At 59.1% G+C, this 56,885-nt stretch carries 53 protein-coding genes and 14 pseudogenes (1 of these 67 running past the window's edge); 29 read left to right on the top strand and 38 right to left on the bottom strand.

Going from position 1 to position 56,885, the window contains the following annotated elements:
- The 3 genes from V4R08_RS17315 to V4R08_RS17305 form a co-directional block, all read right to left on the bottom strand.
- Positions 1-95 carry the start of a c-type cytochrome gene (locus tag V4R08_RS17315; protein ID WP_335580609.1) on the bottom strand. 508 nt of this gene lie to the left of the window's left edge, so only the first 95 of its 603 coding nucleotides appear in the window; it begins with the start codon at positions 93-95; the stop codon falls past the left edge of the window.
- 74 nt (positions 96-169) lie between these two features.
- Entirely contained in the window at positions 170-412 is a 243-nt protein-coding gene (locus tag V4R08_RS17310; RefSeq protein ID WP_335580608.1) for a hypothetical protein, read from the bottom strand.
- Between the two features lie 24 nt (positions 413-436).
- Positions 437-2,002 (bottom strand): cytochrome C, encoded by a 1,566-nt coding sequence (locus V4R08_RS17305; RefSeq protein ID WP_442935715.1) that lies wholly within the window; start codon positions 2,000-2,002, stop codon positions 437-439.
- 320 nt (positions 2,003-2,322) lie between these two features.
- Here V4R08_RS17305 and V4R08_RS17300 point away from each other — a divergent pair, with 320 nt between their 5' ends.
- The 4 genes from V4R08_RS17300 (at position 2,323) to V4R08_RS17285 (ending at position 5,784) form a co-directional block, all read left to right on the top strand.
- Positions 2,323-2,967 (top strand): c-type cytochrome, encoded by a 645-nt coding sequence (locus tag V4R08_RS17300; RefSeq protein ID WP_335580606.1) that lies wholly within the window; start codon positions 2,323-2,325, stop codon positions 2,965-2,967.
- 282 nt (positions 2,968-3,249) lie between these two features.
- A complete protein-coding gene (locus V4R08_RS17295) occupies positions 3,250-4,455 on the top strand; it encodes a sensor histidine kinase (RefSeq protein WP_335580605.1) in 1,206 nt (401 codons plus the stop codon).
- Between the two features lie 161 nt (positions 4,456-4,616).
- A complete protein-coding gene (locus V4R08_RS17290; RefSeq protein ID WP_335580604.1) occupies positions 4,617-4,811 on the top strand; it encodes a hypothetical protein in 195 nt (64 codons plus the stop codon).
- A 451-nt stretch (positions 4,812-5,262) separates the two neighbouring features.
- Entirely contained in the window at positions 5,263-5,784 is a 522-nt protein-coding gene (locus tag V4R08_RS17285) for a c-type cytochrome (RefSeq protein WP_335580603.1), read from the top strand.
- A gap of 192 nt (positions 5,785-5,976) precedes the next feature.
- Here the strand turns inward: V4R08_RS17285 and V4R08_RS17280 are convergent.
- From V4R08_RS17280 to V4R08_RS17245, 8 genes and pseudogenes are all read right to left on the bottom strand, one after another.
- Positions 5,977-6,252 (bottom strand): annotated as a pseudogene (locus V4R08_RS17280) (transposase); the annotation flags it as partial.
- A 205-nt stretch (positions 6,253-6,457) separates the two neighbouring features.
- Positions 6,458-6,831, bottom strand: a pseudogene (locus tag V4R08_RS17275) (transposase); the annotation flags it as partial.
- Positions 6,832-7,025: 194 nt separating this feature from the next.
- Positions 7,026-7,196: pseudogene (locus V4R08_RS17270) on the bottom strand (IS256 family transposase); the annotation flags it as partial.
- Between the two features lie 169 nt (positions 7,197-7,365).
- A complete protein-coding gene (locus tag V4R08_RS17265; RefSeq protein WP_335580602.1) occupies positions 7,366-7,665 on the bottom strand; it encodes a hypothetical protein in 300 nt (99 codons plus the stop codon).
- A gap of 63 nt (positions 7,666-7,728) precedes the next feature.
- Positions 7,729-8,460, bottom strand: a complete 732-nt coding sequence (locus tag V4R08_RS17260) for a hypothetical protein (protein ID WP_335580601.1) — start codon at positions 8,458-8,460, stop codon at positions 7,729-7,731.
- A gap of 564 nt (positions 8,461-9,024) precedes the next feature.
- Complete coding sequence (locus tag V4R08_RS17255) at positions 9,025-10,113, bottom strand: acyltransferase family protein (protein ID WP_335580600.1); 1,089 nt, start codon at positions 10,111-10,113, stop codon at positions 9,025-9,027.
- A 2-nt stretch (positions 10,114-10,115) separates the two neighbouring features.
- A complete protein-coding gene (gene chrA / locus V4R08_RS17250) occupies positions 10,116-11,306 on the bottom strand; it encodes a chromate efflux transporter (RefSeq protein ID WP_335580599.1) in 1,191 nt (396 codons plus the stop codon).
- Between the two features lie 22 nt (positions 11,307-11,328).
- Entirely contained in the window at positions 11,329-11,631 is a 303-nt protein-coding gene (locus V4R08_RS17245; RefSeq protein ID WP_335580598.1) for a PadR family transcriptional regulator, read from the bottom strand.
- 211 nt (positions 11,632-11,842) lie between these two features.
- Between V4R08_RS17245 and V4R08_RS17240 the strand changes: the two genes are divergently transcribed.
- Entirely contained in the window at positions 11,843-13,252 is a 1,410-nt protein-coding gene (locus tag V4R08_RS17240) for a multicopper oxidase family protein (protein WP_335580720.1), read from the top strand.
- An 18-nt stretch (positions 13,253-13,270) separates the two neighbouring features.
- On the opposite strand, the gene V4R08_RS17235 is transcribed toward V4R08_RS17240, so the two are convergent.
- Positions 13,271-13,465, bottom strand: a complete 195-nt coding sequence (locus tag V4R08_RS17235; protein ID WP_335580597.1) for a hypothetical protein — start codon at positions 13,463-13,465, stop codon at positions 13,271-13,273.
- 248 nt (positions 13,466-13,713) lie between these two features.
- On the opposite strand from V4R08_RS17235, the gene V4R08_RS17230 reads away from it, so the two are divergent.
- From V4R08_RS17230 to V4R08_RS17210, 5 genes and pseudogenes are all read left to right on the top strand, one after another.
- Positions 13,714-13,944: a hypothetical protein gene (locus V4R08_RS17230; RefSeq protein ID WP_335580596.1), complete on the top strand. Its 231-nt coding sequence runs from the start codon at positions 13,714-13,716 to the stop codon at positions 13,942-13,944.
- Complete coding sequence (locus V4R08_RS17225) at positions 13,941-14,201, top strand: hypothetical protein (protein WP_335580595.1); 261 nt, start codon at positions 13,941-13,943, stop codon at positions 14,199-14,201. The genes V4R08_RS17230 and V4R08_RS17225 overlap by 4 nt, the downstream gene beginning before the upstream one ends.
- 50 nt (positions 14,202-14,251) lie before the next feature.
- Positions 14,252-15,603, top strand: a pseudogene (locus V4R08_RS17220) (IS3 family transposase).
- A 314-nt stretch (positions 15,604-15,917) separates the two neighbouring features.
- Positions 15,918-16,649 carry a helix-turn-helix transcriptional regulator gene (locus V4R08_RS17215; protein WP_335580594.1) on the top strand — a complete coding sequence of 244 codons (732 nt, stop codon included), beginning with the start codon at positions 15,918-15,920 and terminating at the stop codon, positions 16,647-16,649.
- A 528-nt stretch (positions 16,650-17,177) separates the two neighbouring features.
- On the top strand, positions 17,178-18,473 hold the full coding sequence (locus tag V4R08_RS17210) for an ISNCY family transposase (protein WP_335580593.1): 1,296 nt from the start codon (positions 17,178-17,180) through the stop codon (positions 18,471-18,473).
- A gap of 287 nt (positions 18,474-18,760) precedes the next feature.
- On the opposite strand, the gene V4R08_RS17205 is transcribed toward V4R08_RS17210, so the two are convergent.
- Together V4R08_RS17205 and V4R08_RS17200 are read right to left on the bottom strand one after the other, a co-directional pair.
- On the bottom strand, positions 18,761-19,150 hold the full coding sequence (locus V4R08_RS17205) for a type II toxin-antitoxin system VapC family toxin (protein ID WP_335580592.1): 390 nt from the start codon (positions 19,148-19,150) through the stop codon (positions 18,761-18,763).
- Positions 19,151-19,164: 14 nt separating this feature from the next.
- On the bottom strand, positions 19,165-19,431 hold the full coding sequence (locus V4R08_RS17200) for an antitoxin (protein ID WP_442935714.1): 267 nt from the start codon (positions 19,429-19,431) through the stop codon (positions 19,165-19,167).
- 516 nt (positions 19,432-19,947) lie between these two features.
- Between V4R08_RS17200 and V4R08_RS17195 the strand changes: the two genes are divergently transcribed.
- Positions 19,948-20,169, top strand: a complete 222-nt coding sequence (locus tag V4R08_RS17195; protein WP_335580590.1) for a hypothetical protein — start codon at positions 19,948-19,950, stop codon at positions 20,167-20,169.
- 85 nt (positions 20,170-20,254) lie between these two features.
- Here V4R08_RS17195 and V4R08_RS17190 read toward each other — a convergent pair whose 3' ends face one another.
- From V4R08_RS17190 to V4R08_RS18300, 6 genes and pseudogenes are all read right to left on the bottom strand, one after another.
- Positions 20,255-20,380, bottom strand: coding sequence for a transposase (locus V4R08_RS17190; protein WP_335580589.1), 126 nt, complete (start codon positions 20,378-20,380; stop codon positions 20,255-20,257).
- Between the two features lie 3 nt (positions 20,381-20,383).
- Positions 20,384-20,719 (bottom strand): hypothetical protein, encoded by a 336-nt coding sequence (locus tag V4R08_RS17185; RefSeq protein ID WP_335580588.1) that lies wholly within the window; start codon positions 20,717-20,719, stop codon positions 20,384-20,386.
- Positions 20,720-20,831: 112 nt separating this feature from the next.
- Positions 20,832-21,029, bottom strand: a complete 198-nt coding sequence (locus V4R08_RS17180; protein WP_335580587.1) for a hypothetical protein — start codon at positions 21,027-21,029, stop codon at positions 20,832-20,834.
- 278 nt (positions 21,030-21,307) lie between these two features.
- Positions 21,308-21,751, bottom strand: coding sequence for a hypothetical protein (locus tag V4R08_RS17175; RefSeq protein ID WP_335580586.1), 444 nt, complete (start codon positions 21,749-21,751; stop codon positions 21,308-21,310).
- A gap of 122 nt (positions 21,752-21,873) precedes the next feature.
- Positions 21,874-22,245, bottom strand: coding sequence for an ElaB/YgaM/YqjD family protein (locus V4R08_RS17170; RefSeq protein ID WP_335580585.1), 372 nt, complete (start codon positions 22,243-22,245; stop codon positions 21,874-21,876).
- A pseudogene (locus tag V4R08_RS18300) lies at positions 22,246-22,445 on the bottom strand (hypothetical protein); the annotation flags it as partial.
- A gap of 21 nt (positions 22,446-22,466) precedes the next feature.
- Here V4R08_RS18300 and V4R08_RS17165 point away from each other — a divergent pair.
- Entirely contained in the window at positions 22,467-22,643 is a 177-nt protein-coding gene (locus tag V4R08_RS17165) for a hypothetical protein (protein WP_335580584.1), read from the top strand.
- Positions 22,644-22,934: 291 nt separating this feature from the next.
- On the opposite strand, the gene V4R08_RS17160 is transcribed toward V4R08_RS17165, so the two are convergent.
- Positions 22,935-23,816: an SMP-30/gluconolactonase/LRE family protein gene (locus V4R08_RS17160; RefSeq protein WP_335580583.1), complete on the bottom strand. Its 882-nt coding sequence runs from the start codon at positions 23,814-23,816 to the stop codon at positions 22,935-22,937.
- 239 nt (positions 23,817-24,055) lie between these two features.
- Between V4R08_RS17160 and V4R08_RS17155 the strand changes: the two genes are divergently transcribed.
- Positions 24,056-25,831 carry a glycoside hydrolase family 15 protein gene (locus tag V4R08_RS17155; RefSeq protein WP_335580582.1) on the top strand — a complete coding sequence of 592 codons (1,776 nt, stop codon included), beginning with the start codon at positions 24,056-24,058 and terminating at the stop codon, positions 25,829-25,831.
- Positions 25,832-26,019: 188 nt separating this feature from the next.
- Here V4R08_RS17155 and V4R08_RS17150 read toward each other — a convergent pair.
- Positions 26,020-26,694 (bottom strand): annotated as a pseudogene (locus tag V4R08_RS17150) (GMC oxidoreductase); the annotation flags it as partial.
- A gap of 166 nt (positions 26,695-26,860) precedes the next feature.
- On the opposite strand from V4R08_RS17150, the gene istA reads away from it, so the two are divergent.
- Both istA and istB read left to right on the top strand, forming a co-directional pair.
- Positions 26,861-28,399: an IS21 family transposase gene (gene istA, locus V4R08_RS17145; protein WP_335578153.1), complete on the top strand. Its 1,539-nt coding sequence runs from the start codon at positions 26,861-26,863 to the stop codon at positions 28,397-28,399.
- A 15-nt stretch (positions 28,400-28,414) separates the two neighbouring features.
- Entirely contained in the window at positions 28,415-29,176 is a 762-nt protein-coding gene (gene istB, locus V4R08_RS17140) for an IS21-like element helper ATPase IstB (RefSeq protein WP_335578154.1), read from the top strand.
- A gap of 113 nt (positions 29,177-29,289) precedes the next feature.
- Here the strand turns inward: istB and V4R08_RS17135 are convergent.
- The 8 genes and pseudogenes from V4R08_RS17135 to V4R08_RS17100 form a co-directional block, all read right to left on the bottom strand.
- Positions 29,290-30,294, bottom strand: a pseudogene (locus tag V4R08_RS17135) (GMC family oxidoreductase N-terminal domain-containing protein); the annotation flags it as partial.
- The gene (locus V4R08_RS17130) at positions 30,284-30,943 is read right to left on the bottom strand and encodes a gluconate 2-dehydrogenase subunit 3 family protein (protein ID WP_442935713.1); all 660 of its coding nucleotides are present in this window, start codon (positions 30,941-30,943) and stop codon (positions 30,284-30,286) included. The gene V4R08_RS17130 and the pseudogene V4R08_RS17135, both read right to left, overlap by 11 nt.
- Complete coding sequence (locus V4R08_RS17125; RefSeq protein ID WP_442935707.1) at positions 30,927-31,670, bottom strand: hypothetical protein; 744 nt, start codon at positions 31,668-31,670, stop codon at positions 30,927-30,929. Before V4R08_RS17125 ends, V4R08_RS17130 begins: the two co-directional genes overlap by 17 nt.
- A 178-nt stretch (positions 31,671-31,848) precedes the next feature.
- Positions 31,849-33,630: a thiamine pyrophosphate-requiring protein gene (locus tag V4R08_RS17120; protein WP_335580579.1), complete on the bottom strand. Its 1,782-nt coding sequence runs from the start codon at positions 33,628-33,630 to the stop codon at positions 31,849-31,851.
- Positions 33,631-33,683: 53 nt separating this feature from the next.
- Positions 33,684-34,676: an SDR family oxidoreductase gene (locus tag V4R08_RS17115; protein WP_335580578.1), complete on the bottom strand. Its 993-nt coding sequence runs from the start codon at positions 34,674-34,676 to the stop codon at positions 33,684-33,686.
- Between the two features lie 139 nt (positions 34,677-34,815).
- Positions 34,816-35,241: a cytochrome o ubiquinol oxidase subunit IV gene (locus V4R08_RS17110; RefSeq protein WP_335580577.1), complete on the bottom strand. Its 426-nt coding sequence runs from the start codon at positions 35,239-35,241 to the stop codon at positions 34,816-34,818.
- A gap of 86 nt (positions 35,242-35,327) precedes the next feature.
- On the bottom strand, positions 35,328-35,951 hold the full coding sequence (locus V4R08_RS17105) for a cytochrome c oxidase subunit 3 (protein WP_335580576.1): 624 nt from the start codon (positions 35,949-35,951) through the stop codon (positions 35,328-35,330).
- The gene (locus V4R08_RS17100) at positions 35,948-37,990 is read right to left on the bottom strand and encodes a cbb3-type cytochrome c oxidase subunit I (RefSeq protein ID WP_335580719.1); all 2,043 of its coding nucleotides are present in this window, start codon (positions 37,988-37,990) and stop codon (positions 35,948-35,950) included. Before V4R08_RS17100 ends, V4R08_RS17105 begins: the two co-directional genes overlap by 4 nt.
- A gap of 103 nt (positions 37,991-38,093) precedes the next feature.
- Here V4R08_RS17100 and V4R08_RS17095 point away from each other — a divergent pair, with 103 nt between their 5' ends.
- From V4R08_RS17095 to V4R08_RS17070, 6 genes and pseudogenes are all read left to right on the top strand, one after another.
- Complete coding sequence (locus tag V4R08_RS17095) at positions 38,094-38,882, top strand: amylo-alpha-1,6-glucosidase (RefSeq protein ID WP_335580575.1); 789 nt, start codon at positions 38,094-38,096, stop codon at positions 38,880-38,882.
- 88 nt (positions 38,883-38,970) lie between these two features.
- Complete coding sequence (locus tag V4R08_RS17090; protein WP_335580574.1) at positions 38,971-40,533, top strand: GMC oxidoreductase; 1,563 nt, start codon at positions 38,971-38,973, stop codon at positions 40,531-40,533.
- A complete protein-coding gene (locus tag V4R08_RS17085) occupies positions 40,530-40,994 on the top strand; it encodes a DoxX family protein (RefSeq protein WP_335580573.1) in 465 nt (154 codons plus the stop codon). Before V4R08_RS17090 ends, V4R08_RS17085 begins: the two co-directional genes overlap by 4 nt.
- The gene (locus tag V4R08_RS17080) at positions 40,991-41,449 is read left to right on the top strand and encodes a cupin domain-containing protein (RefSeq protein ID WP_335580572.1); all 459 of its coding nucleotides are present in this window, start codon (positions 40,991-40,993) and stop codon (positions 41,447-41,449) included. Before V4R08_RS17085 ends, V4R08_RS17080 begins: the two co-directional genes overlap by 4 nt.
- On the top strand, positions 41,434-42,105 hold the full coding sequence (locus V4R08_RS17075) for a VOC family protein (protein ID WP_335580571.1): 672 nt from the start codon (positions 41,434-41,436) through the stop codon (positions 42,103-42,105). The genes V4R08_RS17080 and V4R08_RS17075 overlap by 16 nt, the downstream gene beginning before the upstream one ends.
- A 168-nt stretch (positions 42,106-42,273) precedes the next feature.
- A pseudogene (locus tag V4R08_RS17070) lies at positions 42,274-42,720 on the top strand (IS110 family transposase); the annotation flags it as partial.
- Between the two features lie 306 nt (positions 42,721-43,026).
- Here the strand turns inward: V4R08_RS17070 and V4R08_RS17065 are convergent.
- A pseudogene (locus V4R08_RS17065) lies at positions 43,027-43,374 on the bottom strand (transposase); the annotation flags it as partial.
- A gap of 531 nt (positions 43,375-43,905) precedes the next feature.
- On the bottom strand, positions 43,906-44,136 hold the full coding sequence (locus V4R08_RS17060) for a DUF2171 domain-containing protein (protein WP_335580570.1): 231 nt from the start codon (positions 44,134-44,136) through the stop codon (positions 43,906-43,908).
- A gap of 201 nt (positions 44,137-44,337) precedes the next feature.
- On the opposite strand from V4R08_RS17060, the pseudogene V4R08_RS17055 reads away from it, so the two are divergent.
- Positions 44,338-44,622, top strand: a pseudogene (locus tag V4R08_RS17055) (low affinity iron permease family protein); the annotation flags it as partial.
- Between the two features lie 453 nt (positions 44,623-45,075).
- Positions 45,076-45,312, top strand: coding sequence for a non-homologous end-joining DNA ligase LigD (gene ligD, locus V4R08_RS18295; protein WP_442935706.1), 237 nt, complete (start codon positions 45,076-45,078; stop codon positions 45,310-45,312).
- A 15-nt stretch (positions 45,313-45,327) separates the two neighbouring features.
- Here the strand turns inward: ligD and V4R08_RS17050 are convergent, their stop codons facing one another.
- Entirely contained in the window at positions 45,328-46,548 is a 1,221-nt protein-coding gene (locus V4R08_RS17050) for an IS256 family transposase (protein ID WP_442935705.1), read from the bottom strand.
- A 935-nt stretch (positions 46,549-47,483) separates the two neighbouring features.
- On the opposite strand from V4R08_RS17050, the gene V4R08_RS17045 reads away from it, so the two are divergent.
- Both V4R08_RS17045 and V4R08_RS17040 read left to right on the top strand, forming a co-directional pair.
- Entirely contained in the window at positions 47,484-47,786 is a 303-nt protein-coding gene (locus V4R08_RS17045) for a high potential iron sulfur protein (protein ID WP_335580568.1), read from the top strand.
- 724 nt (positions 47,787-48,510) lie between these two features.
- A pseudogene (locus V4R08_RS17040) lies at positions 48,511-49,693 on the top strand (IS256-like element ISNha10 family transposase); the annotation flags it as partial.
- Positions 49,694-49,801: 108 nt separating this feature from the next.
- On the opposite strand, the gene V4R08_RS17035 reads toward V4R08_RS17040, so the two are convergent.
- From V4R08_RS17035 to V4R08_RS17020, 4 genes are all read right to left on the bottom strand, one after another.
- On the bottom strand, positions 49,802-50,128 hold the full coding sequence (locus tag V4R08_RS17035) for a hypothetical protein (RefSeq protein WP_335580567.1): 327 nt from the start codon (positions 50,126-50,128) through the stop codon (positions 49,802-49,804).
- An 87-nt stretch (positions 50,129-50,215) separates the two neighbouring features.
- Positions 50,216-50,434: a hypothetical protein gene (locus tag V4R08_RS17030; protein WP_335580566.1), complete on the bottom strand. Its 219-nt coding sequence runs from the start codon at positions 50,432-50,434 to the stop codon at positions 50,216-50,218.
- Positions 50,435-51,422: 988 nt separating this feature from the next.
- Entirely contained in the window at positions 51,423-51,761 is a 339-nt protein-coding gene (locus V4R08_RS17025) for a hypothetical protein (protein WP_335580565.1), read from the bottom strand.
- The gene (locus V4R08_RS17020) at positions 51,758-52,048 is read right to left on the bottom strand and encodes a hypothetical protein (protein WP_335580564.1); all 291 of its coding nucleotides are present in this window, start codon (positions 52,046-52,048) and stop codon (positions 51,758-51,760) included. The genes V4R08_RS17025 and V4R08_RS17020 overlap by 4 nt, the downstream gene beginning before the upstream one ends.
- Before the next feature lie 171 nt (positions 52,049-52,219).
- Between V4R08_RS17020 and V4R08_RS17015 the strand changes: the two are divergent.
- The 4 genes and pseudogenes from V4R08_RS17015 to V4R08_RS17000 form a co-directional block, all read left to right on the top strand.
- A pseudogene (locus tag V4R08_RS17015) lies at positions 52,220-52,354 on the top strand (IS256 family transposase); the annotation flags it as partial.
- A gap of 301 nt (positions 52,355-52,655) precedes the next feature.
- A complete protein-coding gene (locus V4R08_RS17010) occupies positions 52,656-53,669 on the top strand; it encodes a cation diffusion facilitator family transporter (RefSeq protein WP_335580563.1) in 1,014 nt (337 codons plus the stop codon).
- A 33-nt stretch (positions 53,670-53,702) separates the two neighbouring features.
- A pseudogene (locus V4R08_RS17005) lies at positions 53,703-53,849 on the top strand (SDR family oxidoreductase); the annotation flags it as partial.
- Between the two features lie 18 nt (positions 53,850-53,867).
- Entirely contained in the window at positions 53,868-55,700 is a 1,833-nt protein-coding gene (locus V4R08_RS17000) for a glycoside hydrolase family 15 protein (protein WP_335580562.1), read from the top strand.
- Positions 55,701-55,881: 181 nt separating this feature from the next.
- Here the strand turns inward: V4R08_RS17000 and V4R08_RS16995 are convergent.
- Positions 55,882-56,822 (bottom strand): annotated as a pseudogene (locus V4R08_RS16995) (fatty acid desaturase).
- Positions 56,823-56,885: the final 63 nt, after the last annotated feature.

Here is a 56,885-nt window from a genome sequence, read left to right as displayed (position 1 = left end):
GTCTCGCAATATTCCAGCTTGGCCTCGAGACCCCCCTTCGCGACCTGGACTCGATCATCCGCCCGACAAGCGATTGGGAAAGCTGTGATCAGCACTATCGCCTGCAAGGCAACGCGGACCGTAAATGCCCGACGGCGAGGTGTCCGCTGCAATGCAGGTCGCGCTGGCATCAGGATTCGTTCCCCGCAATACGAAAGCTCAATCCGACCTTCACGACCTGAATGTTCTGCCCCACATCCTCATTGTCTGGAAATACGTTGGTCGGATCGGACTGGCCACCGAGGTAGCATCCGGTCCAGGTAAAACGGGTAGCGAATGGCGGCTCCGCCTTGCGCGGCATGTCGGCCGCAAGTGCAGAGTCAGTGAGGGCGATCCCAAGCGTCGCGGCATTCGCAAAGGGCACTATCTTCATCCGACGATCTCCTATACTGCCGCCCTACATCGCAAACCAGGCGTGGAGGAACACGGTATTGTTGTCGTTGGCGGCGACGGTCGTGCCATTGAACTTGTTGTAGTAGGTGTATTGTAGGCCGATACGGGCGTTGAACCATGGCCAGCCAAATGACTTGCTGGCGCCGAACGGGATATAGGCGATCTCGGCCTGCCACCCATCGCTGTTCGGTGTGAGCACAAGACCCGTGTTGGCGTCGATACCGTAGAGATTGGCGTCCGCCGTGCCCCAGATGTTGAAGTATTGGCCAGTCAATACGATCCGATTGTCGGCGCCAAAGGCCAGTGAGGCCTGCAGCTTCAGGCTGTTGAGCAGATTAGTCGGATTGGCGGCGGCCAGATTGGCGAAGCTCGCATCCAGCCGCTGGAATTCACGAATATAACTGCCGCGCAATGTCAGCCAGTAATTGTCGCCTTGATACTGGTATTGCGTATCGAAGCCAACATCGGTGAATTTGTCCGACTGCTGGAATGTCCCGGTGGTCCCAGTTACGAAGGTCGGATCGAGCCACGGATGCACGTCCAGATACATTCCAAACGTGCCGACCATCAGCGAATGCCTGCCCCAGTGCGGCTCCAGCGCGATCCGCCAATAGGGCGCCACACCTCCGAAGCGACCAGGGCCGTCGAACGGATTCATGCCGAGCGAATTCTGGGCGTTAAAGCCGAGCGTCTTGTACGCGGTGAATTCGAGGTAAAGCAGGTCGTTAATTGAAGTGTAAGCCCCGACGCCTCCGACACGAGCGGCGAACGCCCCCTCGAGCATGGTGCTGGCGTTGGGTGTGCCTGCAAGCGTCGAGGCTGCATAGGGGAACGACCATGCCGGCGTCGTATTCCACAAGTCCTGAACTGTCGGGTTGTTGTTGGCGGTGATGCCATAGATAAAGTCGAAAGGACCGAGGTTCGCAGTATTGGCGTAGCGAACGTCGGTATTGTCCCACGACCATGTATGCTTGAACTGGTCCGCCGGCGTACCGGTCAGCGCGGACAAGGGGTCTGGCCCGCTGTAAGTGACCTGGGCGAACGCTCCGACGTGATCCGTGATGGCTCCGCCCCAGAAACCGCTGACGGGCGAAAGCACCACGTTGTCATTTGCTTGATAGGGATAGGTCGGCGGTGCAACCGTTGGCCCGTGGGTATGCGTGTAGCCCACGATCGCCATCATCGAGATCGGCGGGACCCATTCCTTGCTGTTGGCGTCTGGCTCAGACGTAGGCGCAGAATTGTCCAGCGCCTTCACGTAGTCTCTGAGCTTGTTGTACTCGGCGCGAACGTCGCGGCCAGTGTTTGACGAGAAGGGCGACGTGCGGAACTCGCCTCCTCCCGTCGTATAACCGAGTAGCTTGAACCTTCGCCCGAACGGAGTAAGCGCGGGAAAATCCGTATGACATGCCCCGCAGGGCTGGCCGGTCTGCCGCGCGAAGCTTGGCAGTGCGTTCGCGGGTGACGCGAGGCTAATCGTCAACGTGACGATCGAGATGACCAAAAGAGCGAGTGCGGTAAAAGGCCACCTGACAGCCCATTCAATTGCACTGTAACGGTGGTCCGACATCGCGTGCATCCCGCTGCGGCGCGCTTGGTGCAAGTTAGGGCTACGAATCACCTTCGCGTTAGTAGGCCAAGAGTTGCACGCTCCACCAAGCGACATCCGTCGCACGAGATCAGATTTCAATCTCCCGAGACATTTTCGCAACGCCAGTTGCTTATGCTTCTAAGAGACATTAGCAACTGGCGTGTGAAACGTTTGAAAAGGCGTCGCCTCATCTCCATGCTACTTTTTTGTCGAAGGTCGATTTGCGAACGCCGCAAGAATCAACTGGACCACAACAACGCGCTACGCGTAGTTTGCGAACATCATTGGCGGGGACGCTCATGAATTTGCAATCGCTAACGCGAACAACAGCCTTTGTTGTCGCTGCTTCCATCTCGACGATGGCACATGCGCAAGAGAAGACCGGGCATGTGTCGGCCCCGGAGCTCAGGGCGAAGACGGACTATTGCAAGACTTGTCATGGCGTCGAGGCGCAAGGCTTCCGCGGATCCTTCCCGATGCCGCGATTGGCGGGGCAGCAGCCCGAATACGTGGAGAACCAGCTCAAGGCGTTCATCGAACACCGGCGTCGGAATCCGGTAATGTTCAACGTCGCCCATGCATTGAGCCCGGCGATGCTGGCGGCCCTGACGGACGAGTTCAAAAATCTCAAGCCAAAGCCGTTAGGCGGCGCGCCAAAAGCAATCGTGCCCGAGGGCAAGAAGATTTACGATGAGGGCATTCCAGGTGCCAACGTTCCCCCTTGTGCGTCCTGCCATGGACCTGAAGCAAAGGGCGTCGGACAGTTTCCGCGTCTCGCAGGTCAACTTAATGACTACGTGATAAAAAAGCTGACAAACTGGGACAAAGAGCGTGGTCAGAATAAGGCCAACCCAGATGCGTCGGCGATCATGCAGCCGATCGCCCATGACCTTACTGATGCGCAGATCAGAGCTGTCGCGGCCTACGTCAGTGAATTGAACTAATCCGATCGGCAACTCCTGAGAACTTGCGCTTGCGCAAGTTTCGCAAACAGATGTTGGACCTGAAGGCGCTGACGCTTGTGATATCGTCCAGCCGGCCGGCGACATCTTCCCATAGACAACCGGGGTCCGGCTTCGCTCGGTGCCCTTCAAGCCCGAGAAGGTGAAAGCCGCGCTAGGGTCGGTATGAGTGGAGTCGGCTCCTGCCGATCAACGAGATCGCGTACAAAATGGTGCGGCGCCATGCCATGATGGCGACGGGACCTCAATTTGACGGGACATTTTATGCTTATTCGACCGGGGCCGGAGTCGGTAACAGCTCCCGCCCCTGAGAGTGGTGCTACAAGGCAAGAACTCCCATATCGCTTGCGGCAGCAATCCTTGCTGGGGGAGTTTGGCCGTTTGGCGCTGCAAACCCGGGACATCGGACAGATCCTGCAGCAGGCAGCCGAACTTTGCGCCCAGGGTCTCGAAACTTCTTTCGCCAAAGTCCTTGAATATACGCCTGACGATAATCGGTTGCTGGTGCGCGCCGGCGTCGGGTGGGCTCCGGGGATTATCGGCAACGTGTCTCTCGGAATCGATATGGAATCACCGGCCGGCTATGCGTTCCATACCGCGCAGATCGTGATCTCCAACCACCTTCAGGAGGAAACACGTTTTCGAACGCCGAAGCTGTTGTCTGATCACAGCATCAGGCGTGCGATCAACGTCCTGATCCCACGAGGCGGCGAAGGCAATCTGCCGTATGGCGTTCTCGAAGTCGACAGTCCCGATCCCGGCCAGTTCGATGTTGCGGACGCCGACTTCCTGGCCGGTTTTGCAGGCCTTCTCGGGTTAGCGATCGAACGGCAACATGCCGATACAAAACTGCAGGCAGCGCTTGATCATCAGGCTATGTTAACGCGCGAGATGAGTCACCGTGTCAAGAACAGTCTCGCATCGGTCGTGGGCCTACTCCGGGTCCAGGCCCGCAATGCGCTGTCGGAAGACGTCCAGAATGCGCTCAAGGACGCCGCCTCGCGCATTACGACGATTGCCCAGGTGCACGATCACCTATGGCGCAGTACCCGGATCGGGTTCGTCGATATTTCCGATTTTGCAGGCGGGCTTTGCACCAAGCTTCAAGAAACGATTTTTGGGAACAAGGTCACTTGCAGGTTTGAGCACCTTATGATCTCCGCCGACAAGGCCATTCCGCTGGGCCTGCTGATCAACGAGCTTGTGACGAATGCAGCAAAACATGCATATCCCGGCGGATCCGGAGCGATCCAGGTGTCGGGTGAACGCCGCGGCGTCGACCTGCACGTCGTGGTTTCGGATCAGGGAATTGGTCTCCCGCAGGATTTCGATATCGACCAGCCGCGCGCAAGTCTGGGCTTCAAGGTCATCAAGAGCCTGCTCGCCCAACTCGAAGGACGCATGAGCATTAACCTTGAATGGCCAGAAGGCGCGGCGATCGAATTTGACGTGCCGATCCACCAGGATTGAGTGAATATCGATCGTCGTGAACCTCGACTGCGGATCGTTTCGGAACGAAGTTGGCTGCAGCCTGTTTCGACCGCTCACCCATCGTGCAGGCAGTGATGTCAGCCTCAGCAGCGAATCGTCCCGCAAGGGAGAGTCGGTGGCCACAGTGGAGGTCGGAAGGGATGACAAGCGCGGCGTCAAGGCAATTGGTTCTGGTGGTCGAGGACGAACCGCTGCTGCGCATGGAAGCAGTCGAGATGATCAGGGAGTCCGGATTCGATGTCATCGAGGCCTTCGACATTTCATCCTTGGCCATGCCGTCTTTGCTCACGGTGCCTTTGGTCATCAGATCGAATCTAGACGTGGGGAGGCAATAGCTTGGCGATCTCATCGAGGTTGTCGGCCTGGCCATCGTTGCTGCCCAGCAGTTCGGCCAGCCGCCGGTCGTTGCCATAGTCGAGCGGCAGAATGACGCTCGGATTGAGTTCGACCTCGGCGCGCTTCTCTAGCGCGGCTTGGGTTTCGTGCTCAAGTGCCGGCAGTAGCGTCGGACCAGGCGGTTTTACTTCAGCCTGCTCTGCACAGGATCAGGGATGGCGATGATGAACGCGGCGAAGCTCGGCCAAACCGCCCTGCGGATCAAAATGCCGAGCACCCGCCGCAACACACTTTCCCGTGTCACGAAACGTTTCGATTGAGCTATGGAATGTTTGGGAACTCTAATCAGATTCCAGAGTTTTCGATGTCAGGCTCGGCTCGGCTTATGATTCGGAATCCGGCTTTTCGGCGCCCGCGAGGGGGCGCAAGTCTTAAACTTATGGAGTGGGCATGCTGAAAGGATTCGTCGCCGGGGCCGTGTTAACAATCGCCGCCGCAATTGTTAGTGGTTATATTCTTATCCAGAGTGGCGTCATACCGGCCAACGCCGACGCAACGCCCGGCCCACTCGAAACTTGGATAGCTGGTACGTCACTAGATGCGTTATTGAGTCGCGAAGCGCCGAAGGGTCCCAATCCTGTCGCGACAACCGATGCAAATTTGATTGATGGCATCAATTTGTTTGCGAAGCACTGCGCGATGTGCCACGGCACGGCAAAAGGTAGTGAATCGGCATCGCCCGTTGCGAAAGGTCTTTATCCAAAACCTCCTCAACTAGCATCGCATGGCGTTGAGGATGATCCCGAAGGTTTTTCGTTTTGGAAGATCAAACACGGTGTCCGCTGGACGGCCATGCCCTCGTGGAAGGATGCCCTCACCGACAGACAGATTTGGACACTTGCCCTTTTCCTAAAACACATGGATAAACTTCCACCGGCCGCACAAGACGCATGGCAAAAGGTCAAGAGTTAGACCTGCCATTGCTGCCATCGGATGCCAGAACGTGATGATCGTCTGGGCCGCAGCTTGGTTGAATTTCTCCGCAACCTCCAACACCTCTTACTCAGTGTCCGGTAATGCCAGATTGTGCCGAAGAAGTCGCCTTTTGGTCTGGAGTGATCTTACGTCGAGCGAGCCGTGGCGTTTGAAGGCAGCCGTAACCGATCAAGCAGCCAAGATCGGTGCGGTGGCGGGGATCAGCTTGGCCAGTTTCCTCAGGCTCTGAGTGGTGGCGGGGAGCAGGAACTCGTCATGTGCGCCACATGGGCCGCGCAGTCGCAGTCGGTCGAGCTTGAGGATGCGTTTGAGGTGGGCGAACCACATCTCAACCTTCTTGCGCTGTCGCCGCGAGGTTAGAAAAGCGGCGGTCTTGGCGATGTGGCGGGCGAAGTCTCGTGCGCCCTCATGGATACTGCGAGGCACTTGCAGCATCGGGGTGTTACAGTTGCGTGTTTGATTTGAAGTGAGCGCGCTGAGCGGCAGCCTGGTGAGCCCTGCGCTAGCAAGACCATGCGATGATGTGTGCGGGTTGGATCCGCTTTCGCGCGAGTCGGATGGCAATGCGGCGAATTTCCTGGATCGACCAACGGATCAGTGGCGGCGTGGTGATGCTTTGGCTTTTGCCGGAGGAGCGAGGTTTGGCTTTTTTGGGCGGCGGCGGATTAGCGCGATGTCGGATCGCGGCCATCATGGCGAAGGCGAGCATCACCAGGGACACATGACGGTGCCAGCCATGCCAGGATCTGCTCTCGTTGTGATCGAGCCCGAACTCGTTTTTCACGGTTTCAAAGCTGTCCTCGATCGCCATCGATGGCCTTCAACTGCGACCAGCGTTTCAATTGATGTTCCCGCTGGACACCAGGTCGTGAAGAAGGCGAGGTCAGCATCGGCGATGCGGCGACGGATCAGCAGACCGCGTGTCCACAAACCATCATTTGTGCAGTTGAACTGCCCGGCCTTTGAATTGAGCGCCTCAATAGCGTTAGTTGTGTAGATGATCCGTCGGACCGCTTCGGGGAAGGGATCTCGGTCCGATGCTGAAATACGCTCACAGGTGCTTACGGGGAACGCGCGCGCAGAAAAGCTGGCGCCGTCTCCATGGCCACAACCAGTTGCGAAAACTCGTTCTCAGTGTAACATTCAACAACGGGATCGAGATCATCGGCAATCCGGTTGGGACTATCGGAAATTCTGTGTTTGAGGCGGGTGAACCATCATGAGTTCACGAAACGCTCGTTGAACATGATGGCGAATTGGGTCTTCGCCTCGGACCATTCGCGCGGTGGGCGCTTGCGCTTCCACTCAGCCGCAGCGCGGTTGAGACATAGATACAGCAATTTTGTTGCGGCGTCATCGGTAGGAAAGTGACCCCTGGTCCGAACCGCCGCCGCCTGACCGGCAACGCCGTCACCAAATCTAGCGAAAGCCCGTTCCGCGTGGGAAACTTCTGAAGGCTGGAACCTGCAGGCAGAAGTGACGTTGGGTCTTGGGTAAGAGTTGTAACCGCGCGTATGCGCAATTCGGAGGACAAGGATGGACAAGAAAATAGCTGGATTATTGGGGGCGGTCGCGGCCGTAGCCGCGATTGGCGGAGCTCACGCGTCGACAGCCTCGGTTCTGATCACAAATGACCCGCTTGCCGCGCAATCTTACGCAGACCTGCTGACGCCAATCGACCATGCAACCGAAGCCCTCGTGGCCGACAACGCCAGACTTGACGCTAACTCCGCTGACGGAGTGCAGTTGGCGCAGTATCACCACCATCATCATCACCACCACCGTTACTTCCGTCATCATCATCACCATCATCAGTACCGTCGTCGGTACCACCACCATCATCACCACCACCACCATGGCTCATTCATCGGTGTGCCAGGCGTGGGCGGTGTGGTAATCCGGTAAGCAAAGCCTGACATCTTAGGTCCCATCCGTCCGCGTCTTGGTTTTGGCCGCGCGCAAGATATGGCGGTACGTCCCGTCAAAGACCGTATTCGTCGCTGACGTCCATGTGGATTCTTTCGCGAGCGTATCGCGGCTGGCGTGAATGCGCCGGCCGCGCATCTCTCGTTCGGCTGCTTCATCGGTCGTCATAGGGATTAGTTCGAAGCTCGGCTCAGCCGGCAGAAACAGAATTTGCAGCATCGGCTCGCCATGGCGAAATATATGTGTGACGCCGGGTGGCGGCGCCTTGAAGACCATGAAGGAAATCATCGGCCACCAACTGGTCCGCAATAAAGCCGGCACGGCTAGGGGAACGTCGTCAGTCTGTGAAGTATAATAGCGCGGGTGTGGCTCGGTGCGCACCGCCATATCATCAGTGACCTGCAGATCTAACAGCAGCTGATAGGTGTAATAGTTCTCGCCAAACTTGCGAAACGGCGGCCATTGGATGCCGGTCTCGGGATCGGGACCGAAATCGCCGGTAAGGATGACCTGTCCGCGATCCTGCGTGACGTGCAGTTCATTGTCATAAGGATAAAAGATTTCGATGCCGTATTGCGCTCCCTCCGTAAACGGAATGCAGTGCCAGGCATATTCATGCGAACCATCGCGGCGTGGTTCTGGATTGCCGCCCCAGCCCGGCATTTCCAGCTTAGTCCTGCGCGGGGCCAATCGCGGCTCAAACAACCGATACTTGACTGTCTGCATGTCTATCCTCAATAGCGTCCGTTTAACTTCAACCGCCAATATGCCCGCAATTGCGCAACACACTTTATTCGCGCGTGGAAACAATTCAATCGACATTCGCTTATCGAAATTGACGACATCGGTGTCGTGTCCGCTTCGTCGCGGAGACGAAATCTTATCATTGTGGTACCAAGTTCTGCGAACGAGCTTGATGACTATTCGCTGACAGACCCGTTAGCTGCGAAGGCGTTGGTAAGGATCAGTACGAGCGGATTGTGGCTGTCTACACGATTGATATCCGCTTTCGGCGGCCCTGCCGATATAGACGGACTTGCCACTGTTCCGGCTGGTCGTGAATGACCCGTCGTTCACCGTGAGTCCCTATGTCTGTCCTAGCGGATGCAATGAACGCCGCGACCGCGGTGATATTGCTGTCGGTCCACGGGTCCTGCGGTAGCGCGACGTTATTACCCACGATCTCGTGAAATCGAGTGCCAGGAATCCTACGCGCGACCCCGGCCATTGCTCGGCTGGTATCCAGGCATCATCGCGGATACTAGGCGGCGAGACACTGGGACGCCGTGTTCAAAACTCATTCGGCTGCGAAATATCGATAACGGTTGCGGGGCGCTGCGGCCTGAATTTCCGGAACGCTGCGATAAGGGGCATCTCGATGAGTTTACTGAATGTCACGCCGGCCGTCAGCACGACACATACCATCAGGATGAGCGAGATCCCTTGGGGCAGCAATCCAGCAACGCCTGATGCGAACAGTGCCTTGGCGAAAAGGGAGAGCAAGGGCAGATGCACGAGATATATTGAGTACGACGCGTCTCCGAGAGTATCCAGCAATCGCGGTACGCGCAGGCCGTGCCTGCGCTCATAATTGCAGGCTCCCAGGATAGCGAATGCGCTGGCTGCGCCAAAAGCGACGATATAGGCATCTGCGGGTAAGAGATGCGTCGCATAGACCTTGTGCACGCCAACCGCGATAAATGCGAGCGCGCCGATGAGGGCTACAAATCCGGGCGCCGGGCAGCGCCATTTCCTGAACAGGAACGCCATCGCAAGCCCGAACGAAAACAAGAGGTTGTTGGCCGACAAGATTACCCCATAGGGAAATTCAGACGATCCGGCCAATGTGTTCGCAAGGCAGGCGGCCTGCCAGGCGACGAATACCCATTTACCGATCCTGGCGTTCAGGATCGTCATCGAAAAGATCACATAGAACAGCAATTCGTGTTCGAGCGTCCAGGCGACACTGACGATAGGTTCTTGCGGATAGGGAATCAGGAGAACGGATGCGGCAACGCGCGATACAGTGCGCTCGTCGGGAGTGCCGAGCGACGGATTTACAAGTAGCGCCGCCAGAACCGCAAACAAGACCACCCAATAGGTCGGGTAGACCCGAACGAATCGTTTGAAGGCGAACGGCAAGAATTGCCGCGGGCGGCCAGTATCATTGGCGTGGACGAGATAGATAATGAATCCGCTCAACACAAAGAAAAACTGGACGCCTGAGTTTCCAAAGCTCAGCAGTGAAGAAAAGGCATCGGGAAAATATTTCCCGATGCCCCAGACGGAATTGTTGAGATGAAAGAGGACGACGAACAGCGCCGCGAGGCCCCGGCCAATTTGCAGCGAGCGAAGTGGTCTGGCCGCAGGCGCTTTCACTGTCATGATGCCATCGTCAGAAGCTGTCCGCCCGCGGCGCAGAGAAGAACCACGAGCCAAGGCGGCGTTCGCCAAAGAAACAACAACAGGAAGGCGACCGCCGCGAGCGCGAAATCCGCCCTGGTCAGAATTCCGTTGGTCCAAACCGGATTGTAAAATGCCGCCAGCAGCAGTCCCACGACCGCGGCGTTGACACCGCGCAGCGCCGCTTGTGTTGTTCTCCGTCGCCGCAGCCCTTCCCAGAACGGCAGGATTCCGACGACCAGTAGGAACGACGGCAGAAAAATCCCAGCCAGGCAGAGGGCGGCAATCTTCCAGCCGCCGATCACGGCGCCGAGATAAGCAGCGAATGTGAATAGCGGCCCTGGAACAGCCTGAGCGGCGCCATAACCGGCAAGGAATGCATCGTTGCCGACCCAACCTGACGGCACGACCTCGGCTTGCAAGAGTGGAAGAACGACATGGCCGCCGCCGAACACCAGCGAACCGACGCGATAGAAGGTGTCGAACACGCGAATGGGCTGATTGCCAGTCGTTGCGGCGATGAGAGGAAGTCCCGCCAGCAGAACGGCGAAGATGACGAGTGCCAGGATTCCGCTGGTACGGCTGACCGGCACCTTCAATTGCACCTGCTCCGTCACCGGTTCGGCGCGCAGGAATGCCATGCCGATCAACGCGCCTAAGACAATGGCCCCGATCTGTCCCCATGCCGACGGTATCGCCAGAGCGGTGACCGCCGCCAGCACCGCCAGCGTCGCGCGTCCGCGATCCGGTGTCAGGGTCCGTGCCATCCCGAGGATGGCCAGCGCGACGACGGCGACAGCCGCGACTTTCAGTCCGTGCAGCCAGCCGCTGCCCAGAGCATTACCGGCTGCGGAAAGTCCATAAGCGAAAAGAACGAGGACGAGAGCGGATGGAAGAGTGAATCCGCTCCAGGCGGCAAGCGCTCCAAGATAGCCCGCGCGCGACAGGCCGATCGCAATACCGACCTGGCTGGAGGCCGGGCCGGGAAGAAACTGGCATAACGCCACCAGATCCGCATAGTTCTGTTCGGCCAGCCATTTTCGGCGGACAACGAACTCATTACGAAAATAGCCGAGATGGGCAATCGGCCCGCCGAATGACGTCAGGCCGAGCTTCAGGAATGCGGCAAAGACCTCCGCGGGGGCGCCCTCGGACGCGTTCCTTCTCATGGCAGGGTATAGGCGTGACGCGTTAGTGCTTCATGGCTTCGCCGGTGAATTCCCGTACGCGGAGCTTTACCAGCGCAAGTCCCTGCCTGCCGAGTTTGGTGGCTTTGTAGAGCTTTCGTGCGGTGCGGCCCTCGCGGGTTACCCGCGAGACCAGATAGCCCCGGCGCTCCATCGCATGCAGCATCGGGTATAAAGTGCCGGGACTCAGCCGGTATCCGTGGTTGGCCAGTTCGTCGATCATCCACTGGCCATAGATTTCGTGCTCCGCCGCATGGTGAAGAACATGAAGCCGGATAAATCCGGTCAGCAGATCGTCGAACTTCATCATTCCAAATCATTTGATTCGGCTCCAATATCGATAGACGATATCGAGAACCGATAGTGATTCCAAGTGTTACCGATTCATAGCGTAAACTTGGAAACAACGAAACGGGCTTACGCGTCCATGCCCGCCATTTGGTCCGCGCTTGCCCAGATAGGAGACAGCCGTGAAACTCAATCGCCGCGCCTTGCTGAAGCTCGCCGGCCTTGCACCAATGGTAGCCGCTGCACCACACCCTGTTTGGGCCGCCGCCGAGAATGCGAGCGAGAGAGCCGACTACACGCTGCGCATGGCTGAAGGATTGATCGAGCTCGCCCCCAATCACATCGTATCGACGACCCTTTACAACGATCAGTTTCCGGGGCCGCTTCTGCGTTTCAAGCAGGGGAAACGGGTGGTGATCGATTTGTTCAACGACACGGATACGCCCGAACTCGTCCATTGGCATGGGCAAACCATACCGAGCCAGGTTGATGGTGCGGCGGAGGAGGGCACGCCTTACGTTTCGGCGCACGGCATGCGCCGGGTCGCTTTTATGCCAGGTCCAACCGGCTTTCGTTTCTATCATACCCATGTCGTTGCGGGCGCCGATCTCAGCCGCGGCACCTATAGCGGTCTGGCGGGTCCGGTTTACATCGAACCAAAGGAGGATCCGGGAGCCTATGACCGTGAAGTGTTTCTGGTCATGAAGGAATTCAACCCGTCGTTTAGCCGGGGCGGCGATATGGCGAGTGACGCGCTGCCTGGAGTACCGATTGCGTCATTGCAGCAGATCGGAAAAGCGGCCGACGAGGAGACCAAAGGCGGTCCCAAAGGCTATGAAGTCAGTTACGAACTGTTCAGCATCAATGGCCGTATGCTCGGGCAGCGGGATCCGATCCGGGTCAAGGAAGGCGAACACGTGCTCTTCCATGTTCTCAACGCCAGCGCGACCGAGATACGTAGTCTTGCGCTGCCCGGACACCTCTTTCGGGTCGTTGCGCTCGACGGAAATGCGGTGCCGTTGTCTGCGGACGTGCCGGTGCTCTGGCTAGGCACGGCGGAGCGGGTCTCGGCAATTGTGGAGATGAAACATCCGGGTGTTTGGGTGATGGGCGATCTTGCGGATGATGACCGCGGCCACGGTATGGGGATTGTGGTGGAATACGCCGGCAAGGCCGGCAAGCCGCTATGGATGAAGCCCAACCCGTTCCGCTGGGACTATACGCGATTTGGCAAGGCTGACGCCGCGCCACCGGTCGCCCCCGACGAGACGATTGCGCTGACCATCGTCAAGCACAATGCCGCCGAGCACGGGTTCAATCGCTGGACGCTCAATGGGCAGGCATTTTCAATGGATACCATGACGCCGATGTTCACCCTCCGTCAGGGCAGGCGCTATCGCCTCGCGTTTGCCAACGCCAGCGATGACATCCACCCCTTGCATCTGCATCGGCACAGTTTCGAGCTGACGCGCATCAACGGGCGGGCCACCGCTGGCATCGTGAAAGACGTTGTGATGCTGGGTGGGTTTCAGAAAGCCGAAGTTGATTTTATCGCCGACAATCCCGGCGACACGCTCTTTCATTGCCATCAACAATTGCACATGGATTTCGGCTTCATGGCGCTGTTCAAATACGCCTAGCGGTACAGTGGGCTTGGTTCACGAAGCCTCAAGCACCGTCCGGAGCATTGACCGGCATTCCGCCAAACGCTCGAGCGCTAGCTCGGTACCCCAGTGGGCCTGTATTTCCTGCAGATCACGGATCGCCACGTCGACGGCAGTGCGCAGGTCAATTGCGAGATCTGCGTCAGCTTCGGCTAGCCGGTCGCATAGCCAGATGATTTCAGCACTCAACGCAACACCCTCCGAATCAGCGGCAGGATGCCAGCGGCGCGCCTAATCAACCGTTAGCAGAAACACTCACCGGTCCATCCTCGGGCACAATCGCCGGCTGGTAACGTCACCATCCAGCTGCCTCCCAGCCAAGCTTCGGATTTTAGGTTTGCCAATTCCCCGAATCAGCATGTTGGATTAAAAGCGGGCCATGCTGTGGCGCCGCGGCGTCATCCGCGCAGGCGCGCATCGTCGAACGTGGAGGTCACATGGTTTCCGCCGCCGTCGCCCTTCGGGAAGACAACGCCATTGAGAGACCGGCGGCCCTGTTGAGCCGCGCCGAGGTGCTTACCCGTTACCGCCATTTAAGGGAAATCAGCCGGCAGCATCATTCCGCCGTACTGGATTTTTTATCCAAGGATACAATCATATCCCAGGCTCGGCGCTTAGGTCTGACTCAGGGCAAGACGCTGCTCCTCGACAGCATGAACAGGCATTGACGCAGATCGCGTTCGATGAAGCAACCATTCAGCAGCGTCAGGCCTCGCTTGACGCCGCGCAGGTCAATCTGGACTACTCGAATATCGTGTCCCCCGTAGATGGCACTGTGGTTTCGCGCAACGTAACCATGGGGCAGACGGTGGCGGCAAGCTTCCAGACCCCGACGCTGTTTCTCATCGCTACCGATCTCACCAGAATGGAAGTCGATGCCAATGTGGTGTCCGACGTCAGCACCAATGAGACAGAATTGGGCTAATTGAGAGGGGAGGATTTCTGGTTCATCGTAGCCTTTCAAAGGGAATGACGATGAGACAGAAAATGGAAGCGACCAAGCCGTCGGCGGAGAAGGTCATCAAGGACATTCGCCGGGTGACCCGCAAGCAGTATGGTGCGGAGGAGAAGATCCGCATCGTGCTGGATGGATTGCGTGGCGAAGAGTCGATCGCGGCTTTGTGCCGACGCGAAGGGATCGCGGAGAGCCTGTATTACAATTGGTCGAAGGAGTTCCTCGAAGCCGGCAAGAAGCGGTTGGCGGGCGACACCGCACGTGCCGCCACCACTGATGAGGTTAAGGTTCTTCGCCGCGAGACCCACGATCTGAAGGAGGTCGTCGCCGAACAGGCGCTGAAATTACGACTGCTCAAAAAAAGCATGATCGCGGATGGGGGCGACGACGAATGAGATACCCCGCCTCTGAAAAGCTCGAGATCATTCGCCTGGTCGAGCAGTCGCATCTGCCGGCGCGCCGGACGTTGGAACAGCTTGGCATTCCGCGCGCCACTTTCCATCGCTGGTACGATCGATTCCTGACCGGTGGGATTGAAGCACTCAAGGATCGCAGCCCAAGGCCGAACCGGGTTTGGAACCGGATTCCGGATGACGTGCGAGATAGGATCGTGGAGCTGGCTTTGGACAAGTCCGAACTGTCGCCGCGAGAACTGGCCGTGACCTTCACCGACAGCGCAGGCTATTTTGTCTCGGAAGCATCCGTCTATCGCCTGCTCAAGGCGAGCGACCTGATCACCAGTCCGGCCTTCATCGTGATTAAGGCCGCCGACGAGTTCAAGGACAAGACGACGGCGCCCAATCAGCTCTGGCAGACTGACTTCACCTATCTGAAGGTCATCGGCTGGGGCTGGTTTTACCTGTCGACCATCCTCGACGACTTCTCGCGTTATATCATCGCCTGGAAGCTGTGCACGACCATGAAGGCCGAGGACGTCACCGCTACGCTGAACCTGGAGCTTGTCGCATCAGGCTGCAACAAGCCAACGGTGCACCAGCGGCCGCGCCTGCTGTCCGACAATGGGCCGTGTTACATCGCCGGTGAACTGGCCGACTGGCTGCAGGATCGAGGCATGGATCATACGCGTGGTGCACCGTGCCATCCCCAAACCCAAGGCAAGATCGAGCGCTGGCACCAGACCCTGAAGAACCGCATCCTGCTGGAAAATTACTTCCTACCCGGCGATCTCGAAACTTAGATCGAGACCTTCGTCGAGCATTACAATCATCGGCGCTATCATGAGAGCCTCGACAATCTCACTCCTGCCGACGTTTACTTCGGCCGCGGCCAAATAATCCTGATGCAACGAGAAAGGATCAAGCGAAAGACCATCGAACAACGGCGATTGCTTCATCGCAAAGCTGCTGCCTAAAATGCCAACCGAGATGAGCCAGAGCCTCCGCTAAATCAGTCCGCCATCGGTCTCAATTTATCTGACGACGGACAATCGGCACCGCCGTAACATTCGCCGCATGACGTACCGCGCGTTCGTGAAACCGTGGTCTGCTTGCATGACCTAGCGATAACATATATTGGAATTATACCTCAGTGATTGGCATACGCGCTGCTCAGAGGGAGTCGCGTTGCGGCGGCGTAGACACCAAGCGTCAAGATGACATCGCCGCTCCTCAGGCAAAGTGCGGCTGTTGCGCAGGCGACCTGGATTAACCGAGGAGGTGTTAGCGAGTGTCAGACCACTTCAGGCACACCGTCCGCTTTATCGAGGCCGTGGAGCAGACAAGATCTGCCGCGGAGGTTGAAGATTGCCTGTTAAGCATCGCGGCGTCGTTCGGCTTGACAAGCCTCTTCGGTGGGATCGTGCCGACCCGTGCGGTGCCATTGGCTGAAATGCGTTCACGGATCATGTTCCAACGTCTTCCCAGGGGATGGTTGGATCGCTACGAAGGTAATGGATATGTATTTCGCGATCCGATCATCCAGCGGCTTTCTTATGAACGGACGCCGTTCACATGGCACGAGGGCTATGAGCGCTGCCCTCAGCGTGACGATGTCAGGTTAGTACAAGGCGAAGCGTCAGAATTCGGGCTTCGCGACGGCTATGTCGTACCCATTTCCACAATGGAGGGCGACGTCGCAGCGTTGTCTTTCGGGGGACCGGGGAAACTGCCTCATTCCGCTGATCTGTCAGTACTGAACTTCGCTGCCACCTATGTCGTAGGACGACATCTCCACCACATCGCGACCTGGCGCCGCCGCGTCGGTGACACTCTGACCCCGCGCGAATGGGATTGCTTACTTTGGGCGGGCGAGGGAAAGACGGATTGGGAGATTTCGGTAATTCTTGGAATCTCACGATCTACCGTGACCAAGCACATCACGGCGGCCCGCGCAAAGCTTGGTGCGGTAAACAAGGCTCATGCCATCGCCACAGCAATTCGGGTAAAGCTCATTCTCTGAACCCCGCTCCGTCATGGACTGCTAGGTGTCTGTTGGACCTCGAGCGCGCGGACGAACTTTTTCTGCTTTGTCCGACGCACCTGCGTGCATCCGTGTGCGCCAGCCTCGGCTGCCACGTGCAGGCGATATAAACTTGAACCAGCGATGATCGATCCGCGCTGAGCTTCGTTTTTTGCATTTTGCCATTGAGCATTGTTAGGGTTACGCCGCCCTAAATCAAAAAACGGCGGCAGCTCACCCGCGCTAATTTGTGATAAAATAGAGATATCCGTGCTTCTTGGAATTTCGCGTCCGTGGTATCATTGGGCCCCGAAATGCTCGGAGCATTGAACAAGACACGTACGTCCGCCTGCGATAAAATTTTTGGAAAAACCATCTCCCTGCTTCGGACTGACTTTGTAAGAATTAGGAATATATTCCATAATCCACATTATGCGAATCAGATCTGTAGACGCCAGATAGAGAAGTCACGGTTGGCCCAGTTAGAGATGACACTCTCCACGGTTTTGGTTGGGGAGCACTGGGCCGATGACGGTGATTACGATGAGCCGGACGGAGATCGACCGGATGGACGTCTTGCAGGATTTAGCGGCGGGTCGGATCAAGGTTGCTGCGGCGGCGACGTTGATGGGTTTGGGCCGGCGTCAGATCTATCGGTTGGCCAAGTCGTACAAGCGGCATGGGGCTGAGGCCCTGGTTTCACGGCGGCGTGGCCGTCCGAGCAACCGCTCCTATCCCGCGGATTTGCGTGATACGGCGATTGGAATCATCCGGGAGCGTTACAACGATTTCGGACCGACGCTGGCCTCTGAGAAGCTTGCGGAGCTTCATGGCATCTGCCTGGCGCGCGAGACGGTGCGGCAATGGATGATCGCGGCGGATCTTTGGAAGGATCGCCGGGCACGATTGAAGCCAGTGCATCAGCCGCGGTACCGGCGCGACTGCGTTGGCGAGCTGATTCAGATCGACGGGTCGGAGCACTGGTGGTTCGAGGGCCGTGGCCCCAAATGTACCCTGCTCGTCTACATTGACGATGCCACCAGCCGACTGATGCATCTGCAGTTCGTCCAGAGCGAGAGCACGTTCGATTATTTTGCAGCGACGCGCACTTATCTGGAACGCTATGGCAAGCCGGTCGCGTTCTACTCGGATAAGCATGGGGTGTTCCGGGTCAACAAGAAGGACGCGGTGGGCGGTGATGGCATGACCCAGTTCGGCCGTGCCTTGCACGCCATGAACATCGATATCATCTGCGCCAACTCCTCACAGGCCAAGGGGCGGGTCGAACGGGCCAATGGCACGCTGCAGGACCGGCTGGTGAAGGAGATGCGGCTTTGCGGCATCGACACGATCGAAGCTGGCAACGCATTCCTGCCGGCCTTCATGGAGGCCTACAATACCCGCTTCGCCAAGGCCCCGTTCAACGCGCAGAATGTTCATCGCACCCTCGCCGAGCATGACGATCTCGACGATGCGTTTGCCTGGAAAGAAGAGCGCACCGTGTCGATGAACCTGACGCTGCAGTATGACCAGGTGTTGTTCATGCTGGATCCGACGCCGATCACTAGGCCGCTGGCCCGCAAGCGCGTGACCGTGGTCGATTATCCCGACGGGCGGCTTGCGATCCGCCATAATGGGATTGATCTGCCCTATCGCACCTTCGACAAGCGGCCGCAGGTCAACCAGGCTGCCATTGTCGAGAACAAGCGCTTAGGGCCGATCCTGGCCTACATTGCCGAGCAGCAGAAGCAGCTCGACATGTCGCGCTCGGCCAAGGCGCCACGTCGGCGGGGCCAGAAGAACCATATTTTCAAAGTCGGCTAGATCAGCGCACCCGGGCGTCGCGTTGCGCGATCTGGAGGCTCCACGCGCCGCCCTCTCGAAACCAGCAAATTCCACCCCTAACCCTCAAGAAAGGCGGCTAATCTCCCCAGATCCGAGTGACATTTCTAAATGGCTCAAATCGTGACTTCCCTAATTGGCGATGACAAGATCTTCTGTTGTTGTGTCAGAATGTTGGAGAGTTAAAGTTCCATAATGACTTTGCCAGACACCACCTAATGGACGCGGATGTGCAACAAGATCAGCGCCATCACGAAACTCCTCGTGCCCTACTCCAACCAATTTTCTACCTTCAACCCGCGGATGCGGCTGAATTCGCCGACATTCGCGGTGACCATGATCGTCCCAAGGCTGTAAGCGTGCGCGGCAATGAGAAGGTCGTTTGGGCCTATCGTTTGGCCAGCCGCCTCAAGTTCGGCTCGGATGCCGGCGTATTCTGCGTCCGCCGGTACATCAAATGGAAGGACGGCAAGCGCTAGCAATGCTGCCTCAACTCGAGACAACAGTTTGGCGGATCGGCTCTTCGCAGCTCCGAACCGTAGTTCGGCCGCAGTAATAATGCTGACAGCCAATCCATTATCACCGACCGACGCGAGATGCCCGGCGACTCTCCCGGCGGGATTTCGGATCAAGTCTGAAACGATGTTCGTGTCCAGCATGTAGCGTATAGCCGTCACAGTTCGACATCCGTCAGGGGCTGCAGCCCCTTATCGACGTCCGGAAATTCTTCGTTCAGAGGCTCCCAAGTGGCGAGGACCGCAAGCAACCCCGCTCCCTGGGGCGCGGGCTCAATGATGAGCCGATTGCCCTCGCGGCTGATCAATACTTTCTCCCCGGGCAGTTCGAATTCCACGGGAATGCGGACCGCCTGACTGCGATTGTTGCGAAAAAGTTTTGCCTCGCGGCGCTGGGTCGATCCGGCTTGTGCCATCGATGGAATCCCTTTGTATATGCCATGTATATGCCGCTTCAATCGAACATTCAAGAGATGAGCGAGGCAAGTCGGCAAGGCGGCGCGCGCTTGCGCAGGGCGTAAAGCGCGCGACCGCGCTGGTTGGTCGGTAATCGACGTTCCTTTTCAAGGCACAAACAAAGGCCAGCGCCGAGGGGCGGGCTTTCGGTTACCTGGAGGACGCGGTCGCGCTGTAGGTCGCGCACTACAATCTCTGTCGCATCCACGAAGCCCAACCCGAACCCGCCGGTGGCGCCCCCTCGCCGGCGGTTATTGATCTTGCGGCATGAACCATCTCGACCTGTCGCTGACATATATATATCGGTAGCCGGCGCCATATTTTTTCTCTACCAATCTATATTCCCAAACCGGCAGGCCGCCCATTTTGGTGGCCGTTTTTATTGCGGATGGACAACACGCCGCTGGCGAGATCGGAACCCAGCCTCCCCCGACGCATTATCCGTCCCGGCGGCCTTTGGCCTGGTGCGAGAAGGAATAACGACAATGGCGGACCGTCGTGGTTTCAAGCAACTGACCCTTCAGGATCGCCTTACAGCTTGGGCCAAAAAGACGCGCGAGCAGGCGAACGAACTGGAGCCAGGTCCCTATCGAGACGCCTTGCTGCAAAAAGCCGATAAAGCGGAATCCGCAGCACGATTTGATGCATGGTCGAGGTCATCGGGATTGCAGCCGCCTACGGATGGTTCTCGTCGTCCAACAAAATGAACCGGGCAGCTGGCATATTTGCCTCCGGTTGTCTGGGGGGCGCATGCATCTAGCCTGTGCGCCTTCATACCAAGACTAACCCGCCTTATTCGTCAGAGAGCTGACGGGGGTTGGCAAAGCGGGTGAAGTCTCCAATTTCCGCGACGAGCGTCACGGCGTTGATAAAGGCGACGCCGCGCATTGCTTGGATCGCTTTCACCACCGGTGCCATCGACTATGCCTCCAGCAGTTGCTCGATCTGTTGTATCAGGCGGGCAATTCGTTTCTCGGCGTCCTCGACAGCGTAGATGTAGTCCTGCAGCACAATCTGCTGGGCCGGATGGTCGAACCGCACCGTCGTGAGCCAGCGCCGGTAGGCCAGCGTCCAGGCTCCCTGTCCCGCGAAGATCTTGGCATGGCGAAGTAGAAAGTCACCGAGATGCTGGCGCGCCTTGCCCAGTACCCGCACTGGCGTCGTTCGTGCTCGAACCAGATCCCGCATGGCTTCGTGCGCGACGTCCGGTACCCAGACAGCTGTCAATTCGCCCGCTCGGTGCAGCTTTGCCAGCATCAGCGCGTCGCGCCGATCGGTCTTCGCCCGGTCACCCCGCTTTGATCGGGATTAGCGAGGGCGCGATGACCACGCAGTCATGCCCGAGCCCCGTCAACAACCGATGCAAGCCCTAGCCACAAGGGGCCGCTTCGTAGAAGCTCAAGCGAAGCCCAGGACGCACCAGCCGCGCCACCATCTTGGTCAGCACGTCCGCGCGGTTTGCAAAGACGCCAATTTGGCGGATCTCGCCAGACCGCCCGCCCCCGGCAACTGCTACCGACACGGTCGCTTTGTGCACATCAAGTCCAACGTAAATGATAGAATCCATGTGGCCCGTCTTCAATGCATGAGGCTCTCTGCCGTCTCCAGACGGCTCAATCCTCGGATCGTTGCATACCATGAGGCGGGCCGCCTTTCAGCGCACCGCGAACATAGGGTCCAGACTTCGTCGCCGGCATATTTTGCCCAGCGCTCCCCACGTAAGTGTTTTGCACATCTGCAAACCAACACAACGACGCACAAATCGCCGCCGCCTGACTTTTGTTACGCGAAACCGAAGTCGATGGCAGACAGCGGACCTGCCTGACTCTTGTCGTTGTCCGGAATTCAGGTGTCGTCGCTGGCATTGCCATCGTCGCCTCGGTCCCGTCGGCCCACGAGCAGCCCTAGCGCCAGGCCGCCGACGGCCAGGATCGGAATCAGCTTCTTGACGCCGATCGCGCGCACCAGCTGAAGCCCCGCCGTTACCAGCATCGGATCGGCGAGAAGATTTTGTGCCGCCGACTTGGCTGTCTTGGCCGCGCATTTCTTCATGGCATTTCGTCGGATCGTATAGATCACCACCGCGATCAGGGTGATCAGGTAGAAGAACGCCGCACCGGTCAGGCAAGCCTCGATCAGGCCGTAGTTTTGGAGCACGAAGACAAACGCGGCGGCACACAGGAACAGGATTGCGACGAAGCCGGCGATAATCGCCACCATGGCGAGGGACGTGAGCTGCAGGGCGTTGCCCGCGCTCTTCTTGAAGTCATCGATTGTCCGCTGAAACATCAATGCCTCGCCCGATTCGAAATCAATTGTTCGGATAAACCGCTCGCGCGACCAAGCCGGCGGCGACCACAGGATATCCGCGGCCGCGCCAACCCGATCGCAGAAATCACCGGCGCCAGAAATCACCGGCGCCAGGTCACGCCGATCAAAAATCCCAGTCCGATCGCAAGTCCGACTGTGGCGAGGGGCCGTTGCTGGATCGCCTCCTCGAGCGTGTCCTCGATCGAGGATACGGCGTTTTGCGCCGCGTCGATGGCCGCGTTGCCGCGCTCCGACACATCGGAGAGGACGGAGTCCACGTTGGCCCTGGCCTGCTTGTAGCCGCGGCGAGTCTGCTTTTTGGCGGTGCCGGTCAACGCATTGAGCGCGTCGGAGACCTGCTCGGCCAGTGCGGCAATATCGTTTTTCACGGCTGATAAATCCTTTTCGAGGCGCTCGTAGGTCGCTTTATCCGTCAAGTTCTCCATCACATCCTCGCCATCGGTGCTCGACATCTAAAGCTCCTGAAACTGAAAGCATGTCCGGTATAAACGTGCTGTCGGGCCGCAAGTTCCAGCAGCGCAGGGTCTACTCGTCGGTCCACTGCGGCGAGTTACCGTTAGTTGATCTTTGACGATGAGTGCGACGATCAGAAGGGGCGACGAGACGAAACCCATTCGCACAACCAGGTCCAGAACGCGAGAGTGATAAACACGCGCTACAACTTCGCGCATGCGTGCCAGCAGCTCGGGCTACGAGAGCCGCAGCCAAGTACGAGAAGGCGGTTGTCTGCCTGACCAAGGACCGGGAAACTCTGCTTGTCTTCTTCGACTTCCCTGCCGAGTTCGCCGATGACCGAGGGCTGGCCGATGCGCTGCATGATCCCGACGAGACCACGGCCGATGGCAGTTAATTCAGAGTAGAAATATCGATACGGAGCGATCCGCGCTTGCGCTTGGCGTGAGAACGCAAGGGCATACCACGCACGTGAAGCAAATCCAGGCCACCTACGACGCGGTTGGTCCACAAACACTGAAATCTCCGCGCCTCATCCCAAACCCGCCCCATCGGACACCGCCGTGCATCGCACCTGGCCATCCGAGTGACCTACTTTTGTTCCGCACCGCTGGCCGGGATGCTTCGTCTTGACACAACTCAACGCTGATTGACTCGGCAGCGAATTAAAGCCTCCTTGGCACAATCGTCAGCATACCAGAAAGTGCCGCAAGATGCCGCGGCAACCAGCGTCGAAGCGAAACAACCCTCCTGCCTGTGGCTCCCTTGCCTTTGCGTCTGCTCTCATTTGATCCGAAGCACTGGTGACGTAGAGCGTGGCGAGGTCCTCACCGGCGAAGGCAGGCATTGTTGGCTGGCTGACGGGTAGGTCGATGTCGCGATCGACGGAGCCGTCGGGACGAAAGCGACGCAGCTTGCCGCCGCCATGTAGCGCCGACCAATAACCGCCCTCCGTATCGATCGCGGCGCCGTCGGGGATGCCGAGTTCGGCGGGCACAGTTGCGAAGACCCGGCGGTTCGAAATCGCGCCACTGTTTCCCTCGTAATCAAAGGCGATAATCTCGCCTGTATTACTGTGCGACAGAAAGAAAGTCTTGCCGTCACCGCTCCAAGCCATGCCGTTGTGCAACTCGGCTTCATCCGGCTCGTCGCGCAGCCCTTGATCAAACGTGAAACTATGGAGCCTTCCCTGTTGAGCCGGCGGGCATCCTTTCAGGGGATCGAACATCACGCCGATCCAGAAGCGGCCATTGGCGTCGCAGGCGCCTTCGTTGAAGCGAAACAGCCCCGGATCGAATGGCGGCGGCGCCAGCGGGTCCAGCGCGCCGCTATCGAGGTCGAGGCGAAATAGCCCCTGCCGGAGGGCCACTACCGCTCTCCCATCGCCGGTCAGCGCGAAACCGCCGATATCGCTCGTCATCGGCCAACTCCGTGTTGCTTCGTTGTCTGGACAGTAGCGGTGCAGTGCTGGCGCCTTGACGTCTATCCAATAGAGAGCATGCTCGTCTGCTACCCACGTTGCGGATTCACCAATCGTCGCTTGGCAATCCAGCACCGTCTCGATGGTCATCGCGGTATCCTCACATTCATGCTTGATAACCCGTGCTTCGCGGGCCTGTTCCCATAGTCGGGCATAGTGCCGCTAGGGTCGTCGCGCTAGGAAGGAACCTCGATAAGCTGGCTACGTTTGTAACAACCAGAGCGCCGAACGCGGATCGCTGGGTACCATTTCACCGACCTCGCTTTTGTAACGATCGCGAGCTGAACTGATGGCGATCGAGAGACATCGCCTTGAAGGAGCGGCCCCCGATGACATCGGCGATCCGGGACTATGCGATCATCGGAGACGGCCGCAGTTGCGCGCTCGTTGCCAAGACGGGATCGATCGACTTTCTGTGCTGGCCTCGGTTCGACAGCGACGCCTGTCTTGCGGCGCTCCTTGGTGATGAGAGTCATGGTTATTGGCGCATTTCGCCGGCCGGATACGTCTCGAAGACCACGCGCAGCTACCGCGGCGATACTCCTATTCTCGAGACCGAGCATGTAACGGACACCGGTCGTATGCGCGTTACGGACCTTATGCCTTGGCATGACGGCGGGTCATCGATCATTCGCATCGTGGAGGGGCTGGAGGACGAGGTGCAGATGGCGATGTCGTTGAGACTGCGGTTTGGTTATGGTCAAATTGCGCCTTGGGCGCAACGTCACAAACGGGGCCTTATTTTTGAGATCGGTCCGGACCGCGTGATTCTCGATTGCCCCGTCGAACTGACGATTGAGACCGACAATGCCAGCGCCCGCTTTATGCTTGCCAAGGGTGCGAAGATCGCCTTCGTTCTCGGGTATTCGCCCGCAACGTTGCCGCTGCCCGCGCCCTTGAAAGTAAATGCACTCGTCAGCGCAACGGAAAAGAAATGGAAGGGCTGGGTCGGCCGGTTCGAGACAAAATGCCGATGGGACGGCGCGGTGCGACGCTCGCTCATCACGCTGCGCGCGCTGATCGACCGGGATAGCGGCGGGATCGTCGCCGCCGCGACACTTGGACTGCCTGAGATTTCGGGTGGGTCAGCCAACTGGGATTATCGCTATTGCTGGCTGCGCGACTCCACCTTTACGCTGACCGCGCTGCTCAATGCCGGCTTCCACGAAGAGGCGACGCGCTGGCGCGACTGGATTTTGCGGGCGGTCGCGGGCCAGCCCGCCAAGATGCAGATCGTCTACCGGATCGATGGTCTCCGCCGCCTGCCAGAATATGCATTGGACGGGTTGCCCGGCTATCAGGGCGCAACGCCGGTCCACATCGGCAATGCAGCCTCAGGCCAAACCCAGCTCGACGTGTTCGGCGAATTGATAGACAGCTTCGATGTGCTGGCCAACGCCGGGATAGAGCGCACGCCGCGCATCGTTGAAGTTGAAACTGCCATCGTCGAGCATCTCGAGAAGGTCTGGGACCAGCCGAGCGCCGACATTTGGGAAAGTCGCGGTGATCCGCAATGCTACATTTATTCGCAGGTCATGGCTTGGGTGGGGGTCGATCGTTTTCTTAAGGCCCATGTCGAGAATATCGACGTCGATCCTGTATTGATCGGTCGGCTCAAAGCGCTGAGGACGACGATGCACCATGCAATCTGCGAGCGTGGCTATTCCAGCGATCTCGGCCACTTCGTCCAGCATTATGGCGGCAACGTCCTCGACGCGTCGCTTTTGCTGCTGCCGCTGGTCGGCTTCCTTCCCGTTGATGATCCGCGCATGGCGAGCACGATCGCGGCGATCGAGCGCGAACTGATGGATGGTGGGCTGGTACGACGAAAGCCGCCGAAGCCGGATGGCCCCGACGAGGGTGCATTCCTCGCCTGCTCGTGCTGGCTCGCGGATTGCTACAAGATGCAGGGTCGTGATGACGAAGCGGCGATGCTATTGGAACGGGTGATCGGAGTTTCAAACGATGTAGGCCTGCTCAGCGAGGAATATGATGTGCACAACCGCTGCCTGATCGGTAACATTCCCCAGGCGTTGACACATTTGGGCCTGATCAACACCGCCCTGTTTCTTTCTGGCCCCGTGATCCAGCGTGCCGGCGGATGAAAGCATCATGCGGGCGCTTTCGCTACGCTGCCCCTGTTTCTGCTCAGTGGATGCAGCGCGTTGAAGCTCGACATGATGAACCAAGCTGGGCCGATCGCCGAGAGTCAATGGCCCCTCTATTTGAGAGTCGGGGTGGTGTTGATCTTCGTCGCTGGGCCGGTGCTGCTGCTCACTCCACTCATCGCAGCTCAAATTTTGCCGGCTGCCGCCAACTTGCGAATTCTGTCGGCCGTCCGTACGGCAATTGTCTGAATCGTCAGGGCGGGGTTTACGCCGCCGACTGTCGGGAACACCGACCCGTCGCACACCCAGAGGTTTGGGATATCCCAACTCCGGCAATCGGCGTTCACCACGCTGGTTCGACGGTCGTTGCCCATTCGCGCGGTACCTCCGAGATGATTTGTGTCATCTTCTTGCGCGAACATATCCTTTGCTCCGATCGCCTCGATCGATCGGCTCATTTGCTCGATTGCATGTTTGATGAGCGCCTTATCATTGTCACCCCATGCATAGGTGATTTTGGCGACCCGCAATCCGTATTGGTCGATGTCGTCGGCGAGCGTGACGCGGTTCTTCTCGTTAGGCAACATCTCACCCACCATCTTGACGCCAATCATATGGTTGTAATCGAGCATCGCGTTACGCAACTTCTCTCCCCAGAGCCCGCGCGATCCCGTCTGAACCGCAGCCCATTCGTTCGGGAGAGGCCCTTGCCCCATCCAGCAATAGCCGCCATGAAAATCTTTGTTGTCGTCGTAATTCCAATGCTCAGTGATGGCGAGACTCGGCGGCCCTTTGTACCAGCGCACCGGCTCGTCCATTCGTCCCCAATAGGCCTGATTGGATTGCGTCATTGCGTGTTTCGCGGGATCGTGAGCACCGATTTCAGATGATCGTGAGCAGGGATTTCGCGGGATCGTGAGCAGCGATTTCAGGCGATCGTGAGCACCCCTTTCGCGGGTGCCTGACGCTTCGGCCGACAAACTCAACCGGGTTACGGGTTCCTCATTCAACCGATGAGGAAGCCCGATGCCTACCGAGAGATTGTCGATGCGCCGGATCAGAGAAGTTTTACGTTTGAGGCACCAAGGGTTGACCGAGCGGGTCATCGCGCGGACCTTGGGGGTGAGTAATGGCGTGGTCCATGGCTACGTGCGGCGAGCGCGCCTGGCGGGGCTCGCCTGGCCACTTCCGGAAGGAATGGACGACGATGGCTTGGAACTGTTGCTATTCCCGGCACCGGCGTCAGCGTCGCAAAGCGACCGGCGCCCGATACCGGACTGGGCTTTTGTCGAGAAGGAGCTTCGCCGCCGCAGCGTGACGCGCCTGCTGCTCTGGGAAGAGTATCGCGCCGCCAATCCGGACGGCTTTGGCTACACCTGGTTTTGCACGACCTTCGAGGCCTGGAAGAACCGCGTGCGCCCGTCGATGCGCCAGACCCACATCGGCGGGGAGAAGGTGTTCGTTGATTTTGCCGGCGACACCATCGACGTCGTCGATCCGATCACCGGCGAAGCGCACGCCATGAAGCTGTTCGTCGCGGCGATGGGAGCCTCGAACTACACCTACGCCGAGGCTTGCCCAAGCGAGAGCCTGTCCGACTGGATCGGCGTGCATACCAACCTGTTCAGGTATCTCGGCGGCGTGCCGAAGTTCGTGGTCTGCGATAATCTCAAGGCCGCCGTGACCAACCCCGATCGCTACGATCCCGGGATCAACCGAACCTATGCCGAGATGGCCGGTCATTACGGCACCGCGATCCTTGCGGCGAGGCCGAGACGACCGAAGGACAAGGCCAAGGTCGAGGTCGCCGTCCAGATCGCACAGCGCTGGATTTTGGCGCGCCTGCGCAATCAACGGTTCTTTTCCCTGGCAGAGCTGAATGCTGCGATTCGTACCCTGGTTGTCGAGCTCAACGCCCGGCAGATGCGCGGATTCGGCACCAGCCGTGCCGAACTGTTTGCCGAGGTCGACCGTCCCAAGCTGGGGGAGTTGCCGGAGCAGCCCTATGTCTTTGCGCGCTGGAAGCGTTGCCGCGTCGCCCCCGATTATCACGTCGAGGTCGATGGCCATTGGTATTCCACGCCGTATCGCCTGATCCGTGAACTCGTCGATGTTCGCATCACCGACAAGACGGTCGAGATCTTCCACAAGGGCCAGAGGATTGCCAGCCACCCGCGTGCGCCGAACCGGCGCGGCCACACCACAATTGCCGACCACATGCCGAGCGCGCATCGCCGCTACGGCAAGTGGACGCCGGGAGGGCTGATCGCCGCCGGCGAGAAGATCGGCCCATCGACCGCGGCGTTTTTCCAGGCCGTCATCGCGGCCCGGCCGCATCCAGAACAAGGCTTTCGCACCTGCCTCGGCATCCTGGCGCTGACCAGGAGCTACGACGATGCCCGCATCGACGCCGCCTGCCGGCGCGGCATCCTGATCAAGGCGCATTCCGTCGCCTCGATCCGTTCGATCCTCAAGAACGGACTGGATCGCGCATTCCTCGACGAGGCAACCGACGACCACCCCCTGCGCCACGGCAACATCCGCGGTCAGGACTATTTCCACTGAACCCTGGAGATCCCTATGCTGACACATCCTACCCACGAACGGCTGATCACGCTCGGCTTGACCGGCATGGCCAAGGCCATGGAGGAACAACGACGATCACCCGATCTCAACGCGCTGTCGTTCGAGGAGCGCGTCGGCTTGCTGGTTGATCGCGAGGCCGCAGAGCGCGACACCAAACGTCTCACCACCCGCCTCAAATTCGCAGCCCTTCGGCAAAACGCATGCGTGGAAGATATCGACCTGCGCACGCCGCGCGGCATCGATCGCGCTGTGTTCGCCAAATTGATCGCCGGCGATTGGATCGCCCGTCATCAGAACCTGCTGATCACCGGGGCAACCGGGCTCGGCAAAAGTTGGATTGCCTGTGCACTTGGCCACAAGGCCTGTCGCGACAATCGATCGGTCCAATACCATCGCGTGCCCCGCCTGTTCGAGGCGCTCGCGCTGGCCCGCGGCGACGGCCGCTATGGCCGCCTGCTCAAAACCATCAGCCGCGTGCAGCTGCTGGTACTCGACGATTGGGGCCTGTCGGTGCTCAACCCGTCAGAGCGACGCGACCTTCTCGAGATCCTCGATGATCGCCACGGTCGCGCCTCCACCGTCGTCACCAGCCAGGTCCCGGTCGATCAATGGCACGCCGTCATCGGCGACCCAACATTGGGCGACGCCATCCTGGACCGCCTCGTTCACAACGCCCACCGCCTCCAACTCAGCGGAGAAAGCATGCGAAAACAGAACGCGCGAAACAGAACGCTTGACGAAGCCGCGAACCCCTGAACCAATCACCAAGTCGGCCAAAGCGGCTGCTCATGATCGCCTGAAATGTCTGCTCACGATCAAATGAAACGAGCGCTCACCATCGAGTGAAATCGCCGCTCACGATCACCGAAATGCGCATGCGTCATCAAGTTCTTCCCGACGAGCCCGGAGCTGTTCGCGAGACCATCAGGAAACTCTTGGTTGGCGGACGCAAGCAACAGCCGCGGCGTCTCCACGGCATAGCCTGCCACGACGACATTCTTTGCGCGCTGAAAGTGCCAAGCGCTCTCGCGGTGATAGTGCACGCCCGTCGCGCGGCCTGCGGGCCCCGTCTCGATCCGCCCGACCATCGCAAGATCACGGATTTCGGCGCCCGCAGCGAGTGCGCGCGGTATCCATACGGTCAGGGCCGACCGTTTGGCGTTGGTGGTGCACCCAAAGCGACAAAATCCTCGGTAGGCACAGGGCGGACTTTTGCCCTCGGGGCCCGCGTGTGGCGCGGAAAGCGTAGCGAGCGGCGTCTCGGTCCATTTGATGCCGATCGCCTCGCATCCCTTGGCGAGAAGTTTGCCGGCGTCGTTTAACTCATGCGCGCGATATGGGTAGCGCGGACGTTTCGGACCCCAGGGGTATGTTAGCGGTCCGGAGATGTTGATCTGCCGTTCGGCCTCTCCGTAATAGTGCCACATCTCCTGCCAGCTGATTGGCCAGTCCGCGCCATAACCAAGTGTGGTGCGCGCCCTGAACCAGTCGGGTCGGAAACGCAGCGACACCATCGCGTAATGGACAGTAGAGCCACCCACTGACTTGCCCGAATTCTTGCCGCCCATCTGGATCGGGTTGGGCCCATCGACGACGCGCGCGTCGTTCCAGTAAAGTTTGTTCTGCTCGGTCTCGTCGGATGCAAAGTCCTCCAGTGGGCGGAAATAGGCCCCGGCATCGAAGCCGATTACCGAGAAGCCCTGCTCCGCCAGTAGCGCCGCCAGCGTACCGCCGCCTGCCCCTGTACCGACAATTGCGAAATCCACCTCCTCAGTCTCAGAAAATTCGCGCATCGGCACCCACGCACCGCGGCGAAAGACGTCGGGAGCCTTCCCGTCTTTCGCACGCGGCGCGGCAAAAGGATCAGATAACACGGCAGTTCTCCCGCTCGACCTTATCCTCGTCGCCGGGCGGTGCCTCGACTGCCTCCCACGGATCAGGCCGATCGCCGTCGAGGCGAACGTAGCCACGTGGCGATGCTGGACCGCCGAAGCCGATCTCATTCCACGCCTTGGGATGCTCGTAATAGAGCGGCGGGACGTCGACAAGAATGCGGCGGTCAAAAAATGTCTTGGCGTCGATGCCGGCCCAACGCTCACCCGAGACTTTGCCCTGTTGCATGGCTAACAAGAGAGCGTCTTGGTTTTCTTCGGAAAGCTCGGAGAATCCGTGAGCGCCATGTTTCGCCCGCGCCTCGCCGTCGAGCGCGGCGAGCGCCTTCCGCCATGCCTCTTGCATGTAGGGCATGTCCACCTCGCGAAAGCCACCTCCGTGATTGGCAAGCAACTTTGCGTCCAGCAGCGCAACGAGCGATACCGCGTCAGTCTCGCCCGGTTGGGGCACGATGCGTCGGCACAAGGCATCGGCTACTTCCCATTCTTCTTCCGTGAAAAATCTCGGCATGTTGGGTGTCGCTAAACGCTCGTCTACGACGCGCCGGGTGACGGCATCCCAAGACGGCGAGTTGCGCTTGGCAAGGACGTCATAACCTGGATAACGGGGAAGCTTAGTCACGGGCGTGATCCTTCAACAGTGCCAGCGCGGCGAGACCGGCCAAGGCAAGGCCAGTGAAGGCAGGTGGGGCCGGTAGCGGCGGCCCGGCGAACGCGTTTTGCCGCCAATTGCGCCATCCGCCCATACCGCGCGAAACGCCATAGGCGTGCAAGGCAACACCTGCGACGCCCATCACGGCCGTTGCCATCAACCACGCTTTCGATGGTATCCGTCTGGCCTCCGCACGACCGACGGCGGCCTTTGCAAGGAGCCCGGCCGCAACCGGCGGCATTGTCACCGGAAGCAACATCGCCGGATTGTGGAAAGCCCCGCGAAAATGGAGTAAGCCAGCCTCCACCGACGTACCAAGCATCGATAGGCTAGTGGCCGCTGCAACCACACGTCCTGCGGGTAAGTTAAATACGCGGGGCCGGATCCCGGGCCTGTTTTCGCGCACCCGTTCGGCGAGAAACCCCATTAGACCCGACAACGACATCGCGGCGGGAGCGCCGAGCGGCGCCGAATAGAATAAGTTTTGCCAGTTAAATCCCCCAACCTTCTTGGTGACATTGTAAATGTGGAACCCGGTGCCGATTATTCCAACCAAGCCCGCTGCGGCATATACCGCGTCGCGCACAGGGTGCGCACCGTGCCGTTTGTCAGAGAGCCCGTGTGCGCTCACGGCAATTGACGCAAGCGAAGTGAGGATCGGCGTCCACATCGCCTTGTTATGAAAATTGCCGCGATAGTGCTCCATCGCACTGTCCAGTAGAACGGAGCCCGCGATCATTCCCGCGGCGCGATTGAGCCGCCGCGCAGCAACGACGATCTCGGTTGGCTTCATTCGGAGTTGGGGGATTCTCGCCGGTCGCAAACCCGCAGCGGTCGCATCAAGCGCCGGATGGCTCCCCCGGTGACGGGTCCTTGCCATCGGCTCAGTCCTTGCTCGGCAGGATGCCCGCCAGCATCTGCCGTGCGCTGTTCTTGATAACACTGGCGAGTTCTGGTTCGTCCTCCATCATCGTCATAAAGTGTTTGGCATCCTTGAGCGTGATGTGCGGTGGCAAGGGCGGCACGTTGGGATCAGCGCGCATGTTCATGACGACCGGACGGTCGGAGGCCAGTGCCTCGTCCCAAGCCGCACCGATTTTCTCCGGATCGTCGCAATAGATACCCTTCAGCCCAATCAGTTCGGCATATTTGTGATAAGGGAAATCCGGGATCGCCTGCGTCAGCGGTGTCTTGCCCTCGCCGAGTTGGATACGCTCTTCCCACGTCACTTGGTTGAGGTCACGATTGTTGAGAACCATAATGATGAACCGGGGATCTCTCCAGCGTTGCCAGTATTTGCTGACCGTAATCATCACATTGAGCCCATTCATCTGCATCGCACCATCGCCGATGAATCCAATCACCGGTCGATCCGGAAAGGCCATTTTGGCGGCAACCGCGTAAGGCGTCGCGGCGCCCAGGGAAGCGAGCCCGCCGGACAGTGAGCCTTTCATTCCCCGCCGGATCTTGATGTCCCGCGCGTACCAGTTTGCTACTGATCCGCTGTCGCCGGTCATGATGACGTCGTCAGGAAGCTTCGGTGAAAGCTCATGGAAGATACGCTGCGGATTAATCGGATCGGCGGGTTCCATGGCTCGATCCTTGAGCGTTTCCCACCATTTAGTGACACCCTTCTCGATACCTTCGCGCCATCCAGTGTTAATGTTCTGCTCGAGTAACGGCAGCAGCGCGGCGAGCGTCTCCTTGCTGTCTCCAATCAGCGAGTAATCCATAGGATAACGGAGCGAAACATTGGCTCCATCAATGTCGATCTGAATGCCTCTTGCATTACCCGGCATAGGCAGAAATTCGCTGTAAGGAAAGGCAGAGCCAATCATGAAAAAGGTGTCGCACTGCTTCATCAGGTCCCAACTCGGCTTGGTGCCGAGAAGACCGAGCGATCCGGTGACGAACGGTAAATCGTCAGGTACTGCCGCCTTGCCGAGCAGAGCCTTGGCAACCCCGGCGTTGAGACGGTTGGCAACGGCGATCACCTCATCGGTTGCATGCAGCGCACCAGCGCCGACAAGCATCGCCACCTTCTTGCCCTTGTTAAGAATTTCCGCAGCCCTTTTTAGATCATCCATGTTCGGCAAGGTCGCGGCGCCGGGATAACCAACGCCGGTATGCGTCGCGCCGTGAGCCATCGGCGGATCGACGTATACGACTTCCTGGAGGTCATTCGGGATCACGACGCACGTGACGGCGCGTTTGGCTTGCGCGATGCGCACCGCCCGATCGATGCAGGTTCGCACCTGCTCAGGCACCACCGCGGTAATTACATATTCGGTCACGTCAGCGAACAACGTTTGAAGATCGACTTCCTGCTGATAGCTCGCGCCTAACGCGGAGCGCGCTTGCTGGCCGACGATGGCCACCACGGGCACATGATCCGCCTTCGCGTCATACAGTCCGGTCAGCAGATGAATCGCGCCTGGTCCCGAAGTCGCATAGCAGAGACCGGGCTGACCTGTAAATTTCGCGTGCGCGGAAGCCATGAACGCCGCCATTTCTTCGTGGCGGACCTGAACATAGTCCATGAAGCTCTTGGCCTTTTCGAGCGCGACATCCAGTCCGCCTACGCCGTCTCCGGGATAGCCATAAACTCGTGAGAGACCCCATTCCGAGAGCCTTTGCCAGACGAATTCAGCGACATTCTGTGACATCGAGGTCTCCGCGAAACTGGCACAGTAACAACAATGGCAATAGAGCCGATGCTTTAGACATCCAACCGCTTGGCGATCTGGTGAAGAACCGCCGCTCCGCCAATCACCGCAGCTAGGAGAAATGCCGTCTTGTGCCGATTTGTGAACATCGCCCAACTCACGCTGCGCGATTGCCGATCGAATCGGCCATGCGCGCCATAGTCTCCGGGCACCGGATCGAATAGATTGGCGGGCGCATCGGGCGACGTCGGCTTTTCTGAAAGCTGACCAGAATACCCAGCGGTGGCGAGATAGCGATCGATCAGTCCGGGCGCGATGCGGTTGGCAAGGATTGCCTTGATGGTTGGCCAGCCAACCCAGATGTCACGGCGCTTGTGTGTGGCGGCAAAGAAGATCGCGCGCGCCGGCACTTCGGGTTCAAAAATCGGAGCGACCGGCTTCGGTTTCCGTCCCATTTTATTAAGCGCCCAGTCGAACTGCGGGGTATTCACCGCCGGCAGATCAACTATCGTCAACTGGATATCCAGCTTGTCGTGAAATATCTCGGATCTGAGACTATCGGTGAAGCCCCTGATCGCTGCCTTGGCACCACAATAGATCGATTGCAGCGGCACCGAGCGGTAGGCAAGCGCGGAACCCACATTGACGATGGTGCCGCGATTGCGCACGCGCATTCGCTTTAGCGCTGCCATCATGCCATGCACCTGTCCGAGATAAGTGACTTTGGTTCCGCGCTCGACCTCTTCCGCCGTCAGCTTGGACACGGGGGCAAATACCGTCGCCATGGCAACATTCACCCAGACATCGATGGGCCCGAGCTCGGCCTCGGTGCGATCGGCGGCGGTTTCAACTGCCGCGGGATCGGCGACATCAGTCGGAATCGGTAGCGCGCGCACCCCGTACTGCCGTATTTGTTTTGCCGCCCGCTCAAGCCGATCTGGATCGCGCGACAGCAGCGCGACATCGAAGCCTTGCCGGGCAAACTCCTCGACCGTGGCGCGGCCAACGCCCGCTCCGGCGCCGGTGATTACCGCCACTTTCGCCATGGTTCTTCTCCTGGACATGGTTTCTAACGAATGGTCGCGGCGCTTGGTTCCGAGGCATCCCAACCCGTGACCCAAGTGAAGGCATCGCGGCGCAGATGAAAGTTACCGACAGATTGAGGCTCGCCGCTTGCGCTCAAAGCTACGTTGGCATTGCCATGCGCTGCGCCAGGCTGGCCATAATCCAGATGGTGCCCGCGACCATGATGGTCAGCAACAACGCTGAGAACAAGAGCAGCTGCAAATCCTCACGCTTCTGCTTGAAGCCGATATGCAGGAAGAAGCGGAAGTGCACCAGAATTTGAACCAGCGCCAAGACGCCGATGAAAAGAAGCAATGGAAAGCGAGGAATGCCGGGGAACCAATATATGAGCGCAAACGGTTCAACGGTCAGCAAAAGCGCCAGACTAATGCCCCAGACGTACGAGAGGAACTCTTCACGCTCCTCTTGCTTGCGTTGGGTGCGCTCATCGCAAGCACTTGTTTGTCCGCTGGGTAGCGATAGACGCGATATGCCACGGGCCCAATGCATGAGCACGACCGGCACCACGATCAGCAAAAGCGCCAAACCAATGTCCGCGACGTAGGAGCGGAATTCTCGACGCCCTGCCTGCTTACGCCTCGACCGGTCGTTGTTATTGCCTTTTCGTTCCCTCATGCTAGCCCCGCCAGGTAAACCACCGAGAACATCGCGATCCAGACGATGTCGAGAAAATGCCAGAACAGCGAAAGCCGCATGATACCGAGCTTGGTCTTCGTATCCAGGCCGTAGCGCGCGATCTGGCCCACCAGGCAGATCAGCCAGACGCAGGCGGCGGTAACGTGCAGCCCGTGCAGCGGTACCAGATCGAAGAATGCGGACAGAAAACCACTACGGCTGGGTATGCCGCCTTTGGCAAACATGCTGTTGAAGTCGTGCAGTTCGAAGCCCAGGAAGGCAACACCCAGTACCAGCGTTACAGCCAGCCAAACGATCAACCGCGCTTTGCTGCGCTTGTACTTCAATGCCAGCGATGCCATGCCAAAAGTAAAGCTGCTGGCCAGCAGCAGCAGTGTCTCGATGAAGACGCTCTTGATGTCATATAGCTGATGCGGCCCTGGGCCCCCCGCGGTGCTATTCAACGACGTCACGTAAGTGGCGAACACCATGCTGAACAGGATGGAATCGCTCATAAGGAAGACCCAGAACCCGAACATCACGGTTTCGGCGGCATCGTTATCCCTGCCATGCGCGGGTCCGAGATTCAGTCCCGGATGCTTGAAGACTTGCTGGCTCATGGCACTACCCCATTGGCCTGATGCTGAGCGAGACCGTCGTTGGCCGGGCTGCGTTCGTCCGCACGGGAGATGGCGGTAGCGACTGCCACGGCGTTTAGCCAGCGGTCGCTTTGCTGGCGGACGTCCTGCGCCGGGACGATGCGGGTAGTATCGCGCGCGAAACCACGGATGATCATGGCCGCTATCGCGGCCGCGAAAGCCAAGATCACTATCCACCAGATATGCCAGACGAGGCCGAAGGCGAGCACGAAACCAATCAGCCCGATCAAGGGGCCCATGGCGCTATTCTTTGGTAGCTCGATATCCTTATAAGTATCGGCCCGCTGATAGGCGCTGCCATCTTCTTTGGACATGGTGAATGCATCGCGGCCCTTGACCACGGGGATCACCGCAAAATTGTATTCGGGCGGTGGCGCCGACACCGCCCATTCCAGACTGCGGCCATCCCAAGGGTCGCCCGCGAGAACACGGTTCTCGTTCCGACGTTTGATGGACACCCAAAGCTGTATTGCCAGCGCTGCCAACGCGACAAGAATCAGCAGCGCGCCAAGGAACGCCGCCCATTCGAGCGGCACATATGAGGGCTGGGCGTAGGCCACCGTGCGCCGAGGAAGACCCATGAGTCCCAACGCATATAGCGGGAAGAACGCGAGCATGAACCCGAAGATCCAGCATAACGCTGAAAGCATGCCCCAGCGCTCGTTAAGGCGAAAGCCGAACGCCTTGGGAAACCAGAAATGATAGGCGGAAATCATGCCAAACAACACGCCCGGCACTGCAACATTGTGGAAATGGGCAACCAGGAACACCGTGTTGTGCACCTGATAATCGACGGTGGGATCAGCCAGCAGGATGCCGGTCATGCCACCGAGAACAAAAAGCAGGATGAAGCCGATCGAATAGACCATTGGCACGGTGAAGCGCACCCTGCCGCGAAACATCGTCAGCATCCAGTCATAGATTTTCACTCCGGTGGGAATTCCGATCAGCATCGAAGCGATACCGAACACCGCATTGATGTTGGCGCTCTGCCCCATGGTGAAGAAGTGGTGCAGCCACACTGTGAACGACAGGATCGCGATCGCCATGGTGGCCATCACCAGCGATAGGTAGCCGTACAGCGTCTTGCCGGAAAATGTCGAAATGATCTCCGAATAGACACCGAAGGCCGGCAGGATCAGGATGTAGACTTCCGGATGTCCAAACAACCAGAACAAGTTGGCGAAGTTCATCATGTTGCCACCAAGGGCATTGGTGAAAAAGTGGAACCCAAGATAGCGATCAAGGGCCAGTTGCGCCGTAGCCACGGTCAACGGCGGCATCGCGAAAATCATGATGACGCTGGTACATAGCGCGGTCCACGTGAACAGTGGCATCCGCGTCAAATTCATGCCGGGCGCTCGCTCCTTATAAATAGTGACGGCAAAGTTGATGCCCGTGAAGGTGGATCCGAGCGAAGCCAACGAAAGCGCCCAGATCCAGTAATCCGGGCCGACGCCGGGACTGAACGTCGCCTCCGTGTAGGGCGGATAACCAAACCAGCCACCAGTGGAGAATTTGCCAATCACCAGCGACACCATCACAAGTGCTGCGCCCGCCGCAGTCAGTCCTAGACTGATGGAATTGAGCACGGGGAAGGATACGTCGCGCGCGCCGATCTGCAACGGCATCACATAATTGATGATACCGGTAAGGAATGGCATCGCCATGAAAAAAGTCATGATGGTGCCGTGCGTGCTGAACAGTTGCGCGAAATGATCCGGCGAGAGAAAGCCGCCACCCAGGCCAAATGCCTGCTGTCCCCGCATCAACGCCGCTTCGATGAGCGCACGTACCAGCATGACGAGCGCGATCGTCACGTACATGATGCCGATCTTCTTGTGGTCGACACTGGTCATCCAGTCCGACCAAAGCGCGTGCCATAACTTGTACCTCGTCAGCAGCGTGACCAGCAAGATTGCGCCGATCACCACCATCGACGCGGCCGCAGTGGCGATGCAGCCGTTGATAATGTTGCTTTCGGTGGGGCGCTGGAGCATGTCCCACTTAGGCGTATATTTTGAGGTCTTGTTGCCATAGCGATATCGCCAGGCAAAGAACGGCAGCAGCAGGAAACTGCAAAAGCCGGCTGCCGCCGACGCCTTGCGCGCCAAGGCTGCCGCGCTATTCGACCACTTCAATGACGTGTTTTGGAACGAGGACATAGGCTTTTATGCCTTTTGCCTTGACGGCGACAAAAAGCAGGTTCTCTCCCTCGCATCGAACCCGGGACAATGTCTCTGGTCGGGGATTGTGCCCCCGGAACGAGCGCGACGAGTGGTCGAACGACTAATGCGACCGGATATGTGGAGCGGCTGGGGTATCCGCACCTTGTCGTCCGATCACGTTAGCTTCAATCCGTATCACTATCAGGTTGGCGCAGTGTGGCCGCACGATAACGGCTTCATTGCCCAAGGTATGAAACGGTATGGCTTCCATGACGAAGCCAATAGGATTGCCGAGGCCGTCACGCGCGCGATTGATTTCTTTGAGTTGGACCAAGTACCGGAGCTTTACGCTGGCACGCAGAAAGAACTGGGATCATTCCCGGTGCAATATCTCGGCGCCAATGTTCCTCAGGGCTGGGCCGCGGGAACGATGTTTTCTCTTCTCCAGGCCATACTGGGATTTCAGCCGGATGCGCCAAACGGCAAACTATATGTCGATCCCGTCCTACCCGATTGGCTGCCCGAAATAACTGTTCGCGACCTCAAACTAGGCAAGGAGAGCTTTGACATTCGTTTCGTTCAATTCGGCAACGATACGCAATTCCAAGTGCTAAAAGGCCCACCGGATGGCGTATCGCGGCGACCGATGGCCATGCTTCGCCCCGGAGGTATAAAAGAGGTGTGCCTTACCAAAGGGCAGGAGATCGGTTTGAAAACGTTCTGACATAAGCTCCCAGTGGAAACATCGGCGCCGCTCGCCGTTCAATAAATGTCGAGCATAGAGTCTCGACACTATACGCCGGAGAGTCGAATTGACCGAGCACTATGACCTGATCGTTATCGGCAGCGGCCCCGGCGGCGCTTCGCTCGCCCAAGCACTTGCCCCGACCGGAAAGCGCATCCTGATCCTTGAGCGCGGCGATTATCTGCCGCGTGAGGAGGCGAACTGGAGCGCGCAAGCCGTCTTCGTCGACGGCAGATATCAGGCCTCCGAGACATGGATCAATGCTGATAGCGGCACTTTCAGCCCGCAACTGCACTATTATGTGGGCGGCAATTCCAAGGTCTATGGCTCAGCGCTGTTTCGACTGCGCGAACGCGATTTCGACGAGATCACACATGCCGGCGGCATATCGCCAGCGTGGCCGCTCAAGTATCACGTCTTCGCCCCCTATTATGACTCCGCAGAGACGTTGTTCCATGTCCACGGCGCGCGCGACGAAGATCCCACTGAGCCCCCGACAACCAAGCCTTACCCCTATCCTGCAATAAAGCATGAGCCCAAGGTTGCCGAGCTGTCCGACAAGCTGACTGGCATCGGTCTCAAGCCTTTCCATCTCCCGCTCGGTATCTTGCTTGATCAGAAAGAGGATGGCTTCGCCACGCCGACTAGCACCTGCATGCGCTGCAGCGCATTCGATGGCTTCCCCTGTCTCCTCAATGGCAAGGCGGATGCACAGGTGATCTGTATTGATCCGATGCTGGCGAAACACGACAATGTGACTCTAATGACCAGCGCCTATGTCTCGAAGCTCGGGACCGATGTCAGTGGCCGGCGAGTCGATGCCGTCCATGTAGAACGCAACGGACAACAGGAAATCTATTCGGCCAACATTGTGGTAGTTGCGTGTGGATCGCTTTCCTCCGCGTTACTTCTATTGCGCTCCGCCAATGACCGTCATCGCAACGGACTCGCCAACAGCTCTGACCAGGTTGGACGCAATTACATGCGCCACGAAATGAGCATCGTCATGGCGGTGATGCGTCACGTCAACGAGACAGTGTTCCAGAAGACGTTGGCGTTCAGCGATTTTTATTTCGGCAGCGACGATTGGGACTATCCCCTCGGCCTGATCCAGATGTGCGCGACCAGCCACGCCGACCAGATAAAGGGTGAGGAACTGCCCGGTTGGCTCGAGTGGCTGCCCAATATGCCATTCGGCGAGATCGCTCGCCATTCGATGGATTTCTGGTTGCAAGCCGAGGACTTGCCTCATTCGAACAACCGCGTCTATTACAAGGAGGGCAAGGTTCATCTCGATCTAATTCCAACCAATCCTCAAGCGCTCGAACATTTGAAGCGCAAGCTGAAGGATGTTCTGTCGAAGATTGGCTGGCCCGCCGTGTTGCTCGAACGCTCGCTCTATCTCGGCAAGAATATCCCGCTCTCCGGCACCGCGCACCAGGCGGGCACATGCCGCTTCGGCACAGATCCGGCGACGTCGGTGCTGAATCTGGATTGCCGCGCCCACGAAGTCGACAATCTCTACATCACCGACGCGAGCTTCTTCCCCTCTATCGGCGCGGTGAACCCAACGCTCACGATCATCGCGAATGCGCTGCGCGTGGCCGATATCATCAAGGAGCGGCTATGACGACGTCGGAAATCGTCGCGCTCGTCGTTCGTTATGGCCTTGTGCTGCTGTTCCTGCCGTTCAGCGCACTCGACAAGATTTTCGGTTTCGATCACGCGGTCAAGCAAGCGCAGAGCATGTTCAAGCCGCGTCCGATCGCGATCACGATGATCCTGATTGGTCTGTTTGTCGAAATCGTCTGCACGCTCGGCGTCGTCACCGGCATCGCCGACCGGGCGTGTGCCTTCATCATTGCCGGCTACTGCGTTGCGACAGCGGTTCTATATAAACAATTCTGGGCACAGGGCGATTTCTGGTCTGATCCCGACGGCAAGGGTCGTACACTGCTGTGGGACTTCCTGAAGAATCTGTCGCTTGGCGCCGGCTTCCTGCTGATCGTCATCGGCACGGACGGCACAGGGCTTGTCCCCTTCCTCCATGCCCCCCTGGCCTCCAGCCATCCTTACCGAGTACACCCATGAGCGATCAAGCTCCCAAGGCAGGCCCCAAGCCATCCGTTCCCTATTGGCATCTGCATGTCGATGGCGATGGCATCAGCCATCTGTCGCAATGCGCGCTCACCGATTACGAGCTCAAGGCAGTCGGCCCAGCGGACCCGCAGTGGAACGACAAGATGGAGCGCGGCGAGGCCACCGTTGTCTTCACCGTCCAACCCGTCGGTTGGGTAGGCGACTGGCATGAGAACCCGGCGCCACAATGGATCATCGTGCTGTCCGGCCGTTGGTGGATCGAAAGCATGGACGGCACGCGCATCGAGCAGAGGCCGGGCGACTTCTCGTTCGGAGAGGATCAAGGCTGCACCGAAACCGATGGCAAGAAGGGCCACAAGTCCGGCGCGATCGGCGACGAACCGTGCTGCCTGATGACCATCCAGCTGCATGTCGATCCGATGCGCGAGCCATGCCACCTGACATGATTTTCCGGGAGATCGCAGGTTTTCGGCTCGTTTCCGCTGATCCCGCGCGGTTGGTCACCTTTTATCGGGCGATCGGTTTCGATGCCGACGAGGCAACCCCCATTCCCGTTGCGGACATGAAACTGCTCGGCCTCGCAGGCGCCGGTTCGCGGATCGCAATGTCGCTCAGCCGAAGCCGCGTGGATCTCGAAAGCTTCGATCATCGGGGTCGCCCCTATCCACGTGATACGACTGCCTGCGATCTTGTGTTCCAGCACCTCGCGCTCGTCACAGACGATGCGGAGGCCGCATGGTCTCGCGCACGCGACGCAGGCGCCACGCCGATCAGCCAGGAGTGCCCGGTAACGCTGCCCAAGTCCGCCGGCGGTGTGACTGTGGTCAAGTTTCGCGATCCCGAAGGTCATCCGCTCGAATTCATCCAATTTCCGCGAGGCGCTAATCGCGAGTGGGAGGGCACGGGCATAATGGGCATCGACCACAGCGCGATTTCGGTCAGCGATGTCGCGGCCAGCCGGCACTTCTATGCGCGTCACGGGCTAAGACCGGGAAATGCGACGCTCAATCACGGCCCAACCCAAGTAGCGCTCGACGGACTCGACGGCGTCGAGGGTACGCGTCCGACGAGGACCGCCTTGTTTGACGAGGGTATCTCGTGAAGCATGTGACCTTAAGTTTAGCTTTAAGGTCATCAGGCGATGCGGGTTGAGGTTTTAGACCCTATGTTCGCGGTGCGCTGAAAGGCGGCCCGCCTCACGGCATGCAACGATCCGAGGATTGAGCCGTCTGGAGACGGCAGAGAGCCTCATGCATGGGAGACGGGCCACATGGATTCTATCATTTACGTTGGACTTGATGTGCACAAAGCGACCGTGTCGGTAGCAGTTGCCGAGGGCGGGCGGTCTGGCGAGATCCGCCAAATTGGCGTCTTTGCAAACCGCGCGGACGTGCTGACCAAGATGGTGGCGCGGCTGGTGCGTCCTGGGCTTCGCTTGAGCTTCTGCTACGAAGCGGGCCCCTGCGGCTATGGCTTGCATCGGTTGTTGACGGGGCTCGGGCATGGCTGCGTGGTCATCGCGCCCTCGCTAATCCCGATCAAAGCGGGTGACCGGGTGAAGACCGATCGGCGCGACGCGCTGATGCTGGCAAAGCTGCACCGAGCGGGCGAATTGACAGCTGTCTGGGTACCGGACGTCGCGCACGAAGCCATGCGGGATCTGGTTCGAGCACGAACGACGGCAGTGCGGGTACTGGGCAAGGCGCGCCAGCATCTCGGTGGCTTTCTACTTCGCCATGCCAAGATCTTCGCGGGACAGGGAGCCTGGACGCTGGCCTACCGGCGCTGGCTCACGACGGTGCGGTTCGACCATCCGGCCCAGCAGATTGTGCTGCAGGACTACATCTACGCTGTCGAGGACGCCGAGAAGCGAATTGCCCGCCTGGTGCAACAGATCGAGCAACAGGCTGTTGAAGAAGTGTCCGGTCTGGCTTTAGGGGGTGGATTGATCGCCGTTGCGATAGGCGAATGTGATCTGGATCGAGCGGCGTCGAGCAGTTTGGCGTGCGGTGGGACGGCGCGGTCATGCTGGCACCGCCATGAGCTTCGGCAGTCGCACCAGATTGTAAGCGGCGGCTGCGAAGGTGAAGGCCCATCCGACGCGGTCGCGGCCGCGGAAGCGGGTCTTGTCCTGGCGGGCGACCGTCTTAATCCAGCCGAACGCTTCCTCAATGCGCTTGCGGATGCGCTGGCTGACGGCATAGCCGCTGTGCCGCGTCGTGCGTCCGTCGATCGCCGAGCTTCGGCCGCTCGTGTTCTGCGCCACGTGCGGCGTCACCTTCATCGAGCGCAACTCGTTGACGAAGTCCTCCGTGTCATAGGCCTTATCAGCGCCAAGCGTGATAGCCGGGGGCCGGTCGGCGCGAGGTTCTCCCGTTCCAGCGCCTTCAACGTCTACCCCTTTGAGGGTTCTCGGTATTGACGTTCATTCTTAGCACCTCTTGCAATCGCCTATCCACCTCCGCCTGCATTCTCGGGTTGGCGGCCATGGCAACCACTTGCCCGCTCTCGTCGCGGCGCACATTGGCTGCGCAGCCGTAAGCCCGCAGAAGCTGTTCGACGGCCACGATGCTGATTGCTGGCTGAGCCTGCTGCGGGGGCGCCGGCACGTGCATCTGCAATCCTTCAGGCCGAATGTCTTCTATCCTTGGTCCTACGTCCTCTTCTCTCGGCCTGCTTTTTGTTCTGGTCCTACCGGTTGTTCTGGTCCTGCTGTTGTTGGTTGTTTTGGTTGGCCTGGGGGCTCTATTTTTCGTCGACATGTTCAAGTCCTGTTCTCGCTCACCATCGCGCCGACCCCTTAATGAGGAGTAACGGCGGGTTCTGATACGACGCTAATTCGTTCTCAAAGAACGAATCGTAATCGAGAAAATCCACTTGGAGAGTCTTAACGGCAGGTTGCCTATCTTTCTTCCTCCATCGTTACCGCGACATTTCCATTCGCCGACAACCTCACCTTGTTGCCTTCCACACCAACGATAAGACCCTTATCGATGAAATGGTGATGACCCTTATGCGCACCCTCACCGCTGTCCTTCTTGGTTAGCTTAATCCTTCCACCTTCAACCTTGTCCACTGTGCCCACATGAGCCCCATCGGCGCCGATGACTTCCATATGCTCTTTGATTTCCATAACCGTCTCTCTTGTGCGCATGACAAGGCTTGATGAGAGAAACGGTTCCACCCTCTGGCTCTGTTCCGTTCCCAAAGAACGAATCGGTAGCTCGGCCAATCCTTCACTTTTCCGAGTACACGCCTTACGAGAGGATTATTGGAACAAAAGTTCCTCCTCCGCGTCATTCTGTCCGGCAACAAGTGCCTTGACGGAGTCCAAATGGCCAGGACATCGCGTGTAGAACATGCAAACGATCGGAGCAAAGATAAACAAAGCAGCAGCGCGCAGCTTTTCGGCGAGATCGCAAATAGTGCGTCGCGGCAGGCTGGTCGCGCGCCAATCTTTGTCGCCGCTGTCGCGCTTGTTTTGATTTGGGCGGTTACAGGCCCGTTATTCGAATTCTCCGACACCTGGCAATTGGTGATCAACACCGGGACGACCATCGTGACGTTCCTGATGGTGTTTTTGATTCAGAACTCCCAAAACCGAGATGGTGCGTCCGTCGCTGAAGCGAGCCAGTATCTCCTGTATCTACTTCTCGGCATCGTCGCTCATCTTCACGCTCCTCTCAGCCGTTCTTTCTAATATAGAGGGCATCCTACGAGGCCCGTCCTTCGATTTTTTGGTTCGATTGATGTGGCCGCACATCTCCTCGGACGAGGCGCACGGGAATTGCCTTCGGCTTTTCACCGCCTGACGACCGATACTTTGCAACGCGCTTGAGGGATGGGTTGGGCGAAGGAGGTCACACGCCCCGGCGGTCAAGGACCGTGCGGCAGCAGCGAGCCCGGTAAGCTGCGGAAGAGGTCGGCACGCGAAGTGCGTGCGGAGCGCCCTGCCTCGCCCGACAAGACAGACCTTGCGCAGCCCGTACCGAAAAAAGCGGGCGGCCCTGCCCGGCAATAAAGCGACCTCCGCCGTGATGGGCGTTACCATCAGCAAACCTGACAAGGCGTTATGGCCAGGCGCCGGGAAGAATGCGGGGGAAACAAAGCTCGATCTTGTAAAATAGCTGGAAGCTGTCGGGCTGTGATGATCGAGCACCTCAAAGGCCGGCCATGTTCGATCATTCGTGCGCCCGATGGCATCACGGGCGAGACATTCTTCCAGCGTCATGCGATGCCCGGCATTACAAACCTTGTCAGGTGCCGTCCGGAATGCGGTTGGAATTCGGTGTGGCACATTCTCGGGTAACATGAAGGTATCGTTTCAGGCGGCAAGGTCAATCGGCTGATCAATGGGTTGTGTCGAGAGCGTCTGCCAACCGTCCACCTTGCGCATGTTGATCTGTCCTGAAGCGAGCAGCGCCCAGAACAACGTCGTGGCGGTGTCGGCGGATGGCAGAACAGTTTGCGTCTTGATCCGTCGCTTGAATTCTTCGTGCAAACGCTCGATTGCATTTGTGGTGCGTACACTGCGCCATTGGCTCGGCGGCAGGCGCGTGAAGGTGAACAAGCGTTCTCCCGCCTCCTCGAGGCTATCGGCAACGGCGCGATGCTTGAGCCGCCATTTGCGGACGAAGGCCTTGCGGCGCGTTTCGATCTCCTCAGGCGTCGTCGCGTAGATCATGTCGTTGTAATCCGCGGTGATCTCGTCATGCAGCCGCTCGGGGGCATGGGCGAACAGGTTTCTGTGCTTGTGAACCGTGCAGCGGCGTTGCACCCGCACGGCGTCCCAGACGCAGGCAATGGCCTTGTCGAGCCCCGGCGCGCCGTCGACAATGAGGAACTCGGGCCGCCGCAGCCCGCGCTTGATGAGATCGTCGAGGACAGTGCGCCATGCCTCGGCGCTCTCCCCGCCCATGCTCTTGATCGCGAGCAGCACCTTTTGGCCGTCCGCGCGCACGCCGAGGACAACGAGCAGCGAGATCGAGGTCGCCTTGCGGTCGAGCCGCACGCAAACGACGGTGCCGTCGAGGATCAGGCGCACGATCGAATCCTCGGCCAGCGAGCGGGTGTTCCAGGCATCCCAATCGCTCTTCACCTTGCGCCAGGTCCGGCTCACGGTGTCCTTGCCGACGGTGCCGCCGAACAACGCCGCCAGCGCGCGGCGCACCCGCTGGGTGTTGGTGCCGGCAAGATAGGTGCTCGCGATCAGCGCGTCGGCGGCCAGCGTGCGCCGCTGATAGGCCCGCAGCGCCAGGCTCTTCCATTCCGTCGTCCCGCCCGCGGACGTGGTCAGACGGGCGCGCGGCACCGCGATCTCGATCGCCCCGAACGTGCCGGTCAGCGACCGCGTCCGGCTGCCGTGGCGGTGACCCGCAACGCCGGCTCTTCCTTCACTGCCGGTCGTCGGGCTACGCCCGTAACGCGGCCGGGAAAGCGCCGCCTCAAGCTCGCCGCGGAGCAGTTCTTCGATGAACTCACACGATCGAGCCCGCACTTCGGCCTCAAGCGGATCAAACCAGTTGTCGAAAAGATCGCCGGTCATCGGCCGCAGGCTGCAAGGAATCAGGCTTCATGGTAATGCTCGTCATGGCGTGGTCTCCGGTCCGACGCTTCAACGCCGGAATGATTCGAGGTTGAACACCCCGGAGACTACGCCACACTCAATTCCTACCAACTCCGCGACGGGACCCGAAGCTTCTGGATCTTACAATCAACGAACAACTGCAAGGAAGCTACGCCCGCACCTGTCCAGTTGGCGGCTTGGACATCGAGATCACTCTGCCGGGCAAACTGTTCAGCGAATTCCCTTCACATCCACCGATCTTGTCATTGTCTATCAGAGCGAAATACGCCTGATGGCGGAGACCTCTACGGATGCCTCTGTATGATTTGGCCGAGGTGAAAAGTACTGGGTGGCATCCTCATAGCGTCTGGGGCTTCTGGCTTTGGTTGATTGAGGATACGAGCTGCAAAAGCTGCGGCGTGAACGCTTGCGAGGATGGAAGCTGAAGCGGGTTGATCATGTTGTGGCCTTCACTCGCTCAAGCCGTCGCCGGGAACGACGGATCGATGCCGTCAGCCCTCAGCCGATCAATCACGGAGCGGCGGACGTATTCAGATTTGGTTTGAAGCTCGCGATTCGCCGCCGCGTCGATTGCCCCCGAAAGCGATTTCAGTGCGCGAATTGCAGAAGCTTGGTGTGATGTTCCATGGCGTGTCCACATGCTGACGTCATGCGGATCACGGTATAAGGCGCGTCGAGACCTGCCAGCTAAGTTCTGAGCGCATGCAAAGAGTCTGATGAATGTGGAAGACTTGACGGGCTACGGTCCACCGATCTCAATCCGTGAGGTCGGTGACTGTGCTGTCGAACGCGGGAGCGACCTGCCTGCCAACCCACCGATAGGAACCTTTATAATACGATTCAGTTGGCTCACGGGCGATATGCCTGTGCCACTTAACTGCGAGGAGAACACAATGAAGAACAAAACGTCACGTGATCTCTCGTTTCGTCCAAGTAGCTTTGCGGTATGGTCACGCCGAGACCTGATGAGAACGATCGGGCTTGCCGCGGCATTGGCCAGCACGGCTTTTCCCATTTATGCGCAGACCCAGCAGCAAAAGATCAGCAAATCGGAAGCCAAATACCAGGACAAGCCAAACGGAAACCAGCGTTGTCAAATGTGCCAGCACTTCCAGGCTCCAAACCAGTGCGAGTTGGTCGAGGGCGGAATTAGCCCCAATGGCTGGTGCCAACATTTCAAGGCAAAGAATACGTAGCCCGAACGACATGTGCCGTACGGCGCCGGTAGCCAAGGCTGACGATGGGTGAGACATCCGCGAGCAGGACCGCCAGACGGCGCCGGCGCTTCTCGATCGCCGGCCGGCTCGCGTATATATCCGCGGTCGATTCCTGGCGAGAACTGCCGGGCGGCGAAATCGAGTTCACCGACTGCGGAGCGCGGATTAATTGAAAAATGGAAACCCGCCGGCGAGAGGTCACCGGCGGGTCATTACACCACCCATAGGGTAGACGGAGCTGGCCATCCACTCATTCAATGCCCGCAGGCACGCATTCGTTCCCGACAAAAAGGTCACGCGATAGGTCACCAAGGGTCATCCGTTGTGCTCCACCAAAAAGGCCCGCCGGACGAGGTGCCATGCGGGCCTTTTTGGTTCGGGGGTGGACCAGCCAAGTTATCCCCCCGTCCCGGCCGGTTAATGCCGGCGAGGGGCAGGAGTTCCGGACAAAAGAAACCCGCCGGGCATGGCGGGCTGTCAATCTTGGAGGTTTGGGCGCGGGCACATGTCTCTTGGTTATAGAGCGATGATTGATGCCCCGCATGGTCTCAAAAATTCAAGTCCCAGTCTAGCGGCCAGCTAAAAAGATTGAGACTGCATGAACCGGGGATGTCCCGGGTTCTGTTGAATTTCTGAAGAGGTCGGCGTTGCCCACCTTGAGCCGGTAGGCTCGGGGTGCTGATTCCACAAGGAGAGCAACGCCATGACGAGAGATATCACACCGGCTGGTTTGCCGGCGACCGGAGCTGTGGACGAAGCGTTTGCGGAAGTGCGGGCGCGCTTCGATCGGTTCTGCCTTACGGCAGGGATCGAAGTGCTCGGCACGATGATGGAAGCGGATGTCACGGCGGCCTGCGGGCCACGCCACGGTCGCGATGCGGCGCGGCGGGCGCACCGTTGGGGCCGAACGCGGGGGCGGATCGGCTTCCACGGCGGCAAGATCGAGGTCGAGCGCCCGCGGGCCCGGGGCGTGGACGGCCGCGAGATCACGATCCCGAGCTGGGAAACGGCGGCGCAGGAGGACTGGCTCGGTCGCTGGGCGATGAACCTGATGCTGATCAATGTGTCGACGCGCCGGTTCGGTCGCGCTGTCCGGCTGCCCGAGGGTGACGTGCCGGCACCGCCCGGATCGGGGGTTTCGAAGTCGGCGGCCTCGCGGAGGTTCGTAGCGCTGTCGGCGGCGCGGCTGGCCGACTTCATGGCTGCCGATCTATCCGCGCTCGACCTTCTGGTGGTGCAAATCGACGGGCTGCATCTCGGCGGCGATCTCGTGCTGGTCGCCGCGATCGGGGTTGACGGCGAAGGCAACAAGCATCCGCTGGCGCTGGTGGAAGGGGCGAGCGAGAACGCCGCGACGGTTCAGGCCCCTGCTGGACAACCTGGTCGTGCGCGGGCTCGACCCGACGATGCCAAGACTGTTTATCGTCGACGGCGCAAAAGCATTGTCGAAGGCGATCCGCCGTACCTTCGGTTCGGCCGCCGCGATCCAGCGCTGCCAGATCCACAAGGCGCGCAACATCATGGAACGCCTGCCGAAAGAGCATCATGCGGCCACCCGTCGGGTGCTGCGCCAGGCCTGGGAGCTCGATGACGCCGACAAGGCTGAAAACTTGATCCGCAATCTCGCGCGTCGACTCGACCAGCAATGGCCTGGCGTAGCGGCCAGCATCCTCGAAGGCCTAGACGAAATCCTGACCATGGTCCGGTTGAAGCTGCCAAAGGAGCTTCGTCGATCGCTCGCCTGTACCAACATCGCCGAGAACATGATGGGCACCATTCGCCGCGTCACCCGCAACGTCAAACGCTGGCGGGATGCCGGTATGGCCTTGCGATGGGTCGCGGCCGGCATGATCGAGGCCAACAAGGGCTTCCGACGATTGAAGGCGCCAGATCGGGACATCCCCGCATGAACCCGCTCCGGCGGGTTTTCTATAATGAAAAAGGCCGCCCAAGGGGCGGCCTTCGAGTAAAGCGAGCGCGACTGCACGGCTCGATTAGAAACCGCCGCTGTATCCGGTTTTTTCTTGGCCCTGAGGGTTATTGTCCGGATCATCTTCCTCTACGGCCTTCGTGATTTCGGCCTTGCGAGTTTTTTCGTCTTGCTGCTCTATCTGCGGTCTCTCGCCTCGATTCTGCTGTTGATCGGGGTTTTGCTTGTTCATAGTGTTTTGGTCGGGGTATCCAGGGTCCGGGTTCCCCGCGTCTGCAGGCGCGGATGGACGCCCTTGGCGCATATTGTCAGGCGCCGCGGGGGGGTGATCTCCCTGAGGGTCCTGGTATACATCTTTGCCAACGCTCGGACGTGTTTCGGGATCGTTCATAGCGGCACTCCTTTTTCCAGGGTGGACCTAACCAATTCCCCAACTTGCCCTCTGTTCCTCCCGCGTCCGGCGGGGTTTTTTATTGGCCTATCGGATCACCGAATTCGCCGCATCCGTCAGCGCCGGCTCACCCTCACTCATCGTGACCAACCCGCGCTGTTCCAGCAAAGCCAGATCATCACTGCGTGGCACCATGAGCTTCGCTCGCCCCGAGCGGATATCACGAAGCACCCAACGAAGTCTGATCGCAGCATCCACATCTAAGTCGCAGAGCGGGTTCGTTATCTCCCACTTCTCGTCAGTCATTGAAAACCTCTGTGCCTGGCAGCACCATTTCCGCGATTGTCAGGATCATCTCTAAGTCGCGCTTCATACCAGTCTGATCGCCGCTCTATAGGACGAAGATGGCCAGGGTCCGGATATCGACCAGCGCTTCCTCTAATGTTGGCTCTGCGGTTGCCTCACTCATGCGAACCATCCTTGTCCGCGAAACTTGTAGCTGTCTATCGATTAGCATTGCCGTTCAGAACGTTGCGAACTGGTAGACGGCTGCAACCGTACCGATTGCGACCATGCTTCGTGTCTGGCTGCGGTTTCCGCCTGCTCGGCTTTTTTCAGCAAGGCTTCTCGGACGGGACCTGGCTCCAGTTCGCTCGCATGTGCTCGCGTCTTGTTGGCCCAAGAAGTAAGGCGATCCTGAAGAGTGAGTTGCTTAAAACCACGACGTTTTGCCATTGCCGTATCCCAGACTCTCCTGAAGATAGCAGAGGACTCACGAGAACACCGATATAAACAGACCGTCGACCAGCCCCAACCCCGGGGTGGCACTTTCCACAAGTCCGGAATAGGTTTGCGCTTGCACCATGTTGCCGCCTGGCGTCTTGATCGGTGGATCGAAGCGGCGAGACCAGTTCATTCCAGCTACCACTCATTCGACGTGCCGATGTCCTCAATGAGGTGCCAGCGCCTGATCCGGTCCGGCAGAGGCTCGCATAGAACCGTTCCCACGCGGCCTTGAACTCGTTCTTCGCGGCTTCCAGACTATCAGCCGATCCATTGCATCATGACGGGATCGGGAGCGGCGGGTTGACGTTCCACGTCCAGACGAAGCCCTGCCATGAACGTTCTTCGGCAAGCCTGATCCTGCCGACGCTGCGGCCCTCATGGATCACGCAATAGTCGTTATCGAGCTTGTCGCCGGCTATGACGGTAGGTCGGAGAGGAGGTTCATCCTGCCAATTTAAGGTCACGAGGAACGAATCCTAGCGATGCTCCTCACGAACCGAGTCATGAGTCATTTGTCCCGCTCAAATTCTATGACAGCATCCAGGTCATCTGAGCTCAGCATATCTTCTGCCACCCAAGCATCTCCTTCACGCTTCAGATCACCGGGGCGGACTTGATACAGAGAGTTCCGGATTCTGGCATTAAGAGGATCAAAATCTGCCGGGAGTGTGCCGACACGGCGGCCCTGCTGCATTACCGGGAGACGTTCGAGACCCAGCCATTGGATGAGATTGTCCGCTCCGAACTGCGCAACAGCGCTTTCCTCAAGCGTCACAAAACGACCGTCGTCCAACTGATATGTGACAGTCCCGCGCCGTTCGTCTTCCTCTCTATCTATCCTCTTCATTTTCCTAGCACGCGCGCCTTAAGTCGAGACCAAGATCGGTCGTCCATGATGATAGTTTCCCAAGACAAACCTAACTCCATCCTCTTAGCTTCTGCTTTTCTTGCGTCAACCAAAACTTCGCCGTCTTCAGACGAACCGAGCATTCCGAGAATTTTTGAAAGCAGTTTCAATCGTTCGTTTTGATGAGCAACCGGCCCTTGGTGCCGTTTCTTGCGGTTGTGGCTTCTAGCTTCCCTTTGCCGCGTCGCCAAAACCCACTTACCCTCGACGCGAACTACCTTTCCCACAGCTTCCAAAGTTCGCAAGGCGCGATGGACTGATGCGATGATCGACCTGCTGCGGACGCCATGGTTGATGAGGTCCCATCGCGGAGTTGGTAGGAATTGAGTGTGGCGTAGTCTCCGGGGTGTTCAACCTCGAATCATCCGGCGTTGAAGCGTCGGACTGGAGACCACGCCATGACGAGCATTACCATGAAGCCTGATTCCTTGCAGCCTGCGGCCGATATGACCGGCGATCTTTTCGACAACTGGTTTGATCCACTTGAGGCCGAAGTGCGGGCTCGATCGCGTGAGTTCATCGAAGAACTGCTCGCAGAGGTCTACCGGACCTTTGCGATCCTGTTTCACCGCTTGCCCCCGCCTCTCCGGCGGCAGGCGGACGATCTCCTGCTGCGCTCACTATCGGGGCTCGGCGATCACATCCTGACAAGCGAACTCGAAACGTCCCTGACGACTCTGGCTGCCGCGTTGAACTCGGACGGCAGGTCGCAGTGCGCCGGGGCGATCGAGGCCGCGCAGCGCCAACTTGAACTGAGCATCGGCCGGCTCAACTCGCGCTCGACCCGCACCAGGCCGGCGGCGAGCGCTCGCGGCCGAGCGATTGAGGGATCCGATGGCGGTACACGCTTCGAAAACGGTCATCTACGCTGCGCTCTTGGGCAACACGCTGATCGCGATCAGCAAGTACGGCGCGGCCTGGCTCACCGGAAGCGCCGCCATGCTGAGCGAGGCCATTCACTCGACCGTCGACACCGGCAACCAAGCGCTCCTCCTTTACGGCCTCAAGCGCGCGGCAAGGCCCGCCGACGCGGAGCATCCGTTGGGGCATGGTCTCCAGCTCTATTTCTGGGTCTTCGTCGTCGCTGTGCTGATCTTCGGCGTCGGAGCCGGACTGTCGCTGTACCACGGCATTGAAAAGGTGCGCCATCCGCAGCCAATCGAGAACGCCTATGTGAGCTACATCGTTCTCGGGCTGGCGATAGTTTTCGAGGCTGCCGTCTGGGTCGTGGCATTCCGTGAATTCCGACGATCGCAGGGAGATTTCGGCTGGGTTTCGGCGATGCGGCGCAGCAAGGATCCGGTGGTATTCACGGTGTTGCTGGAGGACAGCGCGGCGATGCTTGGCCTCGCCGCCGCCATGGCCGGCGTCTTCCTTTCGCAGGCGCTCGATCTGCCGGTTCTCGACGGCGTAGCTTCCATTATAATCGGGTTGATCCTCGCCACTACCGCTGCCTTTCTTGCCTACGAAGCCCAGAGTCTGCTCACCGGCGAGGCAATCGCTCCAGAAACACGCGCCGATATCCGACGGATCGCTGCCGCCGAATCCGGCGTGGCCGGCATCAACGAGATGCTCACCATGCATTTCGGGCCGCGCGAGGTGCTGGTCACGCTGAGCCTCGAATTCGCCGACCAGATTTCCGCAGCTGACGTCGAGAACGCGGTAAGCGCTATCGAGCGGCGCATCCGAATGGCCCACCCGGAGGTTTTGCGGGTATTTGTCGAAGCTCAGAGCCTTCTTGCACACCGCACTGCGGCCCTCGCCCGTCTCCCGCAAACCGCGGACGCGCGGGGCCGAAATCTTGTCGAAGCTCCATCGGGAACCGCTACGAATCAAAGGCTGCGATGAATTCGAAACCCTTGGGCAACAGGTGGCCAGCCCATTCCTTATGGGCGCATCGGTGAGCCGGAGGATATCGGCCGGGCCATCGTCTGGCTTGCGTCCGACGCGTCCGACTACGTCACGGGTACAGCGCTCGTCGTCGACGGTGGGATGACGCTCTATCCCGCGTTCCGTGGCGAAGGCTGACAGAAAAGGAAGGGTAGCATGTCGAAGCCTATCGAGGACTATGGCATCATCGGTAACATGATCTCCGCAGCGCTCGTGAGCCGCGACGGGTCGATCGACTGGCTTTGCCTGCCGCGCTTCGACTCCGCTGCGTGCTTCGCTGCCCTCCTAGGCGGTCCAAAGCACGGCCGCTGGCTGCTGGCGCCTGAGGATCCCGCCTGCCGTATCAGCCGGCGCTACGTCCCCGGAACCGCGGTGCTTGAGACGCGCTTCGAGACTGCGACAGGGGCCTGCACGCTTACTGATTTCATGCCTCTCACCGACGATGAAGAGAAAGTCGATGTTGTGCGCATCGTGCGTGACGTATGGGGCGAGGTGTCGATGAGCATGGAGCTCATCCTCCGTTTCAACTACGGGCAGGCCGTTCCCTGGGTGAGACATCGCGATTACGGCCTAAGCGCCGTCGCAGGCCCCGACGCGGTCGAATTGCACACGGCCGTCGCATTGGAGGGCCGAGAAATGAAGAGCACGGCTCGCTTCACTGCTCGGGAAAACGAAGAGGTGCCTTTCACGCTCTCCTATCATCGCTCCCACAAGATGCCGCACTTCGTGCCGGATCGTTCGGAGACTATGGACCGCACGATTTCGTGGTGGCAAGAATGGTCGAAACGATGCCGCTTTGACATCAAGCACAACGTATGGCGCGATGCGGTCATCCGCTCTCTCATCACGCTTAAATTGCTGACGTTCGGACCGACAGGGGGCATCGTGGCGGCGCCGACGACGTCGCTTCCGGAAGCGATCGGCGGCAGCCGCAACTGGGATTATCGCTATTGCTGGCTGCGCGACTCCGCGCTCACTCTGTACGCGCTGTTGAACGCAGGTTATCGCGAAGAGGCGGAGGCTTGGCGGCAATGGTTGTTGCGCGCTGCTGCCGGGCATCCCGAGCAGCTTCGTATCATGTATGGCATTGCTGGCGAACGCTGGCTGCCGGAGAATGAAGTTCCTTGGCTGCCGGGCTATGAGGAGAGTTCCCCGGTCAGGGTTGGTAATGAAGCAGTCGGCCAGATGCAGCTCGACGTTTATGGCGAACTAGTCGAAACATTGCATACCGCGCGCGAAGCTGAACTGGCGCCGCTGGCCGAAGCCTGGCGCTTGCAAAGCGTCCTTCTCGATCATCTCGAGACGGTCTGGCAAAAGCCGGACAATGGGATATGGGAAGTGCGGGGAGAACCCCGAGCCTTCACCCATTCCCGGCTGATGTGCTGGGTCGCCTTCGACCGGGCTATCAAGTCCGCCGAGCATTTCGGTCTGGATGGCCCGGTTGATCGCTGGCGGGAACTGCGCGACACGATCCACGCTGATATTTGCGAAAGCGGCTTTGATCCCAAGCGCAATAGCTTCACGCAGCACTATGGCGGCGAGGCTCTGGATGCGAGCCTCCTCCTCATCCCGCAAGTCGGATTCTTGCCTGCCGACGACCCGCGCGTGGTCGGCACGATCACGGCAATCGAGCAGGAACTGGTCTGCAATGGGTTCGTGCTGCGTTATTCGCCGGACCAGGTCGATGATGGAATCGGCGGCGAAGAAGGCGCGTTTCTCGCCTGCAGCTTCTGGCTGGCCGACGCCTATGTGATGCTCGGCCGGATCGATGATGCATCAAAACTCTTCGAGAGCCTTCTGGCCGTGCGCAACGATCTCGGGCTGCTCGCGGAAGAATACGATCCCATTCGAAGGCGGCTCGTGGGCAACTTTCCCCAGGGCTTCTCACATATCGGGCTCATCGATACGGCCTTCAACCTGATCGATGCGCGCGGCCCGGCGCAGCAGCGCTCCAAGCGGGTCGCACCAACAGGCGGCAAAGCCCGGTGAACGATTTCCCGGTGCCATTAGTCGTTGACCAGCGTTTGCAGCAATGGTGGCGCGCGCATCTTTTTGCCTGAACGTGAAGTCCGCGAGAAACTCGTCGGAACGGCGGGCTGTGGCCGAATTGCCGTTTCGGAGCCGGCGCGGAACGGGACTTGCTGAGACGGTAATTCGAAGCTCGAAACCGTTACGGTGCAGACGCAATCTCGCGAAACGAAACAAGCCTATGCCGATCCTCATCCCAAAGGGCCTTGCGTACACAGCGAAGGCTTTGCTGCGCACCAGAGTCAGCCGTCCGATGGAGGAAAGCTGCGGGTGATCCTTCAATACCTGTGGCAACCGGTAATAAGGAATCCGACTGCACAGATGATGGACGTGGCGCACGCCGATATTGGCGGTAAACCAACGCAGGACGTTGGGCAGGTCATAGTGCGAGCTGCCTTGCAGCGCGGCTTCGTGACGATTCCAGCCATCGTCACGGGCCCAGAATGTATCCTCAAACTGGTGCTGGACATAGAACAGCCAGACACCGATCGAGGTGGCAAGAAGCGTGATAGGCAACTGCACAAGCAGGAATGGACCAAGCCCAAACAGCGAGACCATGGTCGCCAGAAGAACTGCGATTGCAACATTCGTCGCCATCGCGCTTAGCCAAGGTTGCCAGCCACGGCGCGTAAGTCCCATCGGCAACCGATGCCGAAAGATGAACAGATATGCCGGGCCGACTCCGAACATCACGATCGGATGCCGGTACAAGCGGTATAAGAGCTGGCCCCCCTTGGAGAGCGCCAGGAACTCACGGACAGTCAGCGTATCGATGTCGCCGATTCCGCGCCGATCGAGATTACCCGAGCTGGCATGGTGGAGGGCGTGAGCCCGCCGCCAGAAACCGTATGGCGTCAGTGTCAGCACGCCGATGACGCGCCCAACCCAATCATTCGCGAGGCGGTGGCGGAAGAACGATCCGTGGCCGCAATCGTGCTGGATCATGAAAAGACGCACGAGAAAGCCCGCAGCCGGCACAGCTAGCAGCAATCCAATCCAATAGCCGGCATCGAGAGTAGCCCACGTTATAACCTGCGGATTCCGATTTATTCCGGCCGGGTATTCCGATTTGAAGCCGGCCACTGTTCCGACATGAAGCCGGCCACCGTTCCGACATGAAGCCGGCCGGGTTTTTGGAAGTCGGCG

The organism is Nitrobacter sp. NHB1 (genome assembly GCF_036964665.1).
In the GTDB taxonomy this organism is placed as follows: Bacteria; Pseudomonadota; Alphaproteobacteria; order Rhizobiales; family Xanthobacteraceae; genus Nitrobacter.
This window is presented reverse-complemented; position numbering and strand designations above follow the sequence as displayed.

Coding starts and splice junctions, on each gene's coding strand:
- V4R08_RS17310 (WP_335580608.1), bottom strand. CDS start 412: ATGAAGATAGTGCCCTTTGCGAATGCCGCGACGCTTGGGATCGCCCTC.
- V4R08_RS17305 (WP_442935715.1), bottom strand. CDS start 2,002: ATGTCGGACCACCGTTACAGTGCAATTGAATGGGCTGTCAGGTGGCCT.
- V4R08_RS17300 (WP_335580606.1), top strand. CDS start 2,323: ATGAATTTGCAATCGCTAACGCGAACAACAGCCTTTGTTGTCGCTGCT.
- V4R08_RS17295 (WP_335580605.1), top strand. CDS start 3,250: ATGCTTATTCGACCGGGGCCGGAGTCGGTAACAGCTCCCGCCCCTGAG.
- V4R08_RS17290 (WP_335580604.1), top strand. CDS start 4,617: ATGACAAGCGCGGCGTCAAGGCAATTGGTTCTGGTGGTCGAGGACGAA.
- V4R08_RS17285 (WP_335580603.1), top strand. CDS start 5,263: ATGCTGAAAGGATTCGTCGCCGGGGCCGTGTTAACAATCGCCGCCGCA.
- V4R08_RS17265 (WP_335580602.1), bottom strand. CDS start 7,665: ATGGTGGTGGTGGTGATGATGGTGGTGGTACCGACGACGGTACTGATG.
- V4R08_RS17260 (WP_335580601.1), bottom strand. CDS start 8,460: ATGCAGACAGTCAAGTATCGGTTGTTTGAGCCGCGATTGGCCCCGCGC.
- chrA (WP_335580599.1), bottom strand. CDS start 11,306: ATGAGAAGGAACGCGTCCGAGGGCGCCCCCGCGGAGGTCTTTGCCGCA.
- V4R08_RS17245 (WP_335580598.1), bottom strand. CDS start 11,631: ATGAAGTTCGACGATCTGCTGACCGGATTTATCCGGCTTCATGTTCTT.
- V4R08_RS17240 (WP_335580720.1), top strand. CDS start 11,843: ATGGTAGCCGCTGCACCACACCCTGTTTGGGCCGCCGCCGAGAATGCG.
- V4R08_RS17230 (WP_335580596.1), top strand. CDS start 13,714: ATGGTTTCCGCCGCCGTCGCCCTTCGGGAAGACAACGCCATTGAGAGA.
- V4R08_RS17210 (WP_335580593.1), top strand. CDS start 17,178: ATGACGGTGATTACGATGAGCCGGACGGAGATCGACCGGATGGACGTC.
- V4R08_RS17205 (WP_335580592.1), bottom strand. CDS start 19,150: ATGCTGGACACGAACATCGTTTCAGACTTGATCCGAAATCCCGCCGGG.
- V4R08_RS17195 (WP_335580590.1), top strand. CDS start 19,948: ATGGCGGACCGTCGTGGTTTCAAGCAACTGACCCTTCAGGATCGCCTT.
- V4R08_RS17190 (WP_335580589.1), bottom strand. CDS start 20,380: ATGGCACCGGTGGTGAAAGCGATCCAAGCAATGCGCGGCGTCGCCTTT.
- V4R08_RS17185 (WP_335580588.1), bottom strand. CDS start 20,719: ATGCTGGCAAAGCTGCACCGAGCGGGCGAATTGACAGCTGTCTGGGTA.
- V4R08_RS17180 (WP_335580587.1), bottom strand. CDS start 21,029: ATGGATTCTATCATTTACGTTGGACTTGATGTGCACAAAGCGACCGTG.
- V4R08_RS17175 (WP_335580586.1), bottom strand. CDS start 21,751: ATGTTTCAGCGGACAATCGATGACTTCAAGAAGAGCGCGGGCAACGCC.
- V4R08_RS17170 (WP_335580585.1), bottom strand. CDS start 22,245: ATGTCGAGCACCGATGGCGAGGATGTGATGGAGAACTTGACGGATAAA.
- V4R08_RS17160 (WP_335580583.1), bottom strand. CDS start 23,816: ATGACCATCGAGACGGTGCTGGATTGCCAAGCGACGATTGGTGAATCC.
- V4R08_RS17155 (WP_335580582.1), top strand. CDS start 24,056: ATGACATCGGCGATCCGGGACTATGCGATCATCGGAGACGGCCGCAGT.
- istA (WP_335578153.1), top strand. CDS start 26,861: ATGCCTACCGAGAGATTGTCGATGCGCCGGATCAGAGAAGTTTTACGT.
- istB (WP_335578154.1), top strand. CDS start 28,415: ATGCTGACACATCCTACCCACGAACGGCTGATCACGCTCGGCTTGACC.
- V4R08_RS17125 (WP_442935707.1), bottom strand. CDS start 31,670: ATGGAGCACTATCGCGGCAATTTTCATAACAAGGCGATGTGGACGCCG.
- V4R08_RS17120 (WP_335580579.1), bottom strand. CDS start 33,630: ATGTCACAGAATGTCGCTGAATTCGTCTGGCAAAGGCTCTCGGAATGG.
- V4R08_RS17115 (WP_335580578.1), bottom strand. CDS start 34,676: ATGGCGAAAGTGGCGGTAATCACCGGCGCCGGAGCGGGCGTTGGCCGC.
- V4R08_RS17105 (WP_335580576.1), bottom strand. CDS start 35,951: ATGAGCCAGCAAGTCTTCAAGCATCCGGGACTGAATCTCGGACCCGCG.
- V4R08_RS17100 (WP_335580719.1), bottom strand. CDS start 37,990: ATGCTCCAGCGCCCCACCGAAAGCAACATTATCAACGGCTGCATCGCC.
- V4R08_RS17085 (WP_335580573.1), top strand. CDS start 40,530: ATGACGACGTCGGAAATCGTCGCGCTCGTCGTTCGTTATGGCCTTGTG.
- V4R08_RS17080 (WP_335580572.1), top strand. CDS start 40,991: ATGAGCGATCAAGCTCCCAAGGCAGGCCCCAAGCCATCCGTTCCCTAT.
- V4R08_RS17075 (WP_335580571.1), top strand. CDS start 41,434: ATGCCACCTGACATGATTTTCCGGGAGATCGCAGGTTTTCGGCTCGTT.
- V4R08_RS17060 (WP_335580570.1), bottom strand. CDS start 44,136: ATGGAAATCAAAGAGCATATGGAAGTCATCGGCGCCGATGGGGCTCAT.
- ligD (WP_442935706.1), top strand. CDS start 45,076: ATGGCCAGGCGCCGGGAAGAATGCGGGGGAAACAAAGCTCGATCTTGT.
- V4R08_RS17050 (WP_442935705.1), bottom strand. CDS start 46,548: ATGACCGGCGATCTTTTCGACAACTGGTTTGATCCGCTTGAGGCCGAA.
- V4R08_RS17045 (WP_335580568.1), top strand. CDS start 47,484: ATGAAGAACAAAACGTCACGTGATCTCTCGTTTCGTCCAAGTAGCTTT.
- V4R08_RS17035 (WP_335580567.1), bottom strand. CDS start 50,128: ATGAACGATCCCGAAACACGTCCGAGCGTTGGCAAAGATGTATACCAG.
- V4R08_RS17030 (WP_335580566.1), bottom strand. CDS start 50,434: ATGACTGACGAGAAGTGGGAGATAACGAACCCGCTCTGCGACTTAGAT.
- V4R08_RS17025 (WP_335580565.1), bottom strand. CDS start 51,761: ATGAAGAGGATAGATAGAGAGGAAGACGAACGGCGCGGGACTGTCACA.
- V4R08_RS17010 (WP_335580563.1), top strand. CDS start 52,656: ATGGCGGTACACGCTTCGAAAACGGTCATCTACGCTGCGCTCTTGGGC.
- V4R08_RS17000 (WP_335580562.1), top strand. CDS start 53,868: ATGTCGAAGCCTATCGAGGACTATGGCATCATCGGTAACATGATCTCC.